Consider the following 57,671-nt stretch of genomic DNA (forward strand, 5'->3'; position numbering starts at 1 on the left):
GAACCTTTAAATTAGAAGGTCGAATGCAAGAAGCGGAACATGACATAATAGAATTGAAAGGAGCAAAAAAATGATTCTACCAGATAAGTATTATAAAATCATCAAATGGGGAGTACTAACCGTGCTTCCTGCTAGTTCTGTTTTAGTAGCAACTTTAGGCAAAGCCTACGGTTGGCAACAAACAGATATGGTTGTTTTAACTATCAATGCTATTGCAACTTTTTTAGGAGTAGTAACAGGCGTGTCAGCATACAATTTAAAAGACAAGGAGTAAACGAATGAAAAAGAAAATTTTAGTAGGAGCGCTTGTCGCTCTATTTTTTATGCCTTTAAATGTATTAGCTGCAAAAGGCGATCAAGGTGTGGATTGGGCGATTTACCAAGGCGAACAAGGCCGTTTTGGCTATGCACATGATAAATTTACTATTGCTCAAATTGGCGGCTACAACGCTAGTGGTATTTATGAACAATACACATACAAAACGCAAGTAGCAAGTGCCGTCGCTCAAGGTAAACGCGCACATACCTATATCTGGTACGATACTTTTGGTAGCATGGATATTGCAAAAACAACGATGGATTACTTCTTGCCACGTATTCAAACGCCTAAAAATTCCATTGTTGCATTAGATTTTGAACATGGAGCTAGTCCTGATGTAAACGCAAATACAGAAACGATTTTGTATGGTATGCGCCGTATCAAACAAGCAGGATATACACCAATGTATTACAGCTATAAACCTTTTACGTTGCAATACGTGAACTATCAGCGAATTATTAAAGAGTTTCCTAATTCCTTATGGATTGCTGCCTATCCCAGTTATGAGGTAACGCCAGAACCATTGTATAACTATTTTCCAAGTATGGATGGTATTGCAATTTGGCAATTTACCTCAACTTATATTGCAGGCGGTTTAGATGGTAACGTAGACTTAACAGGAATTACGGATAACGGATATACGGCTACTGACAAACCAGAAACGGACACACCAGCTATTGAGGAAGGTATAGAAGTAGATAAAACACCTACTTCTGCAGTTAAAGTCGGTGATACCGTCAAAGTGAAATTTAATGTAGATGCATGGGCGACTGGTGAAGCTATTCCAGGTTGGGTAAAAGGAAACAGCTATAAAGTGCAAGAAGTAACTGGAAGCAGAGTATTGCTTGAAGGTATCATGTCATGGATTAGTAAAGGCGATATTGAACTATTACCAGATGCAACAGCTGTTCCTGATAAACAACCAGAATCTACTCACGTAGTTCAATATGGTGAAACATTATCCAGCATTGCGTATCAATATGGAACAGACTATCAAATCTTAGCTTCGCTAAATGGATTGTCTAATCCTAATTTGATTTACCCTGGCCAAGTTTTAAAAGTCAATGGATCAGCAGTAAGCAACGCTTATACAGTCCAATATGGTGATAATTTATCAAGTATTGCGGCTAAACTTGGCACGACTTATCAAGCTTTAGCACAACGGAACGGATTAGCTAATCCTAACTTAATTTATCCTGGTCAAACATTGAACTATTGATAGTTCTAATGTTAAAATAAGAATACACTTATTAAGTTTCTCTTAAGCCACCTTCCCCAAGGTGGCTCTTTTTTTGTTATTTAATTAAAATTAACAATATGGCAACCAGCTTATGATCAGGCACATTTACGTGTTTGTAAGTGAAAAAATCTTCTTAAACTTGTTTTTATGTTGTATTTTAAATAATTTCATGAGATATTTTTATTGCATACGATACATTTAGATGTTATATTAAGTGTGAGGAAAGGATATCATTACCTCGTTTTCTAGTCTAGCTTTAGATCATTATTTACAAGCAAAGTGGGAATTGAGTGCACCCACGTTCCCCAGCAGGTGGGTTAACCTAGCGTTGGTCAGCATGGGACGGTATCCATGATTTGCACTCTTTTTTTTTATGTCTAAAATTATAGAGGAGTTGTAAAAATGCCTAAAGATTTGCAGAAAACATACAACTTATTTTTATCAAATCTTGATGGCAAAATGGCTGTTATAACAACTCCATTTGTTAAACTGGACTGTTTTTATGTAAAATTTGACATCTTACAACTCCCACATTTATTGGGTTTACACAAAATTTATAAGGATTCACCTAGAATAATTTGTCAAAAATTGAATGATGAAGTTATTACATATAAACATCTGCAAAGGCACCGCAATTTTGGTACTATAAAAGATCGAGTAGAGCTATTTGAATTTATTCTAGAAATATTTTTAGAGGGATACAATGATTCAGTGATATATGTGTCTGAAGCAGATAAGTTTGGTTCATCTATGAAACTAGACATAGCTTTTAGCCATCCGCATAAAAATAAAATATTAACACTTGGACTACGTGAAGTAAACGATTGTGTCTATGCACCAGTCACTTTCTACGTATCAAAGAGTAGTCGCCCAACATTTACTAAATCAAAAAGAGCAAAAATTCTAACTTTAGAGCTTATTTCATTTAATTTATAGATTAATTAATAAGTAAAGTTTCCAGGACCATTAGCTCAGTTGGTTAGAGCAAACGGCTCATAACCGTTCGGTCACAGGTTCGAGTCCTGTATGGTCCATAGTAAAACACCTGCCTCTTTTTCTTACGAGAGGTGGGTGTTTTTTGTTATGTGAATATTTTTTTGTTGAAAAATAGAACAAACGTTCGTATAATGTTTCTGATAGGAGAGTGTATCAGATGGTGAGACGAACTAAAAAAGAGTTTAAACCTTACAACGAGTATGTTGACAGGCCATTCGAATTAAAGTGGCCCACGGCTTTTCCATTGGGCGAATTAACAGAAGCAATTAAAAATACAGACGAATACCACGCTCGAAACATCGAGCGATTACCCCAACAATCCCAACAGCAAATAGAATATTTTTTAGATCGCTCTATTAAGCAAAACAAAGTGTTAGAGATTCAATTGAATTCGTTAGATGAATATGACCGTGTGAAACCACATGTTTTTGGTGTATTTCGTGGCATGGCAGAATTCGATGTTGTGCTAATTGGTGAACAAGAAATCGATTTTTATGATATTAGAAACATTCAGATTCATAATTTCACCAAGTGGAGTGAAGAACATATACTTGAAGAAAATCCATTTGAAGAAGAAACGGAACATTGCGAAACGATAGATGAATTCGTAGACGAATATTTCGATGATGAATGGATAGAATAATAAAACCCCAACTTTACCTCTAGTTGGGGTTTTATTTTATGAACTAATCAATTTTCTAACAGCTTACTAGTCAATTGAAGAAACTAAATTTATTTAAGAATTCCAAAACGTAAGACTATATCTATTAGAAGTATGCTAATAATAATCCACAAGGTTATACGTTTGTGAATAGGTTTACAGTCATGAAAAATACTTCTTATTTGTTGTCTTCGTTTGCTTAAATGTTTTTTTATTTTTGCCATAACATATCTCCCAAATATCTATTACAAATCTAACAATTTCTGTTTCTTTTTATCAAATTCCTCTTGAGAAAGAATCCCCATATCTAAAAGTTCTTTTAATTTTTTTAAATTATCAAATTGGTCTATTGCATTATCACTTGATGTTTGTGTTTCTATGTTATCCAATATATAGTTTAAACCACCTAAAATTTCCTTTGCGGTGTTTGCCATTTGCTTATACATGAATTTTGACTTGTCAATTTTAAAAGTTATTAGCTTTATGAATTTAGTAGGTTTAGGACTATTTTTAACGTGAATCATTATATCTAATTGGGAGCAATAATTTTTATCTTCTTTTTTTATTTTTGATGCACCGGTAATCGCAGCACCTGAAGTTCCAAATAGTATTCCGCCTAATGCTGCTCTTCCTAAGCTTATGCCTCCATGAGTAACTTGATTTCCATCTTCGATTAGTTCAAAGCTAATTAAATCAGTATAATTAAAAATTTCACTTTTATATTTAAATAGTTTTCTTGTTTCATCTATTTTTATAGGACCGTAAGAGCTAGTTTCTGTAAATTCAATATCATCTTTCTTTTTATGATTGAATAAGCCCATAATTATCCACCCTTTCTATATTCAGTTTTTACTGTTTAGATATTGCCTTAAATAACCAGTTTGTTAGTATTAGAAATACTTTCAATTTATTTTATCATTAATTTTCTACTATAGAAAGAAATTATGTATAGGTAAGCCTGCCCGACATTCGTTCCTAGTTGTGGAAAAGTTGTGATTTTTTATTTTGCTGCTTAAAAAAACCTTTTTTTTCAAGGAATTCAAAGCTTTGCTATTTATCGTTTAGCGAAGTAAAGTAAAAAAGCTGTTTTCGATTTTCGAAAACAGCTTTTTTTGCAATTTTTGCCTTTTAAAAACCCAAAATCAGAACCGTCAATTTACTGAAAATTTCTTGCAAATCAAAGGATCCCACGATACGATAAATAGGAGAAAAGGCAATGAGTGAAACACTTATTGTTAACTATTTAATCAAAGGACGTGTGAAAATGAACGTAGAAGAATTAGTTCAAAAAGCAAAAGATTTAATTGGAGAAGGTAACGTGGAACATGCGCAACAATTCATTGAAGAACATAAAGATGAATTAGGCGAACACTATCATAAAATTACAGCGATGTTAGCTGATACAACGACCGATGGTTTGTTTGATAAAATTAAAGGATTGTTTCAATAGTTGAAAAAAATCTGAGATAAAAGTGGAGGATGAGACAAAAGTGTTTAGCTCCAAGAACCAAGTAGGTACGATGATTTCATCTGTTCATGCTTCACAGTGAAACATTGCAACTCTCGCCGTTTAACAGTTTTTGAGCGTGGAGCAAAAATCCAAAGTGATTTTTGTCCCACGCTCTTCTTTTTTTATTTAACTTTTAACCATTGTTTTGGCAACACATACGCAATTGGATTAAAAAGATAATCCGCTCCCCGTTTCACCACAGGCATATTCGTAATAGCTAAAATGAAGAGGGCTAAGAAGAAAAGTGCCAGGATTCGGAAAGCAAACCATTCTTTAAAGAGTGTGTCTAATTGCAAACCACTTTCCAACAGAATAATTAAGGGCATATGCAAGAGATAAGGGTAGAGGGTATCTTTTCCGAGGGCGCTTAAAGGTAACTTTCGTTTCGGCAATAATGCAAACCAAGAAAGAGACACCAATGCTGCAGCAACGTAAAAGAACAGCTGAATGAAACTACTGTATTCAAAGGCCGGACTAATTTCAGCGTAGGAAGCCCAACCAGTTAAGAAGCCCCAAAATTTCGTTGCCAATGACCATTGACTATTTACAAATAAAAAGGAGCTTAAAATTACGCCTATCGCTGCCCATTTGACTTTGCGATGATCTAAAAAGGTTTGTAGCTTTTGAATATCCATTAAGTAGCCACAATAGAAGAAAGGGAAGAAGCCCAGAGTCCGTCCTAAAGACAAGAAACCTTCCACAGGCAAATAGCCTGAGGCGCAGCCGATAACAATGATGATGAGCAACATGATTTTCGGCTGAACGCGCTGAAGAAAGATGGTAATTAAGTAGAAACTTGCTAAGGAAAGTAAGTACCAAGGAACGCCTGTTTCGTTCAGTAAATCAAAATTCATTTTATTTGCAAAGGCGAAATTAGCAAGCGTAATCAACAACTTCGCTAAGAGATAAAGCCAAACAAAGGAAAGTAAGCGTAGATATTTTCGTTGTTTAATGGCATGTTTACTAAAGAGTCCAGAGACAAAAATAAAGGCTGGCATATGGAATGAATAGATCCAAAAGTTGATCGTTTCCATGAGTCGTGAAGGAGAAGCTTCACGATCTAAAATATGCCCAAAAATCACTAAGAAAATTAAAAAAAGTTTCACGTTGTCCCATTTATAAATTCGCTTGTCGTTTTCCATAACGATCACTCCTTTTAGTAGAAAACAGTTCACTTTTGTTTAAGGCAGAAGAGGACAATTTTTCCATTCATTGAGTAGATAATTGTAGATACGAACCGGCAGCCGTTAAATGAGCCCCCACATACTTGCGCTTAAAACAAAAAATTAGGCAGGATGTTAGTCTTAAATTATACTGAAAGAGTGACGATCCTCCAAAGATTTTGTTTATTAAGAAGTGAAAGATGCGGTGAAAATAAATGATAAAATTTCAAAATGTTTCAAAAGTATATCAAGAAAATGCTGTTTTGTCCGATGTGAATTTAACAATCCAACAAGGCGAATTTTTTGTATTAGTAGGGCCGAGTGGTAGTGGAAAAACGACGACTTTGAAAATGATTAATCGGCTCATTGAGCCAACGACAGGTGAAGTGGCTCTCAATGAGCAAGCGGTAACCAACTACCCTTTACGTGAATTACGACTAAAAATTGGCTATGTTCTTCAGCAAATTGCCTTATTTCCTAACTTAACCGTGGCGGAAAATATTGAGTTGATTCCTGAAATGAAAAAATGGCCCAAAGAGCAACGCAGAGAGCGAACCATTGAACTATTGAAAAAAGTTCAGCTGGATCCTGAGGAATATCTGCATCGTAAGCCAGCAGCGCTTTCAGGAGGCGAACAACAACGTATCGGGATTTTACGCGCCATTGCAGCCGAACCAGAAGTGATTTTAATGGATGAACCTTTTAGCGCGCTAGATCCGATTTCAAGACATCATCTTCAACGTTTGGTGAAAGAACTTCATCAGGAATTAGCGAGTACCATTGTTTTTGTGACCCATGATATGAATGAAGCTTTACTGTTAGGAGAGCGCATCTGTATTATGGACGCTGGCAAAATTATTCAAGTCGATACGCCAGAAGCCATTCAAAAACATCCGAAAAATAATTTTGTCGGTCAATTTTTCAAACAATCTTCGCCAGAACTAGCGAACTATTGTGGCGCTGACTTGACTGCATTTTTAGAAGCCGCAGATGAGACGATTGAGCCAGTGCCAACTGTTTTCATGGAAACCAATTTAAAAGAGATTGTCCAACTCATTAATGCACAAGAGAAAGCAAATTTAGTAGAAAAACAACAAGTTTTAGGGTGTATCACCTCAAAAACGATTACTCGTTTTATGGAACAGCTGTTGGAAAGCGAGGGACAGTAGATGCAAGCACTGATTGAAACTTTTTTCGCTCGAAAAGAAGAATATCTGCAAGCGTTAATCGAGCATATGCAATTGTCCTTTATCTCGTTATTATTCGCTGCGTTGATTGCAATTCCTTTAGCCATTTATTTAACAAGTCATCGTAAGTTAGCGGAAAGTCTGTTACAAGTGACTGGGATTTTCCAAACCATCCCTTCTTTAGCCTTGCTAGGCTTACTGATTCCGTTAATTGGTATTGGTCGACCACCGGCAATTGTTGCGCTAGTGATTTATGCCTTATTCCCAATTTTACAAAACACCTATACTGGTTTGACGGAAATTGATCCTTCGTTAGAAGAAGCTGCAGAAGCATTTGGGATGAGTAAAAAAGAAAAACTGTTTAAGTTTGAGTTACAAATGGCGTTACCATTTATTATTTCTGGGATTCGAACGGCTACCGTTTTAATTATTGGTACGGCCACGTTGGCGGCGTTAATTGGAGCAGGTGGTTTAGGGACCTTCATTTTATTAGGAATTGATCGAAATAATTTATCGTTGATTTTTATTGGAGCTCTTTCATCAGCTGCACTAGCAGTCTTATTTAATTATGGAATTCATTGGTTGGAAAAAGCGAATGGGCGGCGACTAATCATTGGCGGTACTATTTTAGGCCTTTTGTTAGGTGGTTCATTTTTCTGGAATCAACAAACTTCTTCAAAGGAAAAACAGCTGACAATTGCTGGCAAATTAGGAGCGGAACCAGATATTATTATTAATATGTATAAAGCCTTAATTGAAGAAAATAGCGACATTCAGGTGACGTTAAAGCCAAACTTTGGCAAGACTACTTTTTTATATAATGCCTTGAAATCAGATGAAATCGATCTTTATCCGGAATTTACAGGAACAGTGATCGAAACCTTTTTAAAAAATCCTCCTCAGCTAGACAATCAACCTCAAGTAGTCTATGAAGCGGCACGCGCTGGCTTGAAAAAACAAGAAAACCTTACTTTGTTGAAACCGATGCGCTATGAAAATACGTATGCCGTCGCAGTTAAGCGCTCATTTGCAAAAGCGCATCAATTAAAAACGATTAGTGATTTACAGAAAATTAGCAATCAGTTGAAAGCAGGTTTTACGTTAGAATTTATTGATCGGCAAGATGGTTATAAGGGATTACAAGAAAAATATCATTTAAATCTGAATGTCCAATCGATGGAACCGGCATTACGCTATCAAGCGATTAATAATGGTGAGGTAAATGTGATTGATGCCTATTCAACGGATAGTGAATTGAAACAATACGATTTAGTAACGTTAGAAGATGATCAAGCGCTATTTCCGCCTTATCAAGGAGCACCACTTATTAAAACAGCAACGTTGGAAAAATATCCAGAATTAGCAGAAATATTGAATAAATTGGCAGGAAAAATTAGCGAAGAAGAAATGAGTGAAATGAATTATCAAGTCAATGTGGAGGGGCAAGATCCTAGCATAGTGGCGAAAGACTATTTAAAAGAAAAGAATCTTCTTAAATAAGTATTTTTTACTGAAAAAGACTGGTATATAAACATTTATCCAGTCTTTTTCAGATAAATAAAGAGTTTAATGTGAAAAGTACCTGTATTTTTACTCATTTTTGGATATAATAAAAGAAATGAATGGAGAGGAGTGGTCTATATGAAAAAAGCAGAACGTCAACGTTTGATTAAACAATTAATTATGCAACAAGAAATTGAAACACAAGATGAATTAATCACTCGTTTGGAAGAACTTGGCGTCCGAGCCACTCAAGCGACTGTTTCAAGAGATATCCGTGAAATGAGTATTGTTAAAACACATGGTGCAGATGGTCGTGTCAAATATGCAATTTTTTCTCAAGCACAAGGCACAAGCAGTGAAGAGAAATTACGAGAATCAGTGAAAGATTCAGTTGTTCGAATGGAGCGAGTACAATTTATTGTCATCTTGCATACAGAGATGGGAAATGCCGATGTGGTGAGTAACTTTTTAGATGAAGTAGCTTATCCGGAAGTGGCGGGTACAGTGGCTGGTGCGGATACGATTATTGTGATTACACGTTCAGAAGAGGATGCGGAACACTTTATCGAACGTATCGAAAATATGATTTTTTAAAATTGAAAGCATCAATAGAAGGGAGTTTTTTTCTTGGTAGAATTGAAAGCGCTACAAAATGGTTCGGATATTCGGGGAATTGCTTTGGATACGGAAGAGCAAACTGCAACATTAACCGCAACAGTAGTAGCCGAAATTGCGGTGGGCGTGGTTCGTTGGTTACAGGATAAAAAACAGCTGCCACGAAAGGCACAACAGCGCCTGACAATTGCAATCGGACATGATAGTCGTCTAACGGCGGATCCGATTAAGCAAGCATTAGTAGATACGTTTCTTTCATTAGGTATTCAGGTGATTGACGTTGGTTTAGCTACGACGCCTGCTATGTTTATGGCTACTCAATTTCCAACGCTTCAATGTGATGCAGCGATTATGATCACAGCTAGCCATTTGCCTTACTATTTTAATGGCTTGAAGTTCTTCACAGCAGAAGGTGGAGCAGAGAAAGAAGATATTCGGTATATTTTATCTCATACTGATCCGCTGACAGCCAATGAAAATGGCACACTGATGAAGCAAGAGTTACTGCCAATTTATGCGGAACATTTGGTGGCAAAAATCCGCCAAGGAATTCATTCGCCCGAAGAGAAACCTTTACAGGGCTTTCGAATTATCGTTGATGCGGGTAATGGGGCTGGGGGCTTCTTTGCGGAGCAGGTTCTTCAAGTTTTGGGCGCTGATACGACGGGATCACAGTTTTTAGAACCAGATGGGCATTTTCCTAATCATGTACCTAATCCAGATAATTCTGAAGCAATGAAAAGTATTCAAACAGCTGTTTTAGCTAATCAGGCAGATTTGGGCATTATTTTTGATACAGATGTAGATCGTTCGGCCGTAGTGGACCAATCAGGTGAGGTACTAAACCGAAATAATTTAATTGCTGTTTTAGCGGCAATCGTTTTAAAAGAAGCGCCTGGTAGTTATATTGTGACAAATTCGCCAACCTCAAGTCATTTAAAAACATTTATTGAAGAAAAAGGCGGCCAACAGATTCGTTATATTTCTGGTTACCGAAATGTCATTAATAAAATGATTGAATTGAATCATGGGGGCTTTCAGACACCGTTAGCCATTGAAACCAGTGGTCATGCAGCGTTTCAAGAAAACTACAATCTGGATGATGGTGCATATGTCGTGGCGAAAATTTTAATGTTGTTACCAGAATTGAAACAAAACAATCAAACGTTAGGAGATCTGATTGCTACATTGAAGCAACCGGCAGAAACCAACGAATTTCGCTTCAAAATTACTGCGGAGGATGTTACTTGTTATGGGCAACAAGTCTTGCGAGACTTTGAATTGTTTGTAGAAAATCAAGCAGACTTTGCTGTGGACCGTGAAAACCAAGAAGGTGTTCGGGGAAACGTGTCTGGTCAATATGGCAGTGGTTGGTTTTTGCTACGCTTAAGTCTGCATGAACCGTTGCTTGTTCTTCAGGTAGAGAATGACCAAAGCGATAAAAATGCGTGTGTCATCGAAAAAATTGCCACTTTTTTACAAAAATACGAGGAAATAGATAGTCAGCAAATAGAAAATAATTTAGGAAATTAAAGGTGTTCTTATGGAAAATGTTTTAAAAGGAAAACACGTTGGCTTTTCTCATTTTAGAGAAGAATATATCGAACATATTGCAAAGCAGCAATGGGATAATGAATTGCTTCGGCATTTGAGCTGGGATGCTTTACATCCGTGGGGGCTTGAAGAATGGAAAGATTTCACAATTAATAAAGGAGAAGATGATCGATTTCTATTTGCTATTTTAGAAAATACGACAGAGGAATTTATTGGTTGGGTTTCGTTGTCTGATGTACAGTTGAAAAATAGAGGGGCCAATTTAGGGATTGCTATTTTACAAAAAGAGCAACGTGGTCAAGGATATGGCTTTGAGGCGGTGTCTTTAATTTGTAAATTTGCTTTTTATGAATTGGGCTTGCACAAAATCAGATTAGCTGTCAATAGTAACAATCAAAAAGCGATTCATGTTTATGAAAAAGTAGGCTTCAAAAAAGAAGGAATTGATAGAGAAGCGTTATTTCAAGATGGCCAATGGCTGGATATCTACAATTACGGAATTTTACAAAAAGAGTGGCTACAAATGATTAAGGCTGAGAGTTAGCTCAGGAACTGTTTAACACCAAGACACTGAGCAAACGCAGATATGCCGTTCTCAGCAGTGAATGTGCGGTAAAATAAAAAAACAGAAGAAATCGGCGGTTACCGTCCGATTTCTTCTGTTTTTTTACCATAGGCCAGGCGCTGCAGTCACAACGATTTGTTTTTTTGTAAACGGATGGAGTAAATGAAGTTGTGAAGCATGGAGCATTAAACGAGCTGCCTGCGATTTTGGGTTGTATAACGGATCACCAATAATTGGATGCCCTTCGCTAGCTAAATGGACCCGAATTTGGTGCGTCCGACCTGTTTCTAAAACACAGGTAACTGCGGTTTGATTGTTAGAAAGAGCTTGGACCACTTGGACATGTGTAATCGCTGAATCCCCTTTTTGAGGATCAATCCGTCGTTTCCGGCGATCATGTCGATCACGACCAATCGGCTGATTGATTGTCTGTTCTTTTTGGTTAAAGTGACCAGCTACAATCGCTTGATATTGACGGTAAATTTGTTTTGTTTCTAATAAACGCCCTAAAATAGGTAAGACAAAAGGATTTTTAGCAAAGACAATCGCACCACTGGTTTCTTTATCTAATCGATGAACGACATAAGGGACCTGATTTTTCTCAGCTAAATAGGCAGCAACATGATTTAACAAGGTGTCTGTTTCCTGTGGCTGATTTGGATGGGTTTTAATGCCATAAGGTTTATTTACAATCATTAAATGTTCGTCTTCATATAAAACCTTCACACGCGTTGCTTCCCCCAAATGAATAGTGGGACGCACATAATCGGTTTCTTCAAACGTTAAGGTGACACAATCGCCAGCTTGGACTGGAAAATGAAAAGCAGCTGTTTCTCCGTTGATTTTGACATTTTTTCGCGTGCGTAAAAAATGGCGCACTTTTCGAGGGACTAGCCACTCATTTTCTAATAGTTCTTTTACAGTCATTGTTGAAAAATTTTCAGGTAATCTCATTGAATATTCCACCAAATCCCACCTTTCACTGATTCGCTATTTAGTGTAACAAAGCTACTCAAAAGGTCAAGTCAGAACGGAAAAAAAGCTGAAATTTGTTAGAAAGGCAGTTCCTTGAGAGATTCTTAAACAAATTTACATAAAAAACGAAGAAAAGCATGATAGAATAGAGGCTAAATAAAGACTCGTTTCTAAACGTAAGCAATTATTTACCTCTAGCGAAGGCCACATTTCCTTTGCTACAGCGAAAAGATCATTGAAATTGTTTTTCAAGAATTTTTCATGCTTTAGACCTAGGTCGTACCCACAAGAATATGGTAGACTTAGCCAAGAAACGTAAATAGAGGGAGTACTATGGACAATCTTAAACAATTTTTTAGTAAAGTCGGTGTCGGATTACGTCATTTTTGGACGTGGATAAAGCCTTATTTAATACAATTCCATCAAGCCAGAAAGCGGATTTGGAAAAAGTATCAAATCAATAAAATTTTCTTGTTAATTGGTTTGGTAGTCGCTTTAGGTGCCAGTATTTATTTATTTTACTTAGCCAAGTCCGCAAACGTTGAGACCCTAAAATCGGGGCTAAGTGAATCAACACGTGTTTATGATGAATCAGGAGAGGAAGTCGGAAAATTATTCGGGCAAAAAGGGACTTTTGTGGAACTGGATAATATTTCTCCTTATATTCAAGATGCGGTTATTTCAACTGAAGATCGCGGGTTTTATCAACATAAAGGGTATTCCATCAAAGGGATTGCCCGTGCGGTTGTTGGAAAATTGACCTTTGGGAAAATCGGTGGCGGTGGTGGCGGAAGTACAATTACGCAGCAATTAGCCAAAAATGCTTACTTAACGCAAGAGCAAACGTTAGATAGGAAAGCCAGAGAATTATTCTTAGCGATTGAAATCGAAAAGAAATATTCGAAAAAAGATATCTTGGCAATGTATTTAAATAATTCTTATTTTGGTAATGGTGTCTGGGGCGTGCAAGATGCAGCTCGTAAATACTTTGGCGTGGATGCGTCCCAAGTTACAGTGGGGGAAGCCGCAACGCTAGCGGGCATGTTAAAAGGGCCAGGAATTTATAACCCAATTGATTACATTGACAATGCCACAGCGCGACGGAATACCGTTTTACAACTAATGGTCGACAATAAAAAACTATCTCAAGAAGAAGCCAATCAAGAAGCGAGTGTTAACTTAGCGAGTCTATTAAATGACACCTATGTTGGCGACGAAAATAGTTACAAATATCCATATTATTTTGATGCGGTAATTGATGAAGCGGTCAATCGTTATAAATTTAAAGAAGAAGATATTTTAAATAAAGGCTACAAGATTTACACGTCTTTAAATCAAAAATATCAAGATGCGATGGATGCAACTTATAAAAATGATGCACTATTTCCACCCAATGCAGAAGATGGTGCCATGGTTCAAAGTGGCTCTGTAGCCATTGATCCGAAAACCGGCGGCGTGCAAGCACTGGTGGGCGGTCGAGGGGAACACGTTTATCGAGGCTTTAACTTTGCAACGCAAACAAAACGTTCACCAGGCTCGTCCTTAAAACCAATTTCTGTCTATACACCAGCTTTAGAGGCTGGCTATAAACCAGACTCTGTTTTAGAAGATAAACCACAAGATTATTATCCAGCGCAAAACTATAGCCGCACGTACAGTGGAGAAGTTCCTATGTATCAAGCCTTAGGAGAAAGCTTAAATTTACCAGCGGTGTGGTTATTACATCAAATTGGTTTAGATAAAGGCTATGAAAAAACAGAGAAATTTGGCATTCCGTTATCAGAAAAAGATCGATATTATGGTTTAGCACTTGGGGGATTACAAACGGGTGTTTCGCCACTAACTATGGCGGGAGCTTATAGTGCCTTTGCCAATGAAGGCTATAAAACTGAAACGCATTTAATTACAAAAATCGTCGACTCAACTGGCGCAATTGTAGTTGATAATACTAAAGTCAAGAAAGAACAAGTCATTACCAAAGATGTTGCAGACGGGATTACAAGTATGTTACTAGGGGTCTTTAGTTCTGGGAGCGGGGTCAACGCACAACCAGCAGGCTACGTAATGGCTGGTAAAACAGGTACGACAGAAACCAACTTCGATAGTAGTAAAACGAACGATCAGTGGGTGATTGGTTATACACCAGAAGTTGTCATTGCTACTTGGTTAGGCTTCCAAGAAACCAGTAAAACCCATTATTTGGAAGGCAGTAGCGCTACGTATGCCTCACAGGTGTTCAACAGTCAAGCCAGTGGCATCTTGCCACAAGTCAAACAAGCACAATTTCCTGTCGCGGATGCTTATGCCACAGGTGGGAAAGTTGTTGATAGCAACGATAGTTTAACTGGTGGTGCCAATTCTAATTGGCGGGATAACTTGAAAGACTTTGGAAATTCTGTTCAAGACGGCGCTAGCAATTTCGGAGATACATTGAATGAAGTTGGGGGACAAATTAAAGACGGCGCGAAAAAAGTCAAAGACAAGATTGAAGGAATTTTCGGAGGCTTATTAGGAAATTAGTTGGGAAAACCTAAGAGAAATGGTACAATAAAGATGAAACTATTGAGAAAAGAGGGATTCCATTGAGTAACATTTATGATACAGCCAATCAGATTGAACGTGAACTACGTGAGTTAGACGAATTTAAAGCATTACAAGCAGCGTATGAAGAAGTAAAAGCAGACGAAGCAGCTTACACATTGTTTAAAGAATTCCAAGGATTCCAACAAGGACTACAAGAAAAACAAATGCGCGGCGAAGAATTCACGGATGAAGATGCTGAAAAAGCACAAAGCATTGCAACGAAAGTGCAAGAAACAGCAGTTATCAACGAATTAATGCAAAAAGAACAAGCGTTTAGCTTAGTTGTCAATGATTTAAACCGAATTATCATGACTCCTGTGCGTGATATGTATAACGATTAATTTACGTAATTGAACTCTGACAAGTTGTCTATAAGACAATTTGTCAGAGTTTTTCTTTTACTGAAAATAAAAAAACGAACAAATTTTCGTATGTTTTTACTGACCAAGCTGGCAGAAAATGATATGATAAAGGGAGGAAAAAAGGAGGGGAAACGATGAAACTATTGCATACAGCTGATTTACACATGGATCGGTCTTTTGAAGGGTTAACTGGGATCCCGACAGCCTTAGCGAAGCGCTTAAGAGAAGCTAATCAACAATTGTTAATGAATATCGTAACAGTTGCCATTCGAGAAGCGGTGGACTTGGTTATTTTTGCAGGAGATACGTTTCATCAAAGTCAGACCTCTATTTCAATGCAAGCCCAATTGATGGCTGCATTAGAACAGTTGAAACAAGCAGAAATCCCTGTGATTCTAACATTTGGGAATCATGATTACTATAAAAAAGACCGCTATTGGTTTTCTTTTCCAGACAATGTTTTTTTATTTGAAAAAGAAATGGTTGAGACACTGTATTTTGAAACGAGAGCGGGCGAACAAGTGGCTGTTTCGGGGTTTAGTTATGAGCATCCCTGGATTGATGAAAATAAAGCACTAGAATTTCCTATCAAACAAGCAGAATCTGATATTCATATTGGGATTTATCATGGAGACACCAGTCGGAAAGCGCAACAAAATTATGCTCCGTTTACATGGAAGGATTTAAAAGCCACTGGCTATAATTATTGGGCATTGGGCCACATTCATCAGCCGCAAATTGTTAGTGAACAACCGCTAATTGTTTATCCTGGAACACCTCAAGGACACACGAAAAAAGAACAGTCTTTACAAGGGGTTGCAGTGGTCACACTTTCCCAAAATCAAGCGACTGTTCAATTTGAAAAAGTCGCAGAAATAGATTGGACGAATGAAGAAGTATCTCTTGCGCAATGCCGTGACACCCAAAGCGTTTTGTCTTATCTTGAAACCAGTTTGCTGACGAAGTGGCATGCGCATCAGCAACAGCAATTGATGGCGTTGACACTGAAAGAAACGCAACATTTGGATGTGACCGTGGTGCAAGCCATTGTCAATGGTGAACTATTAAGCTACTTACAGCAGCAGCTTTTACAAAAAACGCAAGGTGATTTTTTTGTTTATCGCCTAATATTGCAAGCAGAGGAACCAACGAAAGAACCAATCTATTTAGCCGCTAGTCCCAACTTATTAACGGCATTAGAAAAAACATACTTAGATCCAGTTATTTTTGAAGATACCACCAAGGAATTGTTACGTTATCCAGAATTTGCTGGAATTTTTTCAATGGATGAGCAGTGGCGATTAGAGAGCTTGCGCCTAGCACATGAGCAAATTAATGAAGACTTTACTATTCAGGAGGACCCACTATGAAATTACTTGCAGTAGAGATTGTGGGCTTTGGAAAATGGCAACAACAGAAAATTACATTTGAATCTGGTAATCAATTGCTGTACGGCGCAAATGAAGTTGGCAAGTCCACATTGTATCAATTCATTCAAGCAATGCTGTTTGGGTTTCCCACAAAGGGCAAAAGAAAACGCGATTACGCACCTAAAAATGGTGGCTCGTATGGTGGTCGTTTGTGGTTGGCACATCCTGTGTTTGGGGAAGTTCAAGTCGAGCGTTTTAAAGAAAAAAATAAAGGGCAAGCAATCATTTATTATCAACAACAAATGGGGGATGAAAAAACCTTACAGCAAATGTTACATCCGCTAACGAAAAAGTTATTTCAAGAGGTTTTTACTTTCCAACAAGAACAATTAATTACGAGTGACAAGTTGACAGAAGAGGAACTGCAAACATCCTTGTTAGCCATTGGTGTTTCTGGTAGTCAACAACTTTTGACTTACCGAAATGCGTACTTTAAAGAAGCACAAAAAATCTTTAAAGGCAAAGGGCAGCAGCCATTACTCAATCAGAAGTTGGCGGCTTATCAAGAACTAAAAGAGCAAATTCAAGAGAAAGAAGCGCAGCAACAAACTTTTCAACAATTAGAAGAAACGATTCGCGAAACAGAACAACAGCGAGTGACACTGCAACAACAATTAAAAGAAACGCAACAGGGCTTGTTACAGGTTGCGGAACAGCAACGTCACTTTCCCTTGTACGAAGAATGGCAGTCGCTACCTGAAGAAACAGAGAACGTTGTTTTAGTAAAAGAAGACCAAGTTCAATTAGAAGAAACCTTTCAAGAATATATGTACCTAGACAAAGAACGACAACGTTTGACCAAAGAGTTATCTCTTCAGTCAGAAGCGCTCGATGTTCCAGAAGGCTATGCTTTTTACCTAGAACAAGAAGCATTGATTCAACAATTGTTGAATCAACGCTATGATATGCAACAATTGATGACGGAATCGGAATGGATGACCCAAACCTTTGAGCAAAATCGTCAAGAAATGGTCCTTTTAGAGAACGAATGGTCATGGTCGCCTGAACGACCACCACAGCTTTTTTATGACAACGAAACCGTTCAAAAGTGGCGCCAACAACAAGTTGCGTATACGCAAGCTCTTCAAAAAGGACAAGAACAGAAAGCATTCTTGGCTTCTCAAATTGAAAATCTGGAAGACCAGTTAACGGATTTTGAAAAAGCGCATGCCGCATTTTTTGGTGAAGCGACGCGTGCCCAAAAAGCGCAGAAAACAAGTCAACCACTTTGGTTATTGCTAGGAAGTATCCTTGCATTACTCGGTTTCTTTTTGCCAAGCCCTTTAAAATGGGGCCTAGTTCTCGTGGGAGTTAGTTTTATCGCGAAAGAAGTGCTTAGCTACGCCACTAGAAAAGAAGCTTCCTCTGATGAAGTGAAAGAAGAATGGCAGACGAAACTTTCGCAACTAGATTATTTAAATGAACAGTTCCAACAAGCGCTGAATCAAGAACGTGAGGCACAACTGCAAGTGGAACAACTTGAACAAGCAGTAGCGGAGCAAGCCCAAGTCCATCAATTAGGAAAAATGCAACAAATTGATACTTTAATGAATCAGCGGGAATTGATTACGCGCTATTTATTGCTTGTTCAAACAAATGAAGAACTCATGAGTCAATTGAAGGAAAATCAACAAAAACGCCAAGTATTTGAAGAACAAATCTTCCCATTGATGACGCATTTACCCTTGCAAGGAAAGAGCCTTTCCGAAAAGTTACACTTTTTAGAAGGATTTGCTGAAGAAATGGAGAAGGTTCGCTTTGCTCAGGAGTATCAAGCAGATGGCTATCTCAAACAGCAGTTACGAGAGTTGAAAACTAAACAGCAAGAAGCATTAACACGAATTCAGCCTTTACTAATTCGTTATCGGATTCTATCAATCGCTGATGTTCCAAGTAGGATTCAACAGCTGACCACTCAGCAAGCTCAAGTTGGTCGTGGGCAAGAATTAGCGACACAATTAGGCAATCTGTTTCCAGAAGCGGTAACAGAAGCAGCGTTAAAAGACCGTTCTTTACAACTGGCGCAGCAACAAGCACTGGAAGAAAGCAAGTTAGATAAAATACAAGAACAGTATCAAGCGCTGATTTATGAAAAACAACAATTAATGACGGATGGTACCTTAGATGAGTTGTATCAACGCCAAGCAATTTTAAAAGCGGAAATCAAAGAATTAGCTCAACGTTGGTCTGGGTATCAACTGGCGGGGCAACTGTTAATGGACCTATTAACAGAGCTTTCGGAACAACAATTGCCCAGCTTATTACAGTATGCATCAAGCTACTTTGCACTTTTAACAAGCCAGCGTTATCAATCAATCCAAGTAGCCGAAGGTCAACTAGTTGCGGTGACGAAAGAACAAGAAATGTTTTATTTACATGAATTATCAACTGGCACTAAAGATCAATTGATGATGGCTGTTCGTTTTGCCTTTTTAGCAGTCCAAGGCGAGCAACTGATTTGTCCAATTATCATTGATGATGGCTGGTTACACTATGATCATCAAAGAAAAGCCCAATTAGCTGAATTATTTACTAAATTTGGTCAAAAACAGCAAGTCATTTGTTTTTCTTCTGACCAAGAAATGGTAAGCTATTATCAGGACTTACAACAAAGAGTAATTGCGTTAGAAGGAGGAAGCGTCAAGTGAAAAAATTACGTGAATTAACAGTAGAAGAACTTTTTGAATCATTTGTTCTAATTAAAAATGCCGATGTACGTGTAGCTAAAAATGGGAAAAAGTTTATTGCCTTTACCTTTCAAGACACATCTGGCACGATTGACGGAAAATATTGGGACGCCTCTGAGGATGAAATTACACGGTTTACTGCGGGAAACGTTGTTTTACTGAATGGGAAACGAGAAGTTTATCAAAATAAACCCCAAGTAAAAATTTTACACATGCGTTTAGCGACAGCAGAGGAACCAAGCCAGCCAAGTTTATATATGGAACGAGCGCCTTTGAAAAAAGAAGAGATGGTCGAGGAAATCAATCAAATGATTTTTGAGATTACCAATGCTCATTGGAATCGTATTGTGCGCTATCTCATGACGAAATACCAACAAGAATTTTATGAATTTCCTGCAGCCAAACGGAACCATCATGCTTTTGCGAATGGCTTAGCTTACCACACTGTCTCAATGTTGCGCCTAGGCAAAGCAATTGCTAAGGAATATCCTGAAATTAACACGTCACTATTATACGCGGGGATTATTTTACATGACTTAGGAAAAGTTTTAGAACTATCTGGTGCTATTACGACAGAATATACGGTGGCAGGGAACTTAATTGGTCATTTAGTTTTGGTGGATGAGGAAATTACCAAGGCGTGTTTAGCTTTGAAAATTGATGATCGAGAAGAAGACGTTGTCGTTCTTCGGCACATGGTCTTAGCCCACCATGGATTGTTGGAATATGGCTCACCTGTGCGACCAAGAATTATGGAAGCGGAAATCTTACATCAAATTGATACCATGGATGCGTCCATTCAAATGATGCTAGGGGCAATTCGTCAAACACAGCCTGGGGAGTATACGGAACGAATCTTTGGTTTAGATAACCGCAGTTTCTATGTTCCAAAAGATAAATAAAAAAAGGGAGTGGTCAATCGACCACTCCCTTTTTTATGCTTATTTAGAAGAAGATTCTGTTGTTTTGCTTGAAGAATCTGTTGCTTTTTCAGAGTCGCTTGTTTTGGTATCGCTTGTTTTAGAATCACTTGATTTTGATTCTTTTTTCTCTGAAGAAGCGCTTGAAGATTCAGTTTGCATGTAGCCTGCTAAAGCGTTCTTGAAGGCATCATCTTTAATTTTCACATTGGCCGCTTTTAATTCGTCACTAATGACTTTCGAAACAAATGTTTGATCGGCTAATTTTGTTTCTTCAGCAATTTTCTTGATCTCTTTTTCATAAGGTTTCATGTCATTGCCTTTTGCTTTGTTTTTCGTCATTTTCACTACATAGTAGGTTGTTTGGTAGGTTTGCATATTTGTTGCAGCAATTGGTTCTGACACTTCGCCATCTTTTAATTTGAAGGCAGCTTCTTTAACTTCGGCAGGAACAGTTGTTGCTTGTGAATCAAATTTAATTTTACCGCCATCTTTTTTCGTAGCAGCATCTGTTGATTTTTCTTTAGCAATTTTTGTGAAATCGCCGCCGTCAGTGATTTCTTTCTTGACAGCTTTGGCATCATCTTCTGAAGCAACTTGGATAATTTGTGCTTCTACTTCTGGATGGAAACTTGCCCAAGCTGTTTTTAAGTCTTCATCTGTAATTTTTAAGTGGGCTTTTAGACCTGCATCATAGGCTGCTCTTTGTTTTAACTGTTTCTTGAATGTTTTTTCAGTTAAACCAGCTTGTTTTAATGCATCAGAGAACTTTCCACCTTGTGCTTCTACTTGTTCTTTGGCTTCGTCAAAGTTTTTTTGAATATCTTTGTCAGTTACTTTGTCGCCATATTTTTCTTCAAAAACTTTATAAATAACCATTTGGCTAAACGCTTGTTGGCTCGTGCTTTGTTCTTTAATTTGGTTATAAAAATCATCAACAGTAATTGTTGAACCTTTCATTGTTGCGATATCTTTTGAACCGCTTGAACACGCTGCTAAACTAAAAACGGCCATTGCGCCCGCTGCAGCTAAGATTAGTTTTTTCTTCATTCTCTTATGCACTCCTGTTTTTTTAGTTTTATTTCTGTTATAACTATACCATACCTTATTTTGAAAAAGAAAGAGTCTCAGGCATAGTTTCAAACAAAATTCGTATTTACGTCACACTTTTTATTTTTTTAATAACAAAAGAAATAATTAACATAAAAGACTTTACTTTTGCTTGTTGGTTTGTGTGTCAGGTAATTCAGCCGTGATTTTAGCAATTTGTTCTTTAATTTGAGCAATCCGAGGTTCCGCTTGGAATTTGAAATCAGTGATTTCTTGTTGCAGGTCTTTTGAAAATTCAGTTGCCAGTGGAAGGTTTTCTTCGACAACTGCCAAATTTCGTTGCACCTGATCCCAGTCATTCGTGACTTGATTTTTCAGTGAACGATAGTCCTCTAGCTCATTGATTAAATGTTGGCGTGTTTCTTTCCCGCTTCTTGGAGCAGCCAACAAGCCGCCAATGGTACCAGCAGCTGCGCCAAAAAAGAGACCTTTAATAAATTTTTTCATTTAGTTCACCTGCTTTGCAATGGTCTCAGCAATTTCTTGCATCGCTTCGGCGGAATAGTCCTCTTGATGGTTGCCAAAATGAATAGAGAAATCATCTTCTTTTGAATAACGGGGAATCAAATGAACGTGGGAATGGAAAACGGATTGATAAGCCACTTCCTTATTGTTATTTAAAATGTTTAATCCTTCCATTTCTGGAAAAGCTTTTTCTAATGCTCGTGCTACTTTAGGAATACGAGCAAAGACGTCGCTTGCTAAAACGTCATTATATTCAAAAATATCAGCAACATGTTGTTTTGGAATCATTAAGGTATGCCCTTTGGTCACTTGTGTAATGTCTAAAAACGCGTAGACTTTCTCGTCTTCATAGACTTTATAACTTGGGATTTCGCCGTTGATAATTTTACAAAAAATACAATCATTCATGAAAAATTCCTCTTTTCTCTAGGTTCTTTCCTTTACTTTACCACAAGTTGATTTCTCTGTGGATGAAAAAGTACGTGAGTTCGCTAAAAAGTTCGTTTCATTTCGTGTATAATAAGAGAAAGAAAAAAATCCATTTAATTAAGGGAGTAATTTTTGAATTCTTGGTTCGCTTAGGGTTTAATAATGGTAGAGAGAAAAGGTTGGAGGCAAAAGAAATGAGCTTAACAATTGAACATTTAACAGGAGGTTACGGCCATATTCCTGTCTTAAAAGATATTAATTTTGACGTCAAGTCTGGTGAAATGGTTGGTTTAATTGGCTTGAATGGTGCGGGGAAAAGTACCACCATCAAAAATATTATTGGGTTACTTACGCCGCAAAAAGGCAAAATTATGATTGACGGGGAAACATTGCAACAAGCCCCTGAAGAATATCGTAAAAAAATCGGGTATATTCCGGAAACACCTTCTTTATATGAAGAATTAACATTGAAAGAGCATATCGAAGTAACGGCCTTGGCTTATGATATTCCATTAGAAGAAGCGTTCAAACGAGCAGAACCATTACTAAAAACGTTCCGTTTAGACAATAAATTGGAATGGTTTCCTGCTAATTTTTCAAAAGGCATGAAACAAAAAGTCATGGTACTTTGTGCATTCTTAATTGAACCGAGTTTATATATTATTGATGAACCTTTTCTAGGCTTAGATCCTTTAGCAATTCATGCTTTATTAGAATTAATGGATACGATGCGTAAGCAAGGGGCAGCGATTTTAATGTCCACGCATATTTTAGCAACAGCTGAAAAATATTGTGATCGTTTTGTGGTGCTACACGAAGGGAAATTACGGGCAAACGGTACAATGGCTGAATTACGTGCAGAATTTAATTTACCAGAGTCTTCTTTAGATGATATTTATCTTGCCTTGACGAAGGAAGAAAAGGTGGGGTAACATGGGCGAATTTTTTAGTCAACGTTTGTCACGGCATTTCAAAAAAATGTCCAAGTACTTGCGCTATATTTTAAATGATCATTTTGTTTTAGTCTGTATGTTTTTATTAGGCGGATTAGGTCTGTACTATTCCCAGTTGTTAAAAGAATTACCTCGTGATTTTGTTTGGGGCAGACCGTTAATTCTATTGGGCTGGCTGCTACTCATTCAAGTTGGTAAGTTGGCTACTCTGACAGAAGAGCCAGACAAGGTGTTTTTATTACCAAAAGAAAAACAATTCGCTGCTTATCTGAAACGAGCGCTGCGCTACTCTTTACTTTTACCGATTGTAGTCAGCTTTCTAGGAAGTGGCCTATTGATGCCGTTGATTGTAGTCACAACAGGTTGGTCGTTTCAAACCTTCTTTTTATTTTTGGTCATGCTAGTTTGTATGATTTATACACATCTTAGTTTACAAAGCTATGGGCTCTATCATCTTTCGTCAACCACTTACCGTAGTTGGTGGTTTGTTTGGTTGATCAGTAGTCTCTTGATTATGACGGGAGCTATTTACTGGACGCCTTGGGTTGGTGTGATTGGTGGCATCATTCTGGCCGTTTGTTTATCGAGTATTTGGCAAAATAAGATGAAACAGAGTTTCTTGGATTGGGAAAAAATGATCCAAAAAGAACAAAACAGAATGCATAGAATTTATAAATTCATTCAGCTGTTTACAGATATTCCTGAAGTGAGTAGTACAGTGAAACGCCGTAAATACTTAGATCCTCTCCTCGGAGTAGTCAAAAAAACATCTGAGAACACGTATGCTTACTTATTCATTCGGAGCTTTTTACGAGGTAGCGAATATAGCGGCTTATTGTTTCGTTTGATTTTGGTTGGTGGCGTGCTACTCTTCTTTTTACAAGAATTCTGGATTGCGTTGGTAGTTGCTTTATTGTTTGTCTATTTAATCGGGTTCCAGTTGATTCCCATGTACACGCAATTTGATTATATGGTGATGACACAGCTATATCCAATTTCAATAGAAAAAAAACAAGCAGCGATTCGCCGGTTAATTAGCGGCGCATTATCTGTTGCGGCCATTATTTTTGGTGGGATTGTCTGCCTTCGTTTAGGCAGTTTGCAAAATAGCTTGATCATTCTGGGTGCCTTAATTGTAGAAGTTGTGATTTTCACTAAAATGTATGTTCCAATGCGCTTGAATAAGTTATAAAGATGAGAAAACCCAGCAAAATTTACAAAAGAACCACATAGAAGCTTGACGAAGCAAGGTTTGGCGACTAAAATGGTAATTGCTGTAAAAATTGCAATAAAATTGTGTTGAGATAGGAGATAATTTCCATGGAATTTCAGTTGGATAAAGACTGGCGTCTGCAGCCGATAAAGGGCGCAACTGGTCAAACATACATGGGAATAAAAGAAACCGAGAAAGTGTTCATTAAACGAAACACTTCTCCACTTCTTGCAGCATTGTCTAAAGAAGGGTTAGCCCCGAAGATGATTTGGACAAAGCGGACAGCGAATGGCGACGTACTAACAGCCCAAGAATGGCTGGAAGGACGTTTATTACATGCGGACGAAATTGGCAAACGCAATGACGTGATTGACGTGTTATACCAATTGCATCATTCCAATTTGCTGAAAGACATGTTGAAAAAAATTGGTGGCGAAGTTTGTACCCCGCTAACAATGTTGAAAGAGTATAAGCGTCAACTACCTAAAGAATTAAAACGAAACAGTTATTTAAAAGAAGTAATCACTTATTTATATAATCATTTACCAGAATATCCAGAAACTAGTTATGTAGCTGTTCACGGCGATGTGAATCATCGGAATTGGTTAGTCTCGAATAATTATCTCTATTTAGTAGATTGGGATTCTGTGATGGTCGCGGACCCAGCGGTAGATTTAGGAATGATTTTGAGTCATTATGTCCCTCGTTCCGGTTGGAATCAATGGTTACTATCTTATGGTTTAATCCCGAATGAAAGTACGGTTCAACGAATTTATTGGTATGGTTTATTTAGCTTTTTACAAGAGATTGTTCGTCATCACCAAGAGGGCGAAAGAAGAGCAATGACTGCAGAAATTTTACAATTAAAACGAATGTTTAGTAGTTAAACTAATTCATTTAACATCCACACAGGCTGGCGAATTTCACCAGTCTGTTTTTAAAAGAAAGGAATTTTAAATATGCGTGTAAGAAATAGACCCGGAGCAGCAGAATATATGGCAAAATATCCACAATATGTGGTAGAAGGTCCTGAAAAATGGCAAGGGAAATGGCAAGAACGTTTTGGCAATAATCATCCCATCCACATTGAAATTGGTTCAGGTAAAGGTCGTTTTATTTATGAAATGGCTAAAGCACATCCTGAAATTAATTATATTGGTATCGATATGCAATTAAGTATTTTATCGATTGCATTAGATAAGCTAGTGGCCGAGCCGTTACCTAATCTACAGTTATTGCGAGTAGACGGCGAAGCATTAACAGAATATTTTGCTGAAAATGAAGTAGATTTAATCTATTTAAATTTTTCAGATCCTTGGCCAAAGAAAAAACATGAAAAACGTCGTTTAACGTATAAAAACTTTTTAGCGACAGATGAAATTATCTTAAAACCAAATGGAGAAATTCATTTTAAAACGGATAATCAAGGGCTCTTCGAATACTCATTAAGTAGCTTTTCTAAATATGGCATGATTATTGAACGTGTGTGGCTAGATTTGCATAATAGCGAGTTTGAAGGCAACATTATGACAGAATACGAAGAAAAATTTTCTAGTCGTGGTCAACGAATTTATCGAGTAGAAGCACGTTTTGTTGCAAAATAAAAAACAAGCATTCCTTTATTTTAAGTGGAGGAATGCTTGTTTTTTATTATTTAAGAAAGCCTAAGTTGTCGTTCTTAAAGCATAGGCGTCCAATAAAATTCTTGCCAGAATGGATAGTGGTAACCGTGAACGCACTTCATAATCGGGGAAAAAGGAGCCTTCTGATTTGAAGCCTACGAACGGAATTTCAATGTATTTCATTAAACTAGAGTGTTTGCTTGCAGTTAAAAGGATAGTCCCAATTTCTGAGTCGTAACAGTTTTTACCAGCGACAACTAATTCTTGGGTTTCTCCGTTTAAAGAAACAAAAAGAGCCACATCTTTTTTTGATAACTTTTTACTAATATTTTTAATAATTTCTGGGTCCGTATGCAGTTCACAGTATTTGCCAGCCAATTGAAACTTAACCATCATTTCCTGAGCAATTAATTCTGAAAAACCTCTAGCAAAGATAATAATCCGTCGAGAAGCCTTGATTTTTTGGATCGCATCTTCGATATTACCAATTTCAATCATGTTAATCGTGCGAGTTACTTCTTCTTCATTCTTTAAAATGGCCGTCCGAATTCCTCGGTCTACTTTTTCTAATGCTGAAAAATTTATATTTTGGTTTTCTTTATCTTTCAAGTGATGCTTGAAGGATGTGAAACCTTCATAGCCTTTCTTTTTCATGGTTCTTACAATCGTCGCAGTTGATACGTTGGCTCGTTCGCTTAATTTTACAATGGAATAATCAGGGATTTCTAAAATATGTGTTTCGATAAAATGCCAGAGATATTGCTCTGACTCACTCAATTTTTGTTCCATAATGGCCAGCCCTTCTTTCTTTCACTAAAAAACATTTATAAGCCTATTTTTAATGAAAAAAAATAAAAAAGCTAGAGAAATTATGAAATTGTAAATGTTTTCTATATTTTTGCGAAAGAATGAAAACCTTTACATGGTATTTTGAGACATAATAAAGAGGAGAAAGGAGGAACTACAGTGACTATTTATACATGTACATTAAATTTAGCCATTGATTTATTTATCGAAACAGAAGAGCTAGTTCCTTTTGTCGTGAATCGCACGAAGGAAGATGATATTCAAGCAAACGGGAAAGGAGTCAATGTTTCCCTAATTTTAAAGATGTTAGGGATTGATAATACCGCTTTGGGAGTCAAAGCTGGTTTCACTGGGAACTATGTCGAGGATTATTTAAAAGAAAAAGAAATAACCACTGATTTTATCGAAGTCGCTGGCACAACGAGAATCAATGTGTTTACAAAAGTTACCCAAGATCAAAAGGAATACAAATTAGTCAATAAAGGACCAAAATTATCTGAAGAACATGTACAACGTTTTTTGAAAAAAATTTCAGAGTTACGTAAAGGGGATTATTTGTGCGTATCAGGAAGTTTACCACAAGGGGTTTCGCCAAGTATTTTGATTGAAATTAGCCGAATTTGTTTTGAAAAGCAGGTGTTCTTAATTTTAGACAGTAGTTATGAAGAAATTTTAGATTGTTTGCCTTATCAACCATTTTTATTGAAACCAAATGAAGAAGAACTTCAAGAGTGGTTTCATACAGAAGTGCAGACTAAGGACGATTACATTTTTTACGGACAAGAATTACTGAAGCGGGGAGCCAAAAATATTTTACTTTCTTTAGGTAGTGAAGGGGCTTTATTTATGAATAATGAAAAGGTTCTTTCAGGTAATTCACCAACTGGAATGGTTGTGAATACAGCTTGTTCAGGGGATGCAATGTTAGGTACCTTTTTAGCTGGCTGGCATCAAGGACTTTCATTGGAAAAAAATTTAAAAAGAAGTATTGCAGCAGGTAGTTCAACAGCATTTCGCAAAGGATTGACAGATTTTTCAGATGTTCAGGAGTTAGAGCAACAAATAAAGATTCAAGAGGAGGAATAAACAGATGGCTACGTATCAATTAATAGCTGCTACAGGTTGTCCGACGGGAATAGCGCACACGTATATGGCACAGGAGGCATTGGAACAAGCTGCGAAACGTAAAGGTATTACGATTAAGGTTGAAACACATGGTCAGATTGGTATAGAAAACGAGTTAACACCTGCAGAAATCCAAGGAGCGGAGGCAGTCATTATTGCCGCCGACAAAGACGTTCAAGCAGAACGTTTTGCTGGGAAACGAATTATTGATGTCCCTGTCAGTGTGGGGATTAAAGAAGCAGATCGCTTAATTGAAGAAGCACTCGCAGGCAAAGGATCGATTGCGGCCGAAAACCAAGCAGTGGACGAACTTGAACAGGAGACACAAATTTCTTCAGGAAATGTTGGACATAGTATTTATAAAAACTTAATGAATGGCGTCTCTCACATGTTGCCGTTTGTAGTAGCAGGCGGCGTTTTAATTGCTCTTTCTTTTGCTATTTGGGGCATTTATTCATTTGATCCAGAAAGTAGTCAGTATAATGCTACCGCTGCTATGTTAAAAAGTATTGGTGATGCCTCAATGGGCATGATGGTGCCAATCTTATCTGCGTATATCGCAGAGGGGATTGCCAAACGACCTGGTTTGGTTGTGGGCTTTGTCGGTGGTTTGATTGCTAACACTGGTGGTACTGGCTTTTTAGGAGGGATATTATCTGGTTTCCTTGCTGGGTATTTCATTCTTTTATTACAAAGAGTATTTAAAGGTTTGCCTAAATCATTAGATGGTTTAAAAGCAATTTTCCTTTATCCAGTCATTGGCGTTGCAGTTATTGGTATCACTATGTCTTTACTAGCAGATCCGATGAAAGCTGTTAACGAAGGAATGATGAGCTTTTTAGCTAGTTTCCAAAACTCCAGTCCGTTGGTTTTAGGAATTATTGTGGGTTGTATGTGTGCCTTTGATATGGGAGGTCCAGTTAATAAAGCGGCCTATGTTACTGGGACGGCACTCTTAGCTCAAGGAAATACTTCTTTTATGGCAGGAGTTTCTGCTGCCTGCATAGCGCCACCTTTAATTACAGGCTTTGCTACATTATTCTTTGGAAAATACTTTGACACAAATGAACGCAATGCGGGGCTAGTGAACTTTATTTTAGGCTCCACACATATTACAGAAGGCGCTATTCCGTTTGCGGCAAAAGACCCATTGAAGGTTTTACCAATTATGATGCTCGGATCTTCAATTGCGGCAGTCTTAACGTATATGTTTGGGGTACAAGTGCCAGCACCTCATGGAGGCTTTCTTGTTTTACCAGTTGTTACTCACGCTGTTCAATGGGTTCTGGCAATTTTAGCTGGTTCATTGGTAGGCGGTTTATTGCTAGGTTTTGTACAAAAAAGTAGAATCGCCAAACAAGAGCAATCGTTATCAAAAAAATGAAATAACAGGAATTAGGAGTGGATGGAATGGCTTTTATTAAAGAAAATCATATTTTTTTAAATCAACAGTTACAAACGCAAGAGGATGTTTTTCACTTTTTAGCAAAAAAATCAACAGAATTGGAAGTTGCTCAGGACGCACAGGAAGTTTTCGATAAACTGAACGAGCGAGAACAAGAAGGAACAACGGGGATGATGAATGGATTTGCGATACCTCATGCAAAAGCAGCAACGATTCAACAAGCGGCCATTATCATCGTTACCTTGGACCAAGGTGTTGAGTGGCAGAGCCTTGACAACCAATTAACGGAGTTTGTGATTGCGCTGTTTATTCCAGATGCCGAAGCTGGCACGACACATTTGAAATTACTCTCTTCCGTTGCGCGCCTCCTATTAAGAGAAGAAGTTACTTCTGGACTGAAACAAGCAAGTTCGCCAGCTGAAATTGCTACGTTACTAAATAATCAATTAGGAGAGGGAACAGAATGAAAAAAATTAGTGAACAAAAACGTAAACATTTAGAAAATCTGGTAGATGATCAAGGGATTATTGGAGCACTAGCCATTGATCAACGTGGGGCCTTAAAACGCATGATGGGAAAATACAAAGAGGTGACTGCGCAAGAAATCAGTGACTTTAAAGTATTAGTATCTCGTTGCTTAACACCAGAGACTTCAGCAATTTTGTTGGATCCAGAATATGGCCTAGCTGCTGCTGAAAATCGAGCACAGACTTCAGGTTTGTTACTTGCGTATGAAAAAACGGGCTACGATGCTTCGACACCAGGACGGTTACCCGATAGTCTTGATGTTTGGTCGGTTAAGCGTTTAAAAGAAGCGGGCGCAGACGCGTGTAAATTTTTACTTTACTACGATGTTGACGAAAGTGAAGCAATCAATGAACAAAAGAAAGCTTATATAGAACGGATTGGTTCAGAGTGTTTAGCCGAAGAAATTCCATTCTTTTTAGAAATTGTCTCTTATGATGCAAACAATTCGGATAGTGCTTCAAAAGAATACGCTAAAGTAAAACCGCACAAAGTAATTGAAGCGATGAAGGAATTTTCAAAGGATCGCTATAATGTTGATGTTTTAAAAGTAGAAGTCCCTGTGAACATGAATTTTGTAGAAGGTTTTGGCACTGAAAGTCTTTATAGCCAAGATGAAGCGCAGACCTTTTTCAAAATGCAAAGTGAAGCAACACAACTTCCATTTATTTTCTTGAGTGCAGGGGTTAGTGCTACGATGTTTCAGGAAACATTGAAATTTGCAAAAAAAGCAGGTTCCTCGTTTAATGGAGTCTTATGTGGTCGCGCAACTTGGGCAGACGGCGTGCTTCCATTTGTTCAACAAGGTTCAGAAGCAGCCGTTGCGTGGCTTGAAACAACTGGTAAAACAAATGTTGACGAATTAAATCAGGTTTTAAGAGAGAGCGCAGTATCAGTCTTTGAAAAAATACAGTAATTAAGCTGAAAATATTTACTGAATTTGAACTATTTGGTCATCTGAATTAAATTTTTTCAGAAATCGTCTTCTTTAAGTGAACTCAATGTACGCAAACTCAAAAGATATGATATAATTATTTCGATATCGATGTATGAACACCCAAAAAGTAACATTGCTTTACTTTATTTGGGGAAAGTTGGGGTATTATGGGAATTCCTAAAGAAGGCGAGTTTGTAACCATTCAGAGTTATAAACATGACGGACATTTACATCGAACGTGGCGTGATACGATGGTACTAAAAACGAGCGAGTATTCTTTAATTGGTGTGAACGATCACACGTTAGTAACGGAATCCGACGGACGTCGGTGGGTGACTCGTGAACCAGCCATTGTTTATTTTCACAAGAAATATTGGTTCAATATAATAGCAATGATTAGAGAAAAGGGGGTTTCGTATTACTGCAATCTGGCTTCGCCATATGTTTTAGATGACGAAGCGTTGAAGTATATTGATTATGATTTAGATATCAAGGTTTTTCCAGATGGTGAAAAACGTTTACTAGACGTTGATGAATATGAATTTCATAGCAAACTAATGGATTATCCAGAAGATATTGACTTCATTTTAAAAGAAAATGTCAAGACTTTAGTGGATTGGATTAATAACGAAAAAGGCCCCTTCTCGCCCGAGTATGTAGATATCTGGTATCAACGTTATCAACAGCTATCAAAAAAATAGCCGATGTAAACAGCCCACAAAAGGAGCTTGGAGCATTAGCCAAAATGGCTAATACTCCAAGCTCTAAATTTTCCGATTTAATTGGTGTTATAGTTCTTTATTCATTTCGTAGTGTTCAATGCCAGCATCCATAAAAGGTGCTCCTGTTTTTTGATAACCTAAACGTTCATAGAAGCCTACAGCGGTGACTTGTGCTCCTAGAGTAATCTTGTGGTAGCCTTGTTCTTTGGCAAAATTTTCCGCCGCTTCCATAATCACTCGTCCATAGTCGGCGCCACGGTAAGCTTTTTCAACGGCCATTCGTTGTAATTTCATAACGCCATTTTCTAGTGGAAGCAAGCGACAAGTTGCGACAGCTACATGGTTCGTGTACAAAACAAAGTGAATACAATGTGCTTCATATTCATCGATTTCCATCTCTTCTGGTACCCCTTGTTCCGCTACGAATACGCGTTGACGAAGCCGGACAGCATCTAAATAAAGATCACTCATGGTATCTTTTGTTTGAGCTACATGCATAGAAAAACCCCCAAGTTCAGAATCTGTTTCTATTTTATTATACCACGAAAAAGTTCTAGCAATGAAGTATTCTCAATGACTGAGGGGGGAAGGTGTGATAAAATAAAACAGCAACAATTGAATAAAAATAAAGGAGGAGCCGCTGTGATTAATCGATTTAAAGAATCGAAATTATTTTTCTGGTCAGTTGAATTACTTGTCGTGGCCATGCTATTATTTATTGCTTCGAAAATTAATTTCTTATTTGCACCGATTGGGACATTCTTTTCAACGTTGTTTGCCCCAGTCTTAGTAGCAGGCTTTTTGTATTATTTACTAAATCCTGTGGTCAATCTACTAATGAAGACGAAAATGAAACGAATTTATGCCGTCTTACTGGTATTTTTATTACTAATCATCGCATTAGTTCTGATCTTATTAACAATTATCCCTAAGTTGGCAGATCAGCTAGCTAGTTTAGCATCAAGTATGCCAGATTTCTTTAAACAAGTGGAGACCTGGATTTATGAGATTGCGGAGTTACCTATTTTTAAACAAATTGATTTAACAAGCTATATTGAAAAAATGGATATTTCTTATGCCAATATTATCCAACAATTTTTAAGTAGTTTATCAAGTAGCTTAGGTTCAATCGTATCAACGGTGGCGTCAACCACCATTGTTTTGGTCACTGCGCCATTTATTTTATTTTATATGTTAAAAGATGGAGATAAGCTAGTACCAGCGATTCAACGCTTTTTACCTGAGAAAAGAAAAGATGATATTGTGGATCTTTTAGGACAATTGAACCAAACCTTATCCAGTTATATTAGTGGACAAGCGATTGAATGTTTATTTGTCGGTACATTTACGATTATTGGGTATTCATTGCTTGGCGTTCGTTATGCCTTTTTATTTGGTGTCATTGCCGGCTTTACGAATTTGATTCCCTATCTAGGACCTTATCTAGGATTAGCGCCCGCTGTCTTAGTGACTATCTTTAATGAACCCGTCAAAGCAGCCTTATGTTGTTTAGTGGTGCTAGTGGTTCAACAATTGGACGGAAATATTATTTATCCAAACGTTATCGGAAAATCTCTAAAAATCCATCCATTAACGATTATTTTAATTTTATTGGTGGCAGGAAATTTAGCAGGTTTGCTAGGTATTTTCCTCGGTGTCCCATTTTACGCAATCTGCCGGACCATTATCTACTATGTTATTGATATGGTCAAAGCGGGTCGTAGTGAAAAAGTTACCAATGCCGTTCTTTTAGGGAATGAAACAAATACGAAAGAAAATAACGGTTAATGATTGAATCCGCTAATCTTTCGTGCTATGATTTTATGGATTAGGATAGAAAATAACCTGTCATAATACTGATTGTGTCTGTTTCTAAGCCTAACCATAAAAAGAGGAAGAACGTTAAAAGAGTACGAGAGTACAGCCTCGGAATTATCAACAATTAAGGAGAGAGAGAACATTATGAATAATGCTGACCCTGAGAGTCAGTCGCTAATTGCGCAACTTCTATTATTAGTCGTGTTGACGTTTATCAATGCCTTTTTGGCAGCGGCGGAAATTGCAGTCGTATCTGTTAACAAGAATCGTGTGGAACAAAAAGCGGAAGACGGCGACGCAAAAGCTCAAAAATTGCTTAAGGTATTGCAAGACCCCAATAACTTTTTATCCACAATCCAAGTAGGGATTACTTTGGTTAATATCCTATCTGGTGCTTCATTAGCAGAGACTTTATCTAGTCGTTTGGCCCCTGTATTAGGTGGCGGCGCCGCAGCTAAGAGTCTTGCCAGTATCATTATCTTAGCGTTGTTAACGTACGTTTCTATTGTATTTGGTGAATTATACCCTAAACGAATTGCCATGAATAAATCAGAAGAAGTCGCTCAATTGACTTCTGGTGCAGTCCGCTTTTTAGGAGTTATCGCGCGTCCCTTCGTTTGGTTGCTATCGGCTTCGACCGATTTATTATCCAAAATCACACCAATGACTTTCGATGATGCCGATTCGAAGATGACACGAGATGAAATGCGCTACATGCTTGAAACAGAAGGTGTTTTGGAAAACGAAGAACTAGAAATGCTACAAGGTGTCTTTTCATTAGATACAAAAGTGGCACGAGAAGTAATGGTTCCTCGGACAGACGCATTCATGGTTGACATCCAAGATGATGTCCAAGAAAACATCAATTTAATTTTAGGAGAAAATTATTCTCGGATTCCTGTTTATAGTGAAGACAAAGATAAAATTGTTGGTATTTTACATACCAAAACGTTACTAAAAGCTGCACGTAATTTAGGCTTTGAAAACATTGAATTAGGCGCGATTATCCAAGAACCATTATTTGTCCCAGAAACCATTTTTATTGATGATTTACTTTATGAGTTAAAACGAACACAAAACCAAATGGCGATTTTACTAGATGAATATGGCGGTGTTGTCGGTTTAGCAACACTGGAAGATTTACTAGAAGAAATCGTTGGTGAAATTGACGATGAAACAGATGAAGTAGAAAATTTATATACACAAGTGGCCGACAATGAATATTTGGTTCAAGGACGCATGTTAATTGACGAATTTAATGAAGTATTTGAAACAGATTTACACATGAGCGATGTTGATACAATGGCAGGTTACTTAATTACAGCATTAGGAACCATTCCTGATGAAGGGGAAAAACCTTCTTTTGAAGTGGGCAATATTAAGTTAACTGCTGAAGAAATGGAAGGCACACGTTTGCTAGTCTTACGCGTTCATTTCTACGATGAAGAAACTGTCGATGAAGAACCAGAAGAAAATCGTCGTTTTTTCCGTAAAGAAATGGAAGATGACGAACCAAGACGTTAAAAATAACCTGTGACATCAGTCGTTTTGACTAATGTCGCAGGTTTTCCTTTTAAAAAACAGCCAACAGCAGCTCTTTATTCTCAAGGCTTGACATGATATACTAGCAAAGGTTAATCAAAAATTATGCTGAAGAAAATAAATAAATAAACATCACAAGTGATAAGGAGATTTTTATGACGATCAATCAAAAAGAAGCAGTCGATAGTCGCCGTACGTTTGCGATTATTTCCCATCCGGATGCTGGGAAAACAACGATTACTGAACAATTATTATTATTTGGGGGCGCCATCCGCCAAGCTGGAACAGTCAAAGGGAAAAAAACAGGGAACTTTGCCAAATCTGACTGGATGGAAATTGAAAAACAACGGGGAATTTCGGTAACGAGTTCTGTGATGCAATTTGACTATCAAGACAAACGGATTAATATCTTGGACACCCCAGGGCATGAGGATTTCTCAGAGGATACGTATCGGACCTTAATGGCCGTGGATAGTGCTGTGATGGTTATTGACAGTGCCAAAGGGATTGAAGCACAAACGAAAAAACTTTTCCAAGTTGTTAAAAAACGTGGTATTCCAATTTTTACTTTTATTAACAAATTGGACCGTGACGGACGGGAACCATTGGAACTTTTAGAAGAATTGGAAGAACTATTGGATATTGAATCTTATCCAATGAACTGGCCAATTGGTATGGGAAAAGGCCTAGAAGGTCTATACGATATTTATAATGAACGTGTGGAATTATATCGTCCAGAAAATAATGGTGGGGAGCGTTTTATTCCTTTAAAAGATGGCGATATCCCAAGCGATTTACCATTGCACAATAACAGCGTTTATCAACAAGTGTTGGAAGATGTTGAGTTGTTGGTAGAAGCAGGCGATGAATTTAGCGAGGAAAAAATCGCTCGTGGTGATCAAACGCCAGTCTTCTTCGGTTCTGCTTTGACAAACTTTGGGGTTCAAACATTTTTAGAAACCTTCTTACAATTTGCGCCTGCGCCACATGCGCATAAAACAGAAGAGGGTGGCGAAGTAAGTCCTTACGAAAAAGAATTTTCAGGCTTTGTCTTTAAAATTCAAGCGAATATGAACCCAGCCCATCGTGATCGAATTGCCTTTGTTCGAATTTGTTCAGGTGTTTTTGAAAGAGGCATGGACGTGACTTTAGGTAGAACAGGCAAAAAAGTCAAATTAAGTAACGTGACACAATTTATGGCGGATGCCCGCGAAAACGTCACAGAAGCTGTTGCGGGCGATATTATCGGTGTGTATGACACAGGAAATTACCAAATTGGCGATACTTTGTATGAAGGGAAAATGAATGTTCAATACGAAGAGTTGCCGTCATTTACCCCTGAATTATTCATGAAAGTGACTGCCAAAAACGTAATGAAACAAAAATCTTTCCATAAAGGAATTTACCAACTGGTTCAAGAAGGAGCCATTCAATTATACAAAACATATTTAACAGAAGAATATATCATTGGCGCAGTAGGTCAATTGCAGTTTGAAGTTTTCCAATACCGAATGTCTAATGAATACAATGCTGAAGTGGTAATGACGCCAATGGGTTCTAAAATTGCCCGCTGGATTAATCCAGAAGATTTAGATGAACGCATGAGCTCTAGCCGAAACATTTTGGCACGGGACCGTTTCGATCAACCATTGTTCTTATTTGAAAACCAATTTGCGGAACGCTGGTTTGCGGATAAATATCCAGATGTTGAACTGAAAAGTTTGATGTAAAATTAATTTGTAATCAATCAGTAGCTGAATCTTTAGAAGATTGAAGCTCGCATTTTAATGGAAAATCCATTAAAATGCGTTGGTTTGCATGAAGTCCTTTTTTATCAAAATTTGATAAGAAGGGACTTTTTTCTATGAACTGGGAGGATATTATTTTAGAATTTTGTATGGATATTACAGTGAAAGGTTTTTCAAAAATAACAATCAAAAATTATAAATCAAAATTGAGAAACACAGCAAATTTTTTCAAATCAATAAATGTTGAACCGTCGCAGATTGAAAAGAAACATATAAAAAGCTGGATAATAGATATGCAAGAAAAAGAAATGCAAGCATCGACAATCAATGTCAGTGTTAGCAGATTAAAGAAGTTATTTGACTATATGTTAATTGAAAAATATATTGACTATAATCCGTTTGTTGATATTGAAAGATTAAAAGAACAAAGAAAAGTAATCTATCCTTTGAATGATTATGAAATTAAACAAATGCTGACAGTTGCTAAAAAACACCCTTACAAACATATAGCACAAAGAAATGTTGTGATATTGATGTTGATGATTGAATGTGGGTTGAGGATTAGTGAAGTTTGCGAGATACGAGATGAAGATATTATGAATAATCAAATCATTATCAGAAAATCAAAAAATAATAAGGATAGAGCTGTCGCTGTCAGTCCAATTCTCAAAAAAGAAATAATAAAATATCATCGAATTAAGAAAAGAAAATATGGTTTGTTAGAAGGGAATCCTTTTATTATCAGTAATCTAGGTAAAAAATTGAATGAAAAAAGTATTTGGCAGATTATGCAAGAAATAAAGAAGCAAATTGATATAAGAGATTGTGTTCGTTTTTCGGGTCATACGCTAAGACATACTTATGCAAGTATGCAATTAAGGAACGGATTAGATATTTATACGTTAAGTCTAAATATGGGGCATAGTTCAATTGAAATGACTCAAAGATATGTTCAAACGCTAAGTAGCGAAGATTTTATTGAGAAGTCTATTAAAACGAGTACTTTGATGAATTTGAGGTGATTCATTCACTGATGCGAATGGTCAAGAAGTTAAAACAGTTTTCCTAGATTTTTAATTGGACTTTCCAATTAAAGCATAAAAAATGAACTTAGTAGCAGAGTTAGAAATTTATGCAATGTCTACTGGAAAATCAGTAATCACACGAGCGTTTATTGATGAAGTATTAGGTGAATCTGCTGAATTGATTGAAAAATCCAACTTGGCTAAAAATCTAATACAAACTTACAAGAGTTTACTAATGAAGAATATCAAGCATACATGGAAGATAATGGTGCATGCTTCAACGAATTAAAAGAAAAATATCTAACTCAAAAAGATGTTAACTTCGCTCGTAAACTATTAGAAACTGCGAAAGGTAATAACCAATTCAAGAAAGATGATGAAGGAATTTAAACTACTGAAGCACCAGTTCCAGATGAAAAAACTGTTAAAGAAAGCACTGCAGTAGCTGATGAAGATTTGTTAGATTTTGATAATTTAATGATTTAATATAAGTAAGAAATGAGACGACCTAAAAAAGTTAGTTTTTTGTTTAACTTTTTTAGGTCGTTATTTTATGGAAGAGTATGATTTTGAATTCAAATTAAAAATTGTTGAATACTACTTATTAGAATGAATCAACTTGCTTATTTAATAGATTATAGCTTTCCGAGTGTCTTACCGCATTTTTATTACAATGTTTAATACTTGAAATTAAATTTATTTAGAATTTTTACTAGTGTGATTTAAATTACATAGTATCAAAGAGTTTTTTAATAGCATGTGATATAATTAAATTAAGAATATCATATATAGTAAGGAGCTAATTAATATGGAGGAAGTTTTTGAAGTGATTAACCAGAGTATTGATTATCGTGCTTCATCTTATAAAAATGTAATTCACGAAGATGAATTAAAACAAGTTTTATTAGAAAATATTGAACAAAACGGAAAAACTATAGATATTAGTTTATTTGATGATTTGAAAACATTACATGATATATTTTTTTACATACTAGAAAATAGATTGTTATCAGTAATAGATTTAAATAGACTTATCTTAGAAAATATAAGATTTAATTGTAGTAATATTTTTTTCGAGAAAGCTTCTGGACATATAACTGATGAAGATATCAAGTCTGGAATTAATAAAATTTCCTCATTTTATAGTTTAAAAAATACTCCTACAAATTACCATGAATATTTTTCGGAATCAGGATACAATCTTATAGATAGAATTACTTCAAAAAATATAAATGAACTGTATTTCCCTGTTATAGAATATGACGAAAATAGTGTTAATATAATGGCAAGTGTAAAATTTTTAGAAAAGGATGGAAATACATCATTAAGAGTCTGTATCATATATTTAGATAGAAAAACAGGGTATACTACTTTTTATGTTAATGGAAAAACTGGAAGTTTTAATATTATAAATGATAATGAGGTCTATATATCTTCAGGTGCTACTTTTTTTAAACACATAAGAAATTTAATAAATTCTTTTTTTTCTTGTAGTTTCATGTCGCATAAGGAAGATTGTTATATAAATAGAGCTAAGATGTTTGATTTTTGTAATAAGATGAATAACTTAATGATAGGAGATTATTCTGAAGATTTAAACGATGCTTTATCTCTTGTTTTAAAAAAACAGATTAGGAAAATATATAATGAAATGAATAAAAAGAATAGCAAAGTAAAGCTAAACAGTGAGAAAACTGAAATGTTAATGAAACGAATTTTTTCTAATTATTTAGGAGAGTATATTACAACAGGGTATAGTGAAAGTGATTTGATTAGAAAAGCGAAAGAAGCGGGTGCTGTGTGTTATCCGACTAAGATTAGTTTCAGAGGACAACAATTAGCTCGAGGGAGAGCAACAACAAGAGGTAGGAAATTCCCTTTAACGTTCGAATCAATTTTTTATAGTTTAAATACTGATATAGAAATTGCGGGAGAACTAGATGAGTTTACGTTAGCTTGGTTTGATGTAGATTTTTTTGATAAACATTCAGAATTGGAGGTTAGTCAAACAACAATTAAAATTACTGAGGAGACTTTTTCTTTAATTTTAAAAAATACGAAAAATAAAAATAGAGGGATGACAGAACATATTGAGAGAGAAATTAGAAAAGCTATGTATGACTAATGGGGAATGGAATAAGTCCTTGAACATGATAGCTTTACATGGAGATAATTATTTTCGAGAAAAACATTATTTGAAATTGTTAAAAAAATATATGAAAGATGAGGATTCGGCAGTATTTTTCAATAAATTATTGGAACAAAAAATGCTTAAAAGAAAAATCTCATATGAATGTGATGATGAAATTTATGATGCTGAATTGTTAGAAAAAAAGTGTGAAATATGTGGAAATAAAGTTCTAGAACACGAATATTTTGAACTATATTCACCAAGCTATTTGAGTGAACTCTCTGCATATAATATTCAATTATTTGAAAAGTATTTTGATTCAGATTCTAAAATTGTGATGGAAGATATACAAAAAAATATTGACAGAGTAATTCCGTTTGTTGGTTCAGGTATAAGTAAAAGTGTCGGGTTACCATTATGGTTAGAGCTTTTTAAAAATGCTAGAGATAAGATATCTGATGATTATAAACCTTACTTTGATTTACAGTATGAATCTAAAAATGTTGATAAGATTATAAATGTGATAAAGGAAGCACATCCTTTAATTTGCAATGATAAAGATTTGAAAAAAGAATTAGTAGTCCCTGCAGTTAATAAACGTATTAAGAATGAAGTTTTATTAAATTCAATAATACCTGATGTATTAAAATTGGATGCAGAATATATAATTACAACTAATTATGATGATTTGTTGGAAAAGACTAGTCAGTTGCTAAGTTTAGGATATGAAGAATCAAGGGATATTTCTTCATTCCAAGGATTTGAATCTTTGGATGAAACACAATATATATTCCATATACATGGTTCTATCAAAAACTATGATTCAATGGTAGTTACTAATGAAGATTATGCTAATTTATATGATTCTGAGGATAAAAAAAGAATACTGTCTGGTCTGATAAACAAGCATTCTATGTTGTTTTTAGGATTTTCTATGAATGACACATACTTTAGTGATGAATTTGGAAAAATTTGTGAGTCTAATAAAGGGTATTGCACAAACTATTATGTAATGATTAATGGAGATAGGGAAGAAAAAGACGAGTTATTAAAGACAACAAATGTAAGATTTATTAATATAAAATCAGCTGATTTTGATATTAAAAACCAATATAAGTTTATGATTGACTATATACTGGGGAATATCTATATAGAGTAGCTCTAATAGCTACTCTTTTTTGTTCTACAAATTTGCAACCTCCTAACAACGATGCTATAACGGTCCTTGTAAGAGGGATACTTTTGTAATTAGTATCCCTTGAAGATGTTGATTTATCAACATCGAAACAGACCACAAAGATGAAAAGGATACTTTAACTATTATTCAATGTAAAAGTATCCCTTTAAAACAGCATAGGAGGAGGTAAAATGACACGAAATATTATTAATGTAAAACCTATAAAAGATAAACAAGTGATGTTAGATTTTTTAACGGAACTGAAAAAAGGAAAACATGGAAAAAGAGACCATCTGATTTTTGTCATTGGTATTTATACAGGTTTACGAATTTCTGATATTTTGAATTTTAAAGTGTCTGATGTTCAAAATAAGACAACTGCAATTATTGTTGAGAAAAAGACAAATAAACAAAGAGAATTAAATCTATCGAATCTAACAAGTTTGATTATTGATTATTTAAATGCTTATCATAATGGGCAATCCGACTGGCTATTTTATAGACCTTCTGACCACTCTAAATCGTTAGGAACCCATCAATACTATAAAGTCCTACAAAAGGTCGCAAATGTTCTTGAATTGGATTATATCGGCACACACACGATGCGGAAAACATTCGGATATAAATACTATCGACAATTCAGGGATATTCCTACGTTGATGAAAATTTTGAATCATTCTAGTCAAGCAGTGACTATCCGTTACATAGGATTAGAAGAGGAAGAAATTCAAGCAAGTTTAGACAAGTTTAATCCGTTAAATTAAAAACATGATATAATTAAGTAAAATTTGTAATTAATTAGGAGTGTTTTTGTGGAAAATCTTGTTGAAGATAATAAAGGACTTCAGTTGTTAGATACTTTATATGAAAAATGTTTGAATGGTATCCCTAGAGTATCTAAACCAGTCTCGGAATTAGCAGATGAGTATATAAAAAAATATGGTCGGACAGATAAAGCTATTGATAAATTAGTGAGAAACCAATTAAGTAAAAATAGTCTGAATGGCTTTGTGACAAGCTTCGGTGGGTTCATAACGATGCCAGTAACTCTCCCAGCTAATATCACTTCTGTTATTTATGTTCAAATGCGGATGATTGCTGCTATTGCGTTAATTAGAGGATACGATTTAAGAGATGATGAAGTTCAAACTTTTGTTTATAGCTGTTTAGTAGGGCATGCTGTGGCAGATACATTTAAAAATGCAGGTGTGCAAGTAGGTAATAAGATTGCTTTAAATGCAGTAAATAAAATTCCGGGTAAGGTTTTAACTAAAATAAATCAAAAAATCGGCTTTAGATTTATAACTAGAGCAGGAACAAAGGGAACAGTTAATTTGACAAGAGCGGTTCCGGTTGTAGGAGCTGGAGTTGGAGCAACTATTGATTTTTCGACAACATGGGTAATTGCTAAAAGAGCAAAAAAAGTTTTTGAAGGTAATGATATAATTAATTTAGGGTAAATAAAAAAGCACGGTCAATTAAGATTGTGCTTTTCGTTTCTCTTTTTTAGCTGAACTGTATTAAACTTTTCTTTATTTTGTTGACTTCTAGTATAGAGCCTATGTGCATAATTGAATTCTTGTTTATTTGAAGTAAAGTATAGTGAAGTCTTTGACTTAGAAAATTTAGCGACATAATAATAGAAATCCATCAAAGAATGAATCACATGAACATCATATTGTCTGTTTTGCTTCATTTCATAGAAAATAAGTTTATCTAGGTTTTCAACGTAAACTAGTATATCGTCACGTATGTACTGACTATTCTTTTCCAAATTTCTATATGAAAAACTATCTAATTTTTGTTCAATTAATGGTAAATATTCAAGGGTAGGAACAACTGAAATATCAATCATATCTAATGATTGTGTGTGATAGTTTATGTCTAATTTGTTACTAAGACATGAAACTCGAATAGGAAATTTAGTTAATACATTTTTGATACATTCGACAAAAAAATTATATTCTTCAGATTGTGGTGGTAATTGATTCACTAATTTATTCGCTTGTAGTTTTAGATGTTCATTAGTTTGAAAAGTATCTCTACCTGAAGAATAACAAGATAAATACAATTCTTTTTGATGGTCACAATTCGTTACAATATGAATATTTTCTGTAAAAATACCATAAGTTACAAGTTTTTGAACAACATTAGTTTGTCTATCTAAAGGTTTCATATTTTTAAAATCAAAAGTATTTGTATAGAAAAAATGTTTTTTTATTTTTTGCTTAGAAATCATTTTATTTTTTTCTAAAGTCTTTAAACGTGCTTCCAAGCTGATTCTGTTACATTGTAGTAATTTAATTAAAGTAGATTCATATATACCTTCTGAGTTATTTATTATCTGAAATAATTCCTCTGTGTCAATTGCTCGTTTGTTTACAAATTGAGTTGTCAAGTTCACTCCCTCCATATATTTTTTTGTTTTATTTTAATTGATTTAGTATTCTAAAAACTATCCCTTAGTGTATCTTATTCTCGTAAGTATCCATTCAACCCATATACTTATTAAGTAGTGTTGTCAAAGTGACGTATTTAAAAAAATTTTCATAGAGCTGCTGTTTAAAAAAATTCACGGAGGTTTCCATTGCATTTTTCAAAAATTCTTTCAAAAATGACCGAGTTTTAAAAAAGTTCTCGCAAAAGTTCTCAAAAAGTTCTTATCTAGGAATTCAAAAAATACCTCCATGTAGGGTTGATGTAGGGTTTGTGAAGGGTAGAAATATTGAAGATGTAGGGTTAACGAAGGGGTTCATTTTTAAATAAAAAAATATTAATTCTTATAAGTATCCATCTCGTAACTATCCTTTTTTACGCTCCCTATAATTCTATTATAGCATCGTTATTTTGGTGATGGAAATTTGAACGTTATGTATAAAATTTGTTGACAAAAAATGTAATTAATAACAAAACTCCTTTGACAAATTATCAAAGGAGTTTTGAAATTAACGTGAAAACCAAGTACCATCCTGCATTTTAATACTATTGTTAGCTATTTTTGTGTTAGGATTTTTTATAGTTACTTTACTAAATTTAGTAATTGGAAAAGCTAAGCTCTCTATACTTTCTACATTTTTAGGGATAATTAATTCCCCTGAATAATTTGAATTTGCAAATGCACCTCTACCAATTGTTTTTAGATTTTCAGGAAGTTTTAATTCTCCACGAAGCATCATAACAGTACTAAACGCATTATTACCAATATGTTCTACAGAATCAGGTAAATTTATTTTAAAAGAGGAGTATGCTTTACTAAAAATACTATCGCCAATAACCTTTAGACCATCATTGAAAACAACTGAGGTTGGTGCAGATTTTTCAAATGAAGAACTCCCTATTTCTGTCAAGAATTTTGGAAATTGTATTTTACCATTTAAATTGGTTGATTGAAAAGCATTATTTTTAATTTTTGTAACTGGGATATCATGAATCTTATCTGGAAATACTAATGTTCCAGTCATTTTAGAATTTCCGTATAGATAATCTCCATTATAATTAGAACTCTTATCTATAGAGAGCGTTCCATCTTCTAGTTGAGAAATTTCAACCCAGATTTCTGTTTCGCCTGCTCCATTATTTTCACTTCTAATTTTAACGTACTTTTGTTCTTCTGTAATTTTTGGATATTGAGGGGAAGAAGTTTTTCTTGTTAGGTTACCTTTTGCTTGCTCTAAACTGTCAGTAAATATTGTCGATAAACTAGGTTTTAAAGTATCTCTAAATAGTAAATAGCTAATAGCTATAAAAATACCAAATATAATTATTGCAACAACTATAAATAGTCCTTGACTTGTTCCATTTGTCATAAAAAATGACCTCCTTTTTGTTATTTTATTGTAGTATAAATTATAGCAAGTACTTATCAGAAATCAATTTTATAGAGTGTTTTTAATTTTGCTTATTCCTTTATTATAAGAGCTTTTGTGGTGTTTTCTGAATAATAATAGAAAAGTAAAGGCACAAGTGATTTACTCGACAACTTCTTATCAGGATGTAATAATATAAGTATCTTGACGATAACCATTTTAAATAACCTCTATATTTAAATGCGTTTCAAATACCGTAGCATTGAAAGAATGTTACGGTATTTTTTATAGGTAAAATAGGTATTTTAAAATAAACTAAAATTTATAAAAGAAGGGAGGAAACTATTATGACAAAAATAATTGGATACATTCGGACTAGTAAGAATAATCAAAACTTAGGAGTAGAGGTTCAAAAAGAAGCTCTTAATCGTTATGCAATTGATTCTTTTTTCGTTGAACAAGTGAGTGGTCGGAAAGAAAATAGAAAAGAGCTAAATAAAGTTCTGAATATTTTAGAAGCAGGGGATACGTTAATTATTTATAAGATAGATAGGTTAGGGCGTTCCACGAAACAACTTGTAAATATCATGAGTGAACTGCAAGAAAAAGGTATCAATTTAATTAGCATTAAAGAAAATATAGATACATCGACACCTATGGGAAAAGTAATATTTACAATACTTTCAGCGATTGCTGAACTTGAAGCAGACTATATATCTGAACGAACCAAAGAAGCATTAGCAATTTTAAAAGAAAATGGGGTACAATTAGGCAATAAAGGTTTAGACCAAAGAACGATTCATAAAATTAAAAAGTTATATGTAGAAACAGATTTAACGCAAAAAGAAATTGCAGAAAAATGTGACGTTTGTGTTAAAACAGTATATAATATAAAAAAACGGTATCAGTTAACCAGATGATGGTTTCATCATTATATAGAATCTGATATAATGATTGCCGGTAATGAACGTTCGTTTGTTACCTATGAAGCACAAAAAAATATAAATACATAGAATGGTTGATAAATCTGAATTTTTGTATTCGGAATTATCAGCTTTTTTTGTTTGTTTTTAACGAACGTTTGATTCACGCAGCAAAAGAAGAGAAAGGATTGAAAAAATGGCATTAAAAGATGGGGTAAAAATAATTATTCAAGATGCAGTAGAAGTTCCCGATAAAGATGAAAGTGGTTGTCTGGTTGGGTGTATTAGCTGGTTAATTGGGTTTGCAATTATTATAGGTATCTTAATTTTAGGATTTAAATTTTTGATGAATCATCCGATTTTCTTGTTTTGTTTTATCGCAGTAGCGTTGTTCATTGGTGTGAAAGTAAATAAAAAATAACAGGAGAGGTGAATAAAATGAAAAAATGGGTAAAAATGGCAAGTCTTGGCTTACTATTATTTAGTGTGTTAGGTGCGTGTGGGAAAGTGCAAGATACTAAAGATAGTAAAGAAGTTCAATCATCCACAGTAGAATCAACAACCCATACTAAAGAAAAAGAATCAATTATTCAATCAAAAACAGCGACAGATTACGATACGATTTATGTTCAAAATGAACTAGTAATCGGTCAAACTGGAGATGACAGTTCGTATAATTGGACAATTTATGATACATCATTAAAGGAAAAAAATTCCATTTTAAATGCTGATAAGAAACGAGATGAACTGGCACATTCCTTGAAAACAGGTTATTCAAAAAAGGTAAATGGAACAGCAGTAATAGAAAATAATGTGAATGAATATGAAATTTATTCTACTTATTTAGATGAAAATGCTGAACTGGCAAAGACTAGTTTAGGAGAACGAACAGTTGATAATGATGTGTCAATAAATACATTAACTTCTGGGAAATATGAAATTATTCCTTATCGTGATTGGTCAGGAGTTACAATTAATTATTTAGCTAACGGATATAGAGAAAAGAGATTTTCAACCGCACATGGTAGTATGTCAGGCGATATAAATAAAAATGGCTATTTCACACTTCTGGACCAAATGAATGATAGCAAGACAGTTAATGATACTTCTGTTCAGATTTATGATGCAAAATTGAAAGACAGTGGTGATAACCGTAGTGGTGAAAAAGATATAGCCACTAAAACAATCAATACAGTCAAATTAGATACAGCAACAAATATAAACGATAAAAACCGCCTATTTATCAGGCAGTATACAACTGGTTTAGTTGATGACCCAGTGATTTGGACGTTTTATGATTTAGATTCTGGTACGATTTACAATTATCCATCAAATATAGAAATTGTTAAATTTGTTGAGTATGGCATTGATAAACCAATTGGTGATGGTGAGTTTTTGGGAGATATTGGTGAAGCAGAAAACTATATTTTTGAAGATTTGAACGAAAAAGTAACACCTGATGGCTCGACACCATCTAGTATTGATTTTACACCAAGAAAAAAAGGGATTATTTCATCTGATGGAACAATTATTAAAGAACCGTTCGCTTTTGAAATTAAGAAACCGAACATCAATGGAATTGCTCCTTATAAACTAGAAAAAGAGGACAAGTATGGACTAATAAACGTAAATACTGGTGAAATTATCAAAGAGCCATTTGCTTATAACATTCAACAATATAACGACAATGGATTATCAGCAATGACAGAATCTGAAGATGGGAAATATAGTATTATTGATGAAAAAGGGAATATATTAGAAGAAACAGAATATATTTATATATCTCCCTTAACAAATGACAATCTAGCCAGTTGTCGAGAAAAGGCAAATGAAAGTTTAGGCGTGTTGAAAGTTAATGGATAAATTAGTTCAGAAAAAATATGTCCTTCATAAAGTGAAAAGGACTTTCTATAAAGCAAATATGACGATTTCACAGATAGTCGTAAACAGTATAGCCAATGAATTATATAAAGAGTTTACCAAGTGTTCAGAAAAAGAGCAGGAAGGTTTATTAGTATCTGATGAACTTGTGAAGTTACTTTGGGATAAACATGTGATAACAAAAGAAAAATAATTATTAAAAGAGATATGATTTTATTCATGTCTCTTTTTTTGTAAAAAATTTATCTTAAAATTTTTGTAAAAAGTCACTTAAAAAATGACCCTCGAAAAAGTCAGTAAAATCAATACTTTTCTACTTGTTGACAAAATTAACAGATTGTTGTTATATCAACGTTTTAAAGTGTTATTTTTCAAAAAACACCTCTCAAACGCCATGAAAAAATTTTTGTGGGTAATTCTACGCTTAAATGAATCTGAGAGGTGTTTTTTAGTATGTAGATAGATTTAAAATTTGAAAAAATACCGATATATCAGCTTTTTTTAAAGATTTTACTGTTTCTAAGAAAGTGCTAGGAAAATAGGAGATAGCAAAATGAAATTTCTGATAAAAATATACTACTTATTTTTTAGTGTCCAATTGTGACAGAATTACTTTACTTCAGATTGAAATGATGATATAGTCCGGCAACAATGATTAATAAAATAATTAATGGAGGATAAATATATGAATGCAAAAAAATTAACAGAAGAGGAATTGATTGAGAAACAAGAAAAGGTAAAAGCTTTGCTACATATCTTAGATAAAATTTACGGAGTTAAAATGACTGTGTTTTCTAAGGCAATCGGTATTCATAACCAAAATTTGCACAATTTCAGGAAAGGAAAACGAGGTCTATCAGAAGAAAAAACAATATTATTGGAAAAAGTAATCGTCTTAAAATACGGCAGATTATTAATGTTGGAGGATAGTGAATATGAAGTGTTATCTAAGTAGTATTAAAAATAGTGAAAAACCTAATTCATCAATGGTTAAAGCAATTTCAACTACAATTTTAAAAGAATTAGTAGATATCTCTTTAGAAGAGCTTGCGATTGAGATTTCTGAAGAAGGAAAAACTGTTGTTTTATCAGAATTATCGGAACAAAAATTATCAAAATATACGCCAATTGTTGGTCAAGAAATTATTATGTTAGATTTTGATAATAAAGACGAAAATAATCAGTATACTATTGCTGACTTAGAACAAGATACATTTATGTTAGAAAATGCTTGTTTTATCTATCGGACTTTTAGTGATGATGATTCTAATGTAGATAAATTTAGAGTTGTCTTTCATTTAGATAAATTAATAACTATGAATTCTGAGATAGAAGATATATATAGAAGATTATTTGAAATGTATCCACAAGCAGACAGGAGTGTTGGACAAACAAGTAGAATGTTTTTTGGAAGTAATAAAGGATACGAAGTGATTGATTGGGATAATAACTTGGATACTTCAAAATTGTTAGAGCCAACAAATACAGATATTTATAAAGGTATAGAAGCTATAAGTGGTGAAATGATTGATAATTCTATACCGAATTATGAATTATTAAAATTAGGTAGACTTGATATTGTGAAAGAAAAGCTAGGAGACAATTATAAACAAGAATTTCCTGACGATTACAATGCAATGAACTACTTTAAATCGTTAGATATGAGAGAGTTTCTTGAATTATCCGATGAGAATCCTTTTTATGATATTTTTCATGAAGAGACAGAACCTAGTGCATCAGTATTTTATGCTGAAAAATATGGGATATTCTTATATAAATGTTTTAGTGAAAGTCATCCTTATTGTGGGAATATTATTTCTTTACTAGAACGATATTTAAAAATATCTTCAATTGAAGTAGTTAATTTACTAGTAGAAATTAGTAGTTCAAAAGTAACAAATACATCGAAATTAGGACAAAGTAAATTTAACGCCCAAAAATTTAAAAAAGAATTACAATCAGGAGAATTAGAAGAAAACTATCCTGAATTATATAAATACTTTAGTAGATACCAAATAGAAATTCCTATTATTTTAGATTTTATGTATGACTATGTATATACTGACGAGAATGGAGAGTTACGGTATTTAAATTATTATAGTATTAACAATTTAGCTAAGCAATTAGCTAGAGCTACCAATAAAAAGAAAATAAGTATTGATAGGACAAGGCAGATTCTTTATCACATGATTGTAACTGAAGTGGTTAAAAAGAAACCAGAATCAGAAATTCCTGAAAACATATTTAATAATTTGATATTGGAACAAAAGAAAGACAGTAATAAATTAAGGACTAGTAATATTTATGAACCAACGAACTTAACTGATGAAAATAAAGGTAATAGCGAAGGAATAGCTAAAATTTTGAGGGAAAATAAAGTAACGGTCGGTAGTCTAAGTTACGAGTTGGTATATAGATTATTTGGGGAGGAAAAAGCGTATCAAGATTTTCCACAATCATATGAACCACTTATTCAACGAAAAATGATTAAAATGAGTAAAACCAATAGTAATATAAGTCAAGCAAGTGAGAAGTTAGAAAAAACAGCTGTTAAAATTATCATGAACGAGATAGAAAAAAAAGGATATGTATACGAAAAAGATGTTATTTCTAAGTTAGCCAAAGCGAGAAGGTTGAAAATAAACGATACTAAGAGAAAATTCCAGAAAATTCGAGTAGATGTATACAATAAATATGATTTAGAAAGAGAGAGATTAACAAAAGAGTTATATCAAAAATTTAACATCGAAGAGAGCTATACATCTAAAGTTGTTATTTATAAAAGAGATATTCTAGGCAGATAGTGAGAGTACTATCTGTCTTTTCTATTAGAAACCATTGATAATAAGGATTATTTCTATGTATTAAGAATATTATCTCTTTTTGTATCCATTCAAAATTGCGTATTGAACCAAGAAAATCCTTATCGTTTACCCCTAGAAATACTGATGAAATTGATAGAAATCATTAGATACCTCTATAAGGGATATTCCCTCTAGAGGTATCTAATGAGGAGGCTTATAAAAGCCAATAAAATCAATAGTAAACTACGTGTTTTTTCTAAGACCAATACGCACTTTTTATATTCCCTCTAGAGGTATCAAACGTTTATGTTTATAAAAGTCAATAAAACTAGGGGAAAACTATTTGTTTTCACATATATAAATACTCAAAAACTTATTTACACTAAAGAATAGTGTGATAAAAATGGCTGTAAAAAATTGATATATCAGTATTTATTTTTTAGTGCCGGCAAGAGATATCTTGCTTACTTAATAGCACTATCTAGGTTCAGTAAAATAGCTAAAATTGACGCTCTAGATATATTTATATAATGAAATAGTGATAATTCATTGTTGCTTTAGTTGAATTATTTGTTTTTTTGAAATCAACTAGAACTATCTTCATATTTAGAATATATAGGTAAAGTTATATTTTTATTTTGTTTAGATATGTAGTGTTAAAATAACGTAGTATGGAATTTAAATAGCCTGTGTTATTGCTTAGGAGTTTTAAAATTTATTCTTGATAAATTATACTTAATATTTTAGAAACGCTTAGAATGTAATTCAGGCAGCATACAATCGATTCTGGAGATTTTGAATATATTTTTAGAAGAGAGGAAGTGTGGTCTGGCTTCTGTGAATATTAATTTAAGTTAATAGTAAGAAAAGTATGGATTATACGAGTTTTTTATATCTATTTTAAGTTGATTTTTCTTATAAGTTTGAGATAATATTGTATGATTGGAAAATTTAGAAGAACGGAATATAAAATAGAGTAATTTTACTTGTTATTTGATTATGGAACCGTATTCTCTAAAATATTGTTCTTTATTATTGTGATAATTCAAAAAATACACTCACAGATTAAAAAATAAGTCAACTATGCAAGGAGATATGATATGGTGGAAAGAGGATTTCAACCGTTAATTACTATCAAAGAAGCTATTGAAAATATAGACAAAAATATTTATCTATTACCTGCTATCCAAAGAAAATTTGTATGGAGCCCAGAGCAGATAGAATCATTGTTTGATAGTATCATGAGAAAGTATCCTATAAATTCGTTAATGTTATGGCAAATTACTTCAGATGAAATAAAAAATAATTATAGATTTTATTCTTTTTTGAGAAAATATAAACAACGTTTTGGAGAAATGAATGAATATTATAATTCTATGGGACGAACAGACAATTTTTTTGCAGTAATTGATGGACAACAGAGGTTGAACAGCTTATATATTGGACTAAAAGGAAGCTATGCAGTTAAATTAAATCACAAACGATGGGTGGACAATGAAGACAATTTTCCTCCAATGAAGTTATACTTAAATATAAAAAATACCTATAAGCAAGAAACAAAAATTGATAAAGAATATGAATTCAAATTTTTACGTAGAGATAAAGTAGAGAAAGAAAATAAATTAGGTGAAAAATATTGGTTTGAAGTAGGAAGTATTTTAGGTTTGTCAGATGAAAAAAATCGATGTTCTTATTTAGAAAAAGTGGGTTTAGAAAATAATGAATACTCCAAAGATATATTAAATCTGTTATATGAGACTATCAATGAAGAAAAAGTTTTAAATTATTACTTGGAAGATGAACAAAATCTTGATAAGGTATTAGATATTTTTATTCGAACTAATGATGGCGGGACGAAACTTACTTTTTCAGATTTGTTGATGTCTTTTTTAACAGTTCATTGGTCTGATGCGAGGGAAAATTTTGAGGAATTAATTAGAGAAGTTAACCAGTTCGGTGATTTTTCTATCACAATAGACTTCATTTTGAAAAATATGTTAGTTTTATATGCAGATGACATAAAGAGTAGAGTGAAAAATTTTAATGAAGATGTAATTAATAAAATTAAAACTAATTGGGAAAGGATTCGTAAATCAATTCTTAATGCTTTTGAGATGTTCTATAGATTGGGTTTTGAAAACAGAACGTTTCCTGCTAAAAATGCTGCTATACCAATTGTTTATTATATCTATGAAAACAAACTTGAGGATGAAGTTATAAAAAATAGATTCTTAGATTCCAACACGCAAAACGCCAATTCTCAACTCATGAAAAAATGGTTATTATTAGTGTTTTTGAAACGTATTTTTGGTGGGCAATCAGATAGTATCCTTCGAGAAATTCGTAAAATAATTGATGACTCTTCCTCTGGTGTCTTTCCTTTAAAAGAAATAATCAATAGTGCTAAAAGCAATCCTACAAAAAATTATTCTTTTGATGATGCAATAATTGAAGGCTTATTTGAAGTACAATGTGGTTCTGATGACGCATTTTTTGTATTGTCTTTATTCTATCCAGATTTAGATTATTTCAATCAAAATTTCGATATTGACCATATTCACCCAAAATCAAAATTTCAAAATAAAACATTTATGGAAAACCATTTTAGTAAAGAAGAAATTGAGAGGATTGGTAATAATTGGAATAAAATTGGAAATTTACAATTATTAAATAAGGAAAAAAATATTTTGAAGAAAGATAAGAGTTTGTCAGAATGGATGGAAATCAATCACTTGAATAACTCATTTTTATTTATTGATGAAGATATCAAATTAGATATAGAAAATTTTGAATTGTTTTATGAAAATAGAGTTGCCAAGATGAAACAAGATTTAAAGGAGCTTGTTAAATAATACCTTAGTGGCTTGTAATTCAACTTATTATCAGGTAGGTGTTATTATGAAAGATTTCGAAATTGATTTACCTAAAGACGCATCGTTATTGGTAAATGTTACCGATAAAAATTTATACAATTATGATTTTACATCTTATTCATTATTGCCATTGCAAAGAATAGCTTCAAAATCGATAGCGGTAAAAATTAAAAACAGTTTATTTTCAAATATTTCAGAAATGAGTTTGATTGAAAATTTGTCTAATCAGAAAGAAACAGAATACGTAGCTAGGATACCTGATTTTGCAAAGGAAAAGATAGATTCTGGAGAATGGTCATTTGGCGTAAGAAAAAAAACAGGTGAAACATATGCTGTCATTAAGGATAATTTAAGTGGGGAAAATAAAAGTTTTGTTACTCTTGATAAGAAAATTGTAAAAGAGTTAGGTGTTCTACCAGAGTTATCAGCAATCCAAGGTCAGTTAGCATCAATTTCAGAGCAAATTGAGGGATTAAATCAAATTATACAAAGGGTAGAGAAAGGTCAGTATAATGATAGATATGCGGGATTTTTTTCATCTAGACAATTAGTTGTTGAAGGATTAGCTTCAGAGAATGAATCGAACAAAAGAGAGCTATTGATTAGTTCTATCAAAATTGCTAATGAAACAATTAGCAAGCTAATGCTTTCTATTCACGAAGATGCAGCTCTTTTAATTGATTCAAAAACAAAATCAAAAGATGCACGTAGAATTGATAATTTATTGCAAACATCTTTAGGATATTTAAATTCTGCAGTCCAACTAAACCTAATAGCGTATACAGCTTTGGGAGAAAAACAATCTTTATTTGCAACACTGACAAACTATCACTCGTTTGTTAAACAAGTGTTAATGAAAGAAAACGAAAGCGGAAGAACTATTGCGTGGTTATTAGATAATGCTCACGTGGGTGATGATGGAAGAATTCAGGAATTAACTAATGATTTGTCTACAAAAATTGAAGTGCTCATAGCAACTTATAATAATGAAAGGACAGACGTGACTGAAAATGAAAGAATCGAAAATTAAGACTTGTAAGTATCCAAATTGCAACAAAGAAGTTCCATCAGATAAATCTTTATTTTGTATGGAACATAGTCGTAGCTTAAAGGAAAAAAGAAATTTAGTTGGAACTGCTTTAGGTAGCGTAGCTATTCTAGGAGTGACTACTTTGGCAAACAGTATTATCAAGAAAAAGATATAGTTGGAATGTTTAATCATGTTATAGTCAATAAAGCTAGTCTACTTAGACCGGCTTTTTTTACTGTCCAATATTTGCGATAAAACTGTTATAATTAGATATAATACTTGTTGAAGGAGAAAAACAATGACATTTGATGAACTTATTCAAAGAGACAAGGGAACTCTCTTTGACAAAATTGCTCAAATTTATTTCAAAAATGAACCAACATACAAAACTTATTTTCAGATGTTTGGTTATTAAATGAAGTTCCAGAGGAATATGTAATCCCCAAAAAAGATACAGGGGTTGATTTAGTAGCAAGAAATGAAGCAACAGGGGAATTGACTGCTATTCAAGCTAAATTTTATGATAATAAAATATACAAAAGACATATTGATTCATTTTTAGCTGAACTTGGAAAATCCTATGGAGATAATTGGCTAATGTTTAAATGGTTACAATAAAAGCCTAAGAAAGGCTTTTTATTGTACTGAAATAACAATTGTGAATTATATAACATATTTATTATTAAAATTGAGGTGTGACAATGAGTTATATTGAAAAAATGATAATCCAAGGCTTTAAAAAATTTAAAGATTTTGAAATTGTGTTTAATAAAGATATGAATGTTTTGGTTGGTGAGAATGAAGCAGGAAAAAGTACAATTTTAGAAGCGATAGATTTAGCCTTAAACCAAAAAATATACGGGTTGATAGATGGAAATAATGAACAATTATTTAATGCAGATAATATTAAACAATTCAAGAATAAACCTGAATTTTCTCAGCTACCTGAAATTTTAATAGAAGTATATTTAAATATGGATTCAGAGATTCCAATAAGTAAACAACACTTTATGGGATTGGATTATACGAACGGGAAAGTATTGAAGGAAGAAAAAACAGGTATAAAATTTTGGTATCATTTTGATAATGATTTTGAACAAGAATTTTCTAAACTAAATTTTTCTGAAAACCCCAACATACCTATAGAATTCTATAAATTTGAATGGCTTACATTTCAAGGTGGGGGCTATAAAAGGCTTAAAAACCCAATAAAATCTCTTTTTATTGATAATTCATCTGTGAAGAATGATTTGTATGGCTCTTATGCCAAACAAGTTTTTGAAAATAAGATACCAAATGATATCCGAAGAAAATTGTCTATGAAGCTAAAAACACATATTTCTGATTTCGAAGCTTCAGAAGCAGAATCACTAAAAATAGGCGAGCAATCTATCTCTATTGACGAGAAGAAATCTGGTATTACTAAGATAATTGATATCCGAGAAAACAATATATCTATACAAAATATGGGGAAAGGCAGAGAGAATTTTATTAAGACTGAAGTTGCATTGCAAATAGATTCAAGTCTTATTTTAGTTGAAGAACCAGAAAATCATTTGAGTCATTCAATGACAAAAAAATTAATTGAAAAAATAAAAGTAGAGTCGGATAATTCCCAAATAATTATTACTACCCATAATCCTTTAATAACGTCTAGATTAAATATTCAAAAGACTATATGGATAACTCCAAATGCAAAAGCAGTAAAATTGAATGATGTAGATGAAACGGTAGCTAAATTCTTTGAAAAATCAGATAATGCTAGTTTACTTGAGTTCATATTATCTCAAAAAGTAATTTTAGTAGAAGGGGTAACAGAATATATTTACGTTCCTAACTTTTATCAGAATATTTGCGGTAGGAATATAGATGAATCTGGTGTGCATATAATATCGATGTCAGGAATTACTTATAAAAACTATATTGAAATTGCTAAAAAAATTAAAAAACCACTTTTAGTTATTACGGATAATGATGGAAATTTTAATAGAATAGAAACCATCAATGAATTGAATAGAGATTTAAAAAAAGATGGACACGATATATTAATAAAATGTGATAAGAAAATAGAAAATTCAACTTTTGAAAGAGTTTTATTTAACGAAAACATTGAACTATTAGCTGACTATAAAAAGAAGTCACGTGTATCTACTATTTACAAAGAAGAAGATGTAGAAAGCAAAGCACTGGCATATATGTTGAAAAATAAAGCAGATTCTGCTATTGAGATAACAACAAATTCTGAATATATTGATAACTTAAAAGTTCCAATATATATAAGAGAGGGATTAGAATGGCTAAATCAGGTAAAATAATCCTTGCAAGAGCAGGTTCGGGGAAAACGTATCATATTGCAAATGTGTTTGATGAGAAAAAATCAGTTTTGTTTATTACTTTTACCAATCAAAACGTGACGAATATAAAAAAAGAAATTATGCAGAGATTTAATAATGTTATTCCCAACAATATTGAAGTAATCACATATAGTAGTTTCTTATATTCATGGATTATTAGACCATTAGAGGCGGTTTTACCATTTGAAAATCTCAAAAGTAGAGGTGTAGACATTCTTAAAGAACCAATTCCTCGCAGTTATCCGCCAAGAAAAGGATACATTACTGATGATAAGATTGGACACTATTTGAATTTAGCTAATAATAGATACTATGCTAGTCGAATGTCGAAATTGATAATAAAAAATAAAAAGATACTAAATCCTTTAATTGAAGAAAGATTATCATTGCTTGTTGATACAATTTATATTGATGAGTTTCAAGATTTTAAAGGGGAAGATTTTGATTTATTAATGCTATTGATGAAATCAAAAAAAGTTTATACAGTTGGTGTAGGTGATTTTTATCAGCATTCTGTTGCTATGACACCTTCTAAAAGTGATAAACCTTATAAAAAACAAAAAGCATTTCTTTCTGAAGAAGAGTTTTATTCATCATTACCAAAATCTTTAGAAATTGATAGAGAAACGCTAAAGTACAGTAGAAGAGTACCAAGTAAAATTTGTTCAGTAATTGAAAAGAAGTTAGCCATAGATATACTGTCTTGTAGTAAACAAAAAGGAAGTTTTAAATATGTTCATGACGTTAACGAATTAGAACAACTTTTAGTTGATGAAAAATGTGTGAAATTAGTTTATCGGAATTCTAAAAAATTTCCTTATCAACCTGCTATTAATTGGAGTTATTGCAAAGGAGATACTTATTCAAAAGTTTTAGTAATTTTAACAGAATCGTATGCAAAGTTTAGTGACGAGAAATATAAAGTTCCTACAAATACCAGTCAGGCTGAAGTAAATAAATTATATGTAGCTTTAAC

The 57,671-nt window shown here is 34.2% G+C and carries 54 protein-coding genes, 1 tRNA gene and 1 pseudogene (2 of these 56 only partly in view); 46 read left to right on the forward strand and 10 right to left on the reverse strand.

The annotated features are described in order from the left end of the window. The 6 genes from IGK72_RS02470 to IGK72_RS02495 all read left to right on the forward strand — a co-directional run. Nucleotides 1–74, forward strand: partial view of a hypothetical protein gene (locus tag IGK72_RS02470; RefSeq protein WP_002395458.1) — the 3' end only. Its footprint begins 154 nt before the window's first position; the window shows 74 of its 228 coding nt (coding positions 155–228); its start codon lies off the left edge, out of view; the stop codon is at nucleotides 72–74. Further along, nucleotides 71–274 carry a phage holin gene (locus IGK72_RS02475; RefSeq protein WP_002415695.1) on the forward strand — a complete coding sequence of 68 codons (204 nt, stop codon included), beginning with the start codon at nucleotides 71–73 and terminating at the stop codon, nucleotides 272–274. Before IGK72_RS02470 ends, IGK72_RS02475 begins: the two co-directional genes overlap by 4 nt. 4 nt (nucleotides 275–278) lie before the next feature. Next, entirely contained in the window at nucleotides 279–1,538 is a 1,260-nt protein-coding gene (locus IGK72_RS02480; RefSeq protein WP_412524190.1) for a LysM peptidoglycan-binding domain-containing protein, read from the forward strand. Between the two features lie 423 nt (nucleotides 1,539–1,961). After that, the gene (locus tag IGK72_RS02485) at nucleotides 1,962–2,495 is read left to right on the forward strand and encodes a PBECR4 domain-containing protein (protein ID WP_002403782.1); all 534 of its coding nucleotides are present in this window, start codon (nucleotides 1,962–1,964) and stop codon (nucleotides 2,493–2,495) included. Nucleotides 2,496–2,519: 24 nt separating this feature from the next. After that, nucleotides 2,520–2,593, forward strand: a tRNA-Ile gene (locus IGK72_RS02490). Nucleotides 2,594–2,712: 119 nt separating this feature from the next. Continuing rightward, nucleotides 2,713–3,198 (forward strand): hypothetical protein, encoded by a 486-nt coding sequence (locus IGK72_RS02495; protein WP_070416176.1) that lies wholly within the window; start codon nucleotides 2,713–2,715, stop codon nucleotides 3,196–3,198. Nucleotides 3,199–3,461: 263 nt separating this feature from the next. On the opposite strand, the gene IGK72_RS02500 is transcribed toward IGK72_RS02495, so the two are convergent. Beyond that, the gene (locus IGK72_RS02500; protein WP_070416175.1) at nucleotides 3,462–4,037 is read right to left on the reverse strand and encodes an SHOCT domain-containing protein; all 576 of its coding nucleotides are present in this window, start codon (nucleotides 4,035–4,037) and stop codon (nucleotides 3,462–3,464) included. Between the two features lie 395 nt (nucleotides 4,038–4,432). Between IGK72_RS02500 and IGK72_RS02505 the strand changes: the two genes are divergently transcribed. Continuing rightward, nucleotides 4,433–4,666, forward strand: coding sequence for a hypothetical protein (locus IGK72_RS02505; protein ID WP_002355504.1), 234 nt, complete (start codon nucleotides 4,433–4,435; stop codon nucleotides 4,664–4,666). 182 nt (nucleotides 4,667–4,848) lie between these two features. On the opposite strand, the gene IGK72_RS02510 is transcribed toward IGK72_RS02505, so the two are convergent. Further along, on the reverse strand, nucleotides 4,849–5,868 hold the full coding sequence (locus tag IGK72_RS02510) for an acyltransferase family protein (RefSeq protein WP_430608893.1): 1,020 nt from the start codon (nucleotides 5,866–5,868) through the stop codon (nucleotides 4,849–4,851). A 236-nt stretch (nucleotides 5,869–6,104) separates the two neighbouring features. Here IGK72_RS02510 and IGK72_RS02515 point away from each other — a divergent pair, with 236 nt between their 5' ends. The 5 genes from IGK72_RS02515 to IGK72_RS02535 all read left to right on the forward strand — a co-directional run bounded on the left by IGK72_RS02515 (nucleotide 6,105) and on the right by IGK72_RS02535 (nucleotide 11,292). Further along, nucleotides 6,105–7,058: an ABC transporter ATP-binding protein gene (locus tag IGK72_RS02515; protein WP_002363150.1), complete on the forward strand. Its 954-nt coding sequence runs from the start codon at nucleotides 6,105–6,107 to the stop codon at nucleotides 7,056–7,058. After that, entirely contained in the window at nucleotides 7,059–8,576 is a 1,518-nt protein-coding gene (locus IGK72_RS02520) for an ABC transporter permease/substrate-binding protein (protein ID WP_002364825.1), read from the forward strand. A gap of 141 nt (nucleotides 8,577–8,717) precedes the next feature. Continuing rightward, on the forward strand, nucleotides 8,718–9,173 hold the full coding sequence (gene argR / locus IGK72_RS02525; RefSeq protein WP_002355509.1) for an arginine repressor: 456 nt from the start codon (nucleotides 8,718–8,720) through the stop codon (nucleotides 9,171–9,173). Nucleotides 9,174–9,206: 33 nt separating this feature from the next. Next, entirely contained in the window at nucleotides 9,207–10,727 is a 1,521-nt protein-coding gene (locus tag IGK72_RS02530) for a phosphomannomutase/phosphoglucomutase (RefSeq protein WP_070416173.1), read from the forward strand. Nucleotides 10,728–10,737: 10 nt separating this feature from the next. Next, a complete protein-coding gene (locus IGK72_RS02535) occupies nucleotides 10,738–11,292 on the forward strand; it encodes a GNAT family N-acetyltransferase (RefSeq protein WP_002398141.1) in 555 nt (184 codons plus the stop codon). A gap of 123 nt (nucleotides 11,293–11,415) precedes the next feature. On the opposite strand, the gene IGK72_RS02540 is transcribed toward IGK72_RS02535, so the two are convergent. Then, on the reverse strand, nucleotides 11,416–12,279 hold the full coding sequence (locus IGK72_RS02540) for an RluA family pseudouridine synthase (protein WP_002364824.1): 864 nt from the start codon (nucleotides 12,277–12,279) through the stop codon (nucleotides 11,416–11,418). Nucleotides 12,280–12,621: 342 nt separating this feature from the next. Between IGK72_RS02540 and IGK72_RS02545 the strand changes: the two genes are divergently transcribed. From IGK72_RS02545 to IGK72_RS02565, 5 genes are all read left to right on the forward strand, one after another. Further along, nucleotides 12,622–14,808: a PBP1A family penicillin-binding protein gene (locus IGK72_RS02545; RefSeq protein WP_002355517.1), complete on the forward strand. Its 2,187-nt coding sequence runs from the start codon at nucleotides 12,622–12,624 to the stop codon at nucleotides 14,806–14,808. A gap of 62 nt (nucleotides 14,809–14,870) precedes the next feature. Continuing rightward, the gene (locus IGK72_RS02550; RefSeq protein WP_002355518.1) at nucleotides 14,871–15,212 is read left to right on the forward strand and encodes a YlbF family regulator; all 342 of its coding nucleotides are present in this window, start codon (nucleotides 14,871–14,873) and stop codon (nucleotides 15,210–15,212) included. 155 nt (nucleotides 15,213–15,367) lie between these two features. After that, nucleotides 15,368–16,603: a DNA repair exonuclease gene (locus IGK72_RS02555; protein WP_010818272.1), complete on the forward strand. Its 1,236-nt coding sequence runs from the start codon at nucleotides 15,368–15,370 to the stop codon at nucleotides 16,601–16,603. Next, nucleotides 16,600–19,311, forward strand: coding sequence for an ATP-binding protein (locus IGK72_RS02560; protein ID WP_002407334.1), 2,712 nt, complete (start codon nucleotides 16,600–16,602; stop codon nucleotides 19,309–19,311). The genes IGK72_RS02555 and IGK72_RS02560 overlap by 4 nt, the downstream gene beginning before the upstream one ends. Next, on the forward strand, nucleotides 19,308–20,252 hold the full coding sequence (locus tag IGK72_RS02565; protein ID WP_002366162.1) for a 3'-5' exoribonuclease YhaM family protein: 945 nt from the start codon (nucleotides 19,308–19,310) through the stop codon (nucleotides 20,250–20,252). Before IGK72_RS02560 ends, IGK72_RS02565 begins: the two co-directional genes overlap by 4 nt. A gap of 39 nt (nucleotides 20,253–20,291) precedes the next feature. Here the strand turns inward: IGK72_RS02565 and IGK72_RS02570 are convergent, their stop codons facing one another. From IGK72_RS02570 to IGK72_RS02580, 3 genes are all read right to left on the reverse strand, one after another. Beyond that, entirely contained in the window at nucleotides 20,292–21,320 is a 1,029-nt protein-coding gene (locus IGK72_RS02570; RefSeq protein ID WP_002355524.1) for a peptidylprolyl isomerase, read from the reverse strand. 162 nt (nucleotides 21,321–21,482) lie between these two features. Further along, entirely contained in the window at nucleotides 21,483–21,827 is a 345-nt protein-coding gene (locus IGK72_RS02575; RefSeq protein ID WP_070416172.1) for a YtxH domain-containing protein, read from the reverse strand. After that, complete coding sequence (locus tag IGK72_RS02580; protein ID WP_002355527.1) at nucleotides 21,828–22,253, reverse strand: HIT family protein; 426 nt, start codon at nucleotides 22,251–22,253, stop codon at nucleotides 21,828–21,830. Between the two features lie 215 nt (nucleotides 22,254–22,468). Between IGK72_RS02580 and IGK72_RS02585 the strand changes: the two genes are divergently transcribed. The 4 genes from IGK72_RS02585 (at nucleotide 22,469) to trmB (ending at nucleotide 26,044) form a co-directional block, all read left to right on the forward strand. Next, complete coding sequence (locus IGK72_RS02585; protein WP_002363160.1) at nucleotides 22,469–23,206, forward strand: ABC transporter ATP-binding protein; 738 nt, start codon at nucleotides 22,469–22,471, stop codon at nucleotides 23,204–23,206. A 1-nt stretch (nucleotide 23,207) separates the two neighbouring features. Further along, nucleotides 23,208–24,419, forward strand: a complete 1,212-nt coding sequence (locus IGK72_RS02590) for an ABC transporter permease (RefSeq protein ID WP_002371475.1) — start codon at nucleotides 23,208–23,210, stop codon at nucleotides 24,417–24,419. 128 nt (nucleotides 24,420–24,547) lie between these two features. Beyond that, the gene (locus tag IGK72_RS02595) at nucleotides 24,548–25,327 is read left to right on the forward strand and encodes a phosphotransferase family protein (RefSeq protein ID WP_002355531.1); all 780 of its coding nucleotides are present in this window, start codon (nucleotides 24,548–24,550) and stop codon (nucleotides 25,325–25,327) included. Nucleotides 25,328–25,399: 72 nt separating this feature from the next. Continuing rightward, nucleotides 25,400–26,044, forward strand: coding sequence for a tRNA (guanosine(46)-N7)-methyltransferase TrmB (trmB, locus tag IGK72_RS02600; protein ID WP_002355532.1), 645 nt, complete (start codon nucleotides 25,400–25,402; stop codon nucleotides 26,042–26,044). Between the two features lie 60 nt (nucleotides 26,045–26,104). Here the strand turns inward: trmB and IGK72_RS02605 are convergent, their stop codons facing one another. Beyond that, the gene (locus IGK72_RS02605) at nucleotides 26,105–26,851 is read right to left on the reverse strand and encodes a MurR/RpiR family transcriptional regulator (protein ID WP_002363162.1); all 747 of its coding nucleotides are present in this window, start codon (nucleotides 26,849–26,851) and stop codon (nucleotides 26,105–26,107) included. Nucleotides 26,852–27,028: 177 nt separating this feature from the next. Between IGK72_RS02605 and pfkB the strand changes: the two genes are divergently transcribed. From pfkB to bph, 5 genes are all read left to right on the forward strand, one after another. Continuing rightward, a complete protein-coding gene (pfkB, locus tag IGK72_RS02610) occupies nucleotides 27,029–27,955 on the forward strand; it encodes a 1-phosphofructokinase (RefSeq protein ID WP_002355534.1) in 927 nt (308 codons plus the stop codon). A 4-nt stretch (nucleotides 27,956–27,959) separates the two neighbouring features. Beyond that, nucleotides 27,960–29,378 carry a PTS fructose transporter subunit IIC gene (locus IGK72_RS02615; protein ID WP_002355535.1) on the forward strand — a complete coding sequence of 473 codons (1,419 nt, stop codon included), beginning with the start codon at nucleotides 27,960–27,962 and terminating at the stop codon, nucleotides 29,376–29,378. Between the two features lie 26 nt (nucleotides 29,379–29,404). Then, nucleotides 29,405–29,866, forward strand: coding sequence for a fructose PTS transporter subunit IIA (locus IGK72_RS02620; RefSeq protein WP_002358680.1), 462 nt, complete (start codon nucleotides 29,405–29,407; stop codon nucleotides 29,864–29,866). Beyond that, the gene (gene lacD, locus IGK72_RS02625; RefSeq protein WP_023895060.1) at nucleotides 29,863–30,840 is read left to right on the forward strand and encodes a tagatose-bisphosphate aldolase; all 978 of its coding nucleotides are present in this window, start codon (nucleotides 29,863–29,865) and stop codon (nucleotides 30,838–30,840) included. Before IGK72_RS02620 ends, lacD begins: the two co-directional genes overlap by 4 nt. 188 nt (nucleotides 30,841–31,028) lie before the next feature. Beyond that, a complete protein-coding gene (bph, locus tag IGK72_RS02630; RefSeq protein ID WP_002355538.1) occupies nucleotides 31,029–31,562 on the forward strand; it encodes a biofilm phosphatase Bph in 534 nt (177 codons plus the stop codon). 87 nt (nucleotides 31,563–31,649) lie between these two features. Here the strand turns inward: bph and IGK72_RS02635 are convergent, their stop codons facing one another. Beyond that, complete coding sequence (locus IGK72_RS02635; RefSeq protein ID WP_002355539.1) at nucleotides 31,650–32,081, reverse strand: GNAT family N-acetyltransferase; 432 nt, start codon at nucleotides 32,079–32,081, stop codon at nucleotides 31,650–31,652. 75 nt (nucleotides 32,082–32,156) lie between these two features. Here IGK72_RS02635 and IGK72_RS02640 point away from each other — a divergent pair, with 75 nt between their 5' ends. From IGK72_RS02640 to IGK72_RS02680, 9 genes are all read left to right on the forward strand, one after another. Continuing rightward, the gene (locus tag IGK72_RS02640) at nucleotides 32,157–33,371 is read left to right on the forward strand and encodes an AI-2E family transporter (protein ID WP_002384914.1); all 1,215 of its coding nucleotides are present in this window, start codon (nucleotides 32,157–32,159) and stop codon (nucleotides 33,369–33,371) included. A gap of 174 nt (nucleotides 33,372–33,545) precedes the next feature. Beyond that, complete coding sequence (locus IGK72_RS02645) at nucleotides 33,546–34,925, forward strand: hemolysin family protein (protein WP_002363168.1); 1,380 nt, start codon at nucleotides 33,546–33,548, stop codon at nucleotides 34,923–34,925. 173 nt (nucleotides 34,926–35,098) lie between these two features. Beyond that, nucleotides 35,099–36,673: a peptide chain release factor 3 gene (locus IGK72_RS02650; protein ID WP_002355543.1), complete on the forward strand. Its 1,575-nt coding sequence runs from the start codon at nucleotides 35,099–35,101 to the stop codon at nucleotides 36,671–36,673. Between the two features lie 134 nt (nucleotides 36,674–36,807). Continuing rightward, nucleotides 36,808–37,713: a tyrosine-type recombinase/integrase gene (locus IGK72_RS02655; protein WP_070416170.1), complete on the forward strand. Its 906-nt coding sequence runs from the start codon at nucleotides 36,808–36,810 to the stop codon at nucleotides 37,711–37,713. Nucleotides 37,714–37,795: 82 nt separating this feature from the next. Then, nucleotides 37,796–38,005 (forward strand): hypothetical protein, encoded by a 210-nt coding sequence (locus IGK72_RS02660; protein WP_242693011.1) that lies wholly within the window; start codon nucleotides 37,796–37,798, stop codon nucleotides 38,003–38,005. Nucleotides 38,006–38,524: 519 nt separating this feature from the next. Continuing rightward, a complete protein-coding gene (locus tag IGK72_RS02665) occupies nucleotides 38,525–39,841 on the forward strand; it encodes a hypothetical protein (RefSeq protein ID WP_070416169.1) in 1,317 nt (438 codons plus the stop codon). Then, the gene (locus IGK72_RS02670) at nucleotides 39,807–41,006 is read left to right on the forward strand and encodes an SIR2 family NAD-dependent protein deacylase (protein ID WP_070416168.1); all 1,200 of its coding nucleotides are present in this window, start codon (nucleotides 39,807–39,809) and stop codon (nucleotides 41,004–41,006) included. Before IGK72_RS02665 ends, IGK72_RS02670 begins: the two co-directional genes overlap by 35 nt. A gap of 209 nt (nucleotides 41,007–41,215) precedes the next feature. Then, on the forward strand, nucleotides 41,216–41,788 hold the full coding sequence (locus tag IGK72_RS02675; protein WP_070416167.1) for a tyrosine-type recombinase/integrase: 573 nt from the start codon (nucleotides 41,216–41,218) through the stop codon (nucleotides 41,786–41,788). A 48-nt stretch (nucleotides 41,789–41,836) separates the two neighbouring features. Continuing rightward, nucleotides 41,837–42,484: an EcsC family protein gene (locus IGK72_RS02680; protein ID WP_070416166.1), complete on the forward strand. Its 648-nt coding sequence runs from the start codon at nucleotides 41,837–41,839 to the stop codon at nucleotides 42,482–42,484. 14 nt (nucleotides 42,485–42,498) lie between these two features. Here the strand turns inward: IGK72_RS02680 and IGK72_RS02685 are convergent, their stop codons facing one another. Further along, nucleotides 42,499–43,422 carry a hypothetical protein gene (locus IGK72_RS02685; RefSeq protein ID WP_070416165.1) on the reverse strand — a complete coding sequence of 308 codons (924 nt, stop codon included), beginning with the start codon at nucleotides 43,420–43,422 and terminating at the stop codon, nucleotides 42,499–42,501. A gap of 547 nt (nucleotides 43,423–43,969) precedes the next feature. Then, nucleotides 43,970–44,830: a leucine-rich repeat domain-containing protein gene (locus IGK72_RS02690; protein ID WP_016615350.1), complete on the reverse strand. Its 861-nt coding sequence runs from the start codon at nucleotides 44,828–44,830 to the stop codon at nucleotides 43,970–43,972. Nucleotides 44,831–45,177: 347 nt separating this feature from the next. On the opposite strand from IGK72_RS02690, the gene IGK72_RS02695 reads away from it, so the two are divergent. The 11 genes and pseudogenes from IGK72_RS02695 to IGK72_RS02745 form a co-directional block, all read left to right on the forward strand. Then, entirely contained in the window at nucleotides 45,178–45,750 is a 573-nt protein-coding gene (locus tag IGK72_RS02695; protein WP_016615349.1) for a recombinase family protein, read from the forward strand. A gap of 199 nt (nucleotides 45,751–45,949) precedes the next feature. Further along, nucleotides 45,950–46,174, forward strand: a complete 225-nt coding sequence (locus IGK72_RS02700) for a hypothetical protein (protein ID WP_016615348.1) — start codon at nucleotides 45,950–45,952, stop codon at nucleotides 46,172–46,174. A gap of 17 nt (nucleotides 46,175–46,191) precedes the next feature. Next, on the forward strand, nucleotides 46,192–47,616 hold the full coding sequence (locus IGK72_RS02705; protein ID WP_016615347.1) for a hypothetical protein: 1,425 nt from the start codon (nucleotides 46,192–46,194) through the stop codon (nucleotides 47,614–47,616). Next, the gene (locus IGK72_RS02710; protein WP_430619620.1) at nucleotides 47,609–47,827 is read left to right on the forward strand and encodes a hypothetical protein; all 219 of its coding nucleotides are present in this window, start codon (nucleotides 47,609–47,611) and stop codon (nucleotides 47,825–47,827) included. The genes IGK72_RS02705 and IGK72_RS02710 overlap by 8 nt, the downstream gene beginning before the upstream one ends. Nucleotides 47,828–48,319: 492 nt before the next feature. Continuing rightward, nucleotides 48,320–48,589: a hypothetical protein gene (locus IGK72_RS02715; protein WP_048340625.1), complete on the forward strand. Its 270-nt coding sequence runs from the start codon at nucleotides 48,320–48,322 to the stop codon at nucleotides 48,587–48,589. Next, nucleotides 48,570–50,438, forward strand: coding sequence for a hypothetical protein (locus IGK72_RS02720; protein WP_070416163.1), 1,869 nt, complete (start codon nucleotides 48,570–48,572; stop codon nucleotides 50,436–50,438). The genes IGK72_RS02715 and IGK72_RS02720 overlap by 20 nt, the downstream gene beginning before the upstream one ends. Nucleotides 50,439–51,538: 1,100 nt before the next feature. Continuing rightward, complete coding sequence (locus IGK72_RS02725) at nucleotides 51,539–53,290, forward strand: DUF262 domain-containing protein (RefSeq protein WP_002384918.1); 1,752 nt, start codon at nucleotides 51,539–51,541, stop codon at nucleotides 53,288–53,290. Beyond that, nucleotides 53,280–54,341: a hypothetical protein gene (locus tag IGK72_RS02730; RefSeq protein WP_171903217.1), complete on the forward strand. Its 1,062-nt coding sequence runs from the start codon at nucleotides 53,280–53,282 to the stop codon at nucleotides 54,339–54,341. Before IGK72_RS02725 ends, IGK72_RS02730 begins: the two co-directional genes overlap by 11 nt. A 298-nt stretch (nucleotides 54,342–54,639) precedes the next feature. Then, nucleotides 54,640–54,923 (forward strand): annotated as a pseudogene (locus IGK72_RS02735) (restriction endonuclease); the annotation flags it as partial. A 119-nt stretch (nucleotides 54,924–55,042) separates the two neighbouring features. After that, nucleotides 55,043–56,656, forward strand: a complete 1,614-nt coding sequence (locus tag IGK72_RS02740; protein WP_070416162.1) for an ATP-dependent nuclease — start codon at nucleotides 55,043–55,045, stop codon at nucleotides 56,654–56,656. Further along, nucleotides 56,635–57,671, forward strand: the 5' portion of a protein-coding gene (locus IGK72_RS02745; protein ID WP_070416161.1) for an AAA family ATPase. It continues 76 nt past the right edge of the window; the window shows 1,037 of its 1,113 coding nt (coding positions 1–1,037); it begins with the start codon at nucleotides 56,635–56,637; its stop codon lies off the right edge, out of view. The genes IGK72_RS02740 and IGK72_RS02745 overlap by 22 nt, the downstream gene beginning before the upstream one ends.

This window comes from Enterococcus sp. DIV0183 (assembly GCF_050541505.1).
Classification (GTDB): domain Bacteria; phylum Bacillota; class Bacilli; order Lactobacillales; family Enterococcaceae; genus Enterococcus; species Enterococcus faecalis.

Bases quoted from the DNA above. Each gene is read 5' to 3' on its own strand.
- IGK72_RS02475 (WP_002415695.1), top strand. From the start codon at position 71: ATGATTCTACCAGATAAGTATTATAAAATCATCAAATGGGGAGTACTA.
- IGK72_RS02480 (WP_412524190.1), top strand. From the start codon at position 279: ATGAAAAAGAAAATTTTAGTAGGAGCGCTTGTCGCTCTATTTTTTATG.
- IGK72_RS02485 (WP_002403782.1), top strand. From the start codon at position 1,962: ATGCCTAAAGATTTGCAGAAAACATACAACTTATTTTTATCAAATCTT.
- IGK72_RS02495 (WP_070416176.1), top strand. From the start codon at position 2,713: ATGGTGAGACGAACTAAAAAAGAGTTTAAACCTTACAACGAGTATGTT.
- IGK72_RS02500 (WP_070416175.1), bottom strand. From the start codon at position 4,037: ATGGGCTTATTCAATCATAAAAAGAAAGATGATATTGAATTTACAGAA.
- IGK72_RS02505 (WP_002355504.1), top strand. From the start codon at position 4,433: ATGAGTGAAACACTTATTGTTAACTATTTAATCAAAGGACGTGTGAAA.
- IGK72_RS02510 (WP_430608893.1), bottom strand. From the start codon at position 5,868: ATGGAAAACGACAAGCGAATTTATAAATGGGACAACGTGAAACTTTTT.
- IGK72_RS02515 (WP_002363150.1), top strand. From the start codon at position 6,105: ATGATAAAATTTCAAAATGTTTCAAAAGTATATCAAGAAAATGCTGTT.
- IGK72_RS02520 (WP_002364825.1), top strand. From the start codon at position 7,059: ATGCAAGCACTGATTGAAACTTTTTTCGCTCGAAAAGAAGAATATCTG.
- argR (WP_002355509.1), top strand. From the start codon at position 8,718: ATGAAAAAAGCAGAACGTCAACGTTTGATTAAACAATTAATTATGCAA.
- IGK72_RS02535 (WP_002398141.1), top strand. From the start codon at position 10,738: ATGGAAAATGTTTTAAAAGGAAAACACGTTGGCTTTTCTCATTTTAGA.
- IGK72_RS02545 (WP_002355517.1), top strand. From the start codon at position 12,622: ATGGACAATCTTAAACAATTTTTTAGTAAAGTCGGTGTCGGATTACGT.
- IGK72_RS02555 (WP_010818272.1), top strand. From the start codon at position 15,368: ATGAAACTATTGCATACAGCTGATTTACACATGGATCGGTCTTTTGAA.
- IGK72_RS02560 (WP_002407334.1), top strand. From the start codon at position 16,600: ATGAAATTACTTGCAGTAGAGATTGTGGGCTTTGGAAAATGGCAACAA.
- IGK72_RS02570 (WP_002355524.1), bottom strand. From the start codon at position 21,320: ATGAAGAAAAAACTAATCTTAGCTGCAGCGGGCGCAATGGCCGTTTTT.
- IGK72_RS02575 (WP_070416172.1), bottom strand. From the start codon at position 21,827: ATGAAAAAATTTATTAAAGGTCTCTTTTTTGGCGCAGCTGCTGGTACC.
- IGK72_RS02580 (WP_002355527.1), bottom strand. From the start codon at position 22,253: ATGAATGATTGTATTTTTTGTAAAATTATCAACGGCGAAATCCCAAGT.
- IGK72_RS02585 (WP_002363160.1), top strand. From the start codon at position 22,469: ATGAGCTTAACAATTGAACATTTAACAGGAGGTTACGGCCATATTCCT.
- IGK72_RS02590 (WP_002371475.1), top strand. From the start codon at position 23,208: ATGGGCGAATTTTTTAGTCAACGTTTGTCACGGCATTTCAAAAAAATG.
- IGK72_RS02595 (WP_002355531.1), top strand. From the start codon at position 24,548: ATGGAATTTCAGTTGGATAAAGACTGGCGTCTGCAGCCGATAAAGGGC.
- trmB (WP_002355532.1), top strand. From the start codon at position 25,400: ATGCGTGTAAGAAATAGACCCGGAGCAGCAGAATATATGGCAAAATAT.
- IGK72_RS02605 (WP_002363162.1), bottom strand. From the start codon at position 26,851: ATGGAACAAAAATTGAGTGAGTCAGAGCAATATCTCTGGCATTTTATC.
- IGK72_RS02615 (WP_002355535.1), top strand. From the start codon at position 27,960: ATGGCTACGTATCAATTAATAGCTGCTACAGGTTGTCCGACGGGAATA.
- IGK72_RS02620 (WP_002358680.1), top strand. From the start codon at position 29,405: ATGGCTTTTATTAAAGAAAATCATATTTTTTTAAATCAACAGTTACAA.
- lacD (WP_023895060.1), top strand. From the start codon at position 29,863: ATGAAAAAAATTAGTGAACAAAAACGTAAACATTTAGAAAATCTGGTA.
- bph (WP_002355538.1), top strand. From the start codon at position 31,029: ATGGGAATTCCTAAAGAAGGCGAGTTTGTAACCATTCAGAGTTATAAA.
- IGK72_RS02635 (WP_002355539.1), bottom strand. From the start codon at position 32,081: ATGCATGTAGCTCAAACAAAAGATACCATGAGTGATCTTTATTTAGAT.
- IGK72_RS02640 (WP_002384914.1), top strand. From the start codon at position 32,157: ATGACTGAGGGGGGAAGGTGTGATAAAATAAAACAGCAACAATTGAAT.
- IGK72_RS02645 (WP_002363168.1), top strand. From the start codon at position 33,546: ATGAATAATGCTGACCCTGAGAGTCAGTCGCTAATTGCGCAACTTCTA.
- IGK72_RS02650 (WP_002355543.1), top strand. From the start codon at position 35,099: ATGACGATCAATCAAAAAGAAGCAGTCGATAGTCGCCGTACGTTTGCG.
- IGK72_RS02655 (WP_070416170.1), top strand. From the start codon at position 36,808: ATGAACTGGGAGGATATTATTTTAGAATTTTGTATGGATATTACAGTG.
- IGK72_RS02660 (WP_242693011.1), top strand. From the start codon at position 37,796: ATGAACTTAGTAGCAGAGTTAGAAATTTATGCAATGTCTACTGGAAAA.
- IGK72_RS02665 (WP_070416169.1), top strand. From the start codon at position 38,525: ATGGAGGAAGTTTTTGAAGTGATTAACCAGAGTATTGATTATCGTGCT.
- IGK72_RS02675 (WP_070416167.1), top strand. From the start codon at position 41,216: ATGACACGAAATATTATTAATGTAAAACCTATAAAAGATAAACAAGTG.
- IGK72_RS02690 (WP_016615350.1), bottom strand. From the start codon at position 44,830: ATGACAAATGGAACAAGTCAAGGACTATTTATAGTTGTTGCAATAATT.
- IGK72_RS02695 (WP_016615349.1), top strand. From the start codon at position 45,178: ATGACAAAAATAATTGGATACATTCGGACTAGTAAGAATAATCAAAAC.
- IGK72_RS02700 (WP_016615348.1), top strand. From the start codon at position 45,950: ATGGCATTAAAAGATGGGGTAAAAATAATTATTCAAGATGCAGTAGAA.
- IGK72_RS02705 (WP_016615347.1), top strand. From the start codon at position 46,192: ATGAAAAAATGGGTAAAAATGGCAAGTCTTGGCTTACTATTATTTAGT.
- IGK72_RS02710 (WP_430619620.1), top strand. From the start codon at position 47,609: ATGGATAAATTAGTTCAGAAAAAATATGTCCTTCATAAAGTGAAAAGG.
- IGK72_RS02715 (WP_048340625.1), top strand. From the start codon at position 48,320: ATGAATGCAAAAAAATTAACAGAAGAGGAATTGATTGAGAAACAAGAA.
- IGK72_RS02720 (WP_070416163.1), top strand. From the start codon at position 48,570: ATGAAGTGTTATCTAAGTAGTATTAAAAATAGTGAAAAACCTAATTCA.
- IGK72_RS02725 (WP_002384918.1), top strand. From the start codon at position 51,539: ATGGTGGAAAGAGGATTTCAACCGTTAATTACTATCAAAGAAGCTATT.
- IGK72_RS02740 (WP_070416162.1), top strand. From the start codon at position 55,043: ATGAGTTATATTGAAAAAATGATAATCCAAGGCTTTAAAAAATTTAAA.